47 protein-coding genes and 1 riboswitch (1 of these 48 running past the window's edge) are annotated in these 57,671 nt (G+C 67.4%); of the genes, 20 read left to right on the forward strand and 27 right to left on the reverse strand.

What is annotated here, in order from left to right:
* Window positions 1-309: 309 nt before the first annotated feature.
* The 3 genes from ABIN76_RS12210 to ABIN76_RS12220 form a co-directional block, all read right to left on the reverse strand.
* Window positions 310-1,185 (reverse strand): VOC family protein, encoded by an 876-nt coding sequence (locus ABIN76_RS12210; protein ID WP_346959961.1) that lies wholly within the window; start codon window positions 1,183-1,185, stop codon window positions 310-312.
* An 81-nt stretch (window positions 1,186-1,266) separates the two neighbouring features.
* Window positions 1,267-2,367 (reverse strand): amidohydrolase family protein, encoded by a 1,101-nt coding sequence (locus ABIN76_RS12215; protein WP_346959962.1) that lies wholly within the window; start codon window positions 2,365-2,367, stop codon window positions 1,267-1,269.
* Between the two features lie 3 nt (window positions 2,368-2,370).
* Entirely contained in the window at window positions 2,371-2,706 is a 336-nt protein-coding gene (locus tag ABIN76_RS12220) for a GNAT family N-acetyltransferase (RefSeq protein ID WP_346959963.1), read from the reverse strand.
* A gap of 229 nt (window positions 2,707-2,935) precedes the next feature.
* Window positions 2,936-3,043: riboswitch (TPP riboswitch) on the forward strand.
* Here ABIN76_RS12220 and thiC point away from each other — a divergent pair.
* On the forward strand, window positions 3,012-4,868 hold the full coding sequence (gene thiC / locus ABIN76_RS12225; protein WP_346959964.1) for a phosphomethylpyrimidine synthase ThiC: 1,857 nt from the start codon (window positions 3,012-3,014) through the stop codon (window positions 4,866-4,868). (Overlaps the previous riboswitch by 32 nt.)
* 41 nt (window positions 4,869-4,909) lie before the next feature.
* Here thiC and ABIN76_RS12230 read toward each other — a convergent pair whose 3' ends face one another.
* Together ABIN76_RS12230 and ffh are read right to left on the reverse strand one after the other, a co-directional pair.
* Complete coding sequence (locus ABIN76_RS12230) at window positions 4,910-5,659, reverse strand: alpha/beta hydrolase (RefSeq protein ID WP_346959965.1); 750 nt, start codon at window positions 5,657-5,659, stop codon at window positions 4,910-4,912.
* Window positions 5,660-5,797: 138 nt separating this feature from the next.
* Window positions 5,798-7,384, reverse strand: a complete 1,587-nt coding sequence (gene ffh / locus ABIN76_RS12235) for a signal recognition particle protein (RefSeq protein WP_346959966.1) — start codon at window positions 7,382-7,384, stop codon at window positions 5,798-5,800.
* A 150-nt stretch (window positions 7,385-7,534) separates the two neighbouring features.
* Here ffh and ABIN76_RS12240 point away from each other — a divergent pair, with 150 nt between their 5' ends.
* Entirely contained in the window at window positions 7,535-8,923 is a 1,389-nt protein-coding gene (locus ABIN76_RS12240) for a glucose-6-phosphate dehydrogenase (protein ID WP_346959967.1), read from the forward strand.
* 176 nt (window positions 8,924-9,099) lie between these two features.
* Here the strand turns inward: ABIN76_RS12240 and ABIN76_RS12245 are convergent, their stop codons facing one another.
* Both ABIN76_RS12245 and ABIN76_RS12250 read right to left on the reverse strand, forming a co-directional pair.
* Window positions 9,100-9,438 (reverse strand): P-II family nitrogen regulator, encoded by a 339-nt coding sequence (locus ABIN76_RS12245; RefSeq protein WP_136322366.1) that lies wholly within the window; start codon window positions 9,436-9,438, stop codon window positions 9,100-9,102.
* On the reverse strand, window positions 9,435-10,808 hold the full coding sequence (locus ABIN76_RS12250; RefSeq protein WP_346959968.1) for an ammonium transporter: 1,374 nt from the start codon (window positions 10,806-10,808) through the stop codon (window positions 9,435-9,437). The genes ABIN76_RS12245 and ABIN76_RS12250 overlap by 4 nt, the downstream gene beginning before the upstream one ends.
* A 331-nt stretch (window positions 10,809-11,139) precedes the next feature.
* Here ABIN76_RS12250 and ABIN76_RS12255 point away from each other — a divergent pair, with 331 nt between their 5' ends.
* Together ABIN76_RS12255 and ABIN76_RS12260 are read left to right on the forward strand one after the other, a co-directional pair.
* A complete protein-coding gene (locus tag ABIN76_RS12255; protein ID WP_346960023.1) occupies window positions 11,140-12,297 on the forward strand; it encodes an MFS transporter in 1,158 nt (385 codons plus the stop codon).
* A 76-nt stretch (window positions 12,298-12,373) separates the two neighbouring features.
* Window positions 12,374-14,068: a hypothetical protein gene (locus tag ABIN76_RS12260; protein ID WP_346959969.1), complete on the forward strand. Its 1,695-nt coding sequence runs from the start codon at window positions 12,374-12,376 to the stop codon at window positions 14,066-14,068.
* A gap of 95 nt (window positions 14,069-14,163) precedes the next feature.
* On the opposite strand, the gene ftsY is transcribed toward ABIN76_RS12260, so the two are convergent.
* Window positions 14,164-15,372, reverse strand: coding sequence for a signal recognition particle-docking protein FtsY (gene ftsY, locus ABIN76_RS12265; protein WP_346959970.1), 1,209 nt, complete (start codon window positions 15,370-15,372; stop codon window positions 14,164-14,166).
* A gap of 77 nt (window positions 15,373-15,449) precedes the next feature.
* The gene (smc, locus tag ABIN76_RS12270; protein WP_346959971.1) at window positions 15,450-19,043 is read right to left on the reverse strand and encodes a chromosome segregation protein SMC; all 3,594 of its coding nucleotides are present in this window, start codon (window positions 19,041-19,043) and stop codon (window positions 15,450-15,452) included.
* A gap of 333 nt (window positions 19,044-19,376) precedes the next feature.
* Here smc and ABIN76_RS12275 point away from each other — a divergent pair, with 333 nt between their 5' ends.
* The 3 genes from ABIN76_RS12275 to ABIN76_RS12285 are packed head-to-tail and all read left to right on the forward strand — an operon-like array spanning window position 19,377 to window position 24,042.
* Window positions 19,377-20,399 (forward strand): 3-oxoacyl-ACP synthase III, encoded by a 1,023-nt coding sequence (locus ABIN76_RS12275; protein WP_346959972.1) that lies wholly within the window; start codon window positions 19,377-19,379, stop codon window positions 20,397-20,399.
* Window positions 20,393-23,074, forward strand: a complete 2,682-nt coding sequence (locus tag ABIN76_RS12280; protein ID WP_346959973.1) for an alpha/beta fold hydrolase — start codon at window positions 20,393-20,395, stop codon at window positions 23,072-23,074. The genes ABIN76_RS12275 and ABIN76_RS12280 overlap by 7 nt, the downstream gene beginning before the upstream one ends.
* Window positions 23,071-24,042 (forward strand): NAD-dependent epimerase/dehydratase family protein, encoded by a 972-nt coding sequence (locus ABIN76_RS12285; protein WP_346959974.1) that lies wholly within the window; start codon window positions 23,071-23,073, stop codon window positions 24,040-24,042. Before ABIN76_RS12280 ends, ABIN76_RS12285 begins: the two co-directional genes overlap by 4 nt.
* Window positions 24,043-24,047: 5 nt before the next feature.
* Here the strand turns inward: ABIN76_RS12285 and mutM are convergent, their stop codons facing one another.
* From mutM to coaD, 5 genes are all read right to left on the reverse strand, one after another.
* Window positions 24,048-25,007, reverse strand: a complete 960-nt coding sequence (mutM, locus tag ABIN76_RS12290) for a bifunctional DNA-formamidopyrimidine glycosylase/DNA-(apurinic or apyrimidinic site) lyase (RefSeq protein WP_346959975.1) — start codon at window positions 25,005-25,007, stop codon at window positions 24,048-24,050.
* A gap of 8 nt (window positions 25,008-25,015) precedes the next feature.
* Complete coding sequence (gene rnc / locus ABIN76_RS12295; protein ID WP_346959976.1) at window positions 25,016-25,801, reverse strand: ribonuclease III; 786 nt, start codon at window positions 25,799-25,801, stop codon at window positions 25,016-25,018.
* A gap of 21 nt (window positions 25,802-25,822) precedes the next feature.
* On the reverse strand, window positions 25,823-26,026 hold the full coding sequence (rpmF, locus tag ABIN76_RS12300) for a 50S ribosomal protein L32 (protein ID WP_056738282.1): 204 nt from the start codon (window positions 26,024-26,026) through the stop codon (window positions 25,823-25,825).
* Between the two features lie 36 nt (window positions 26,027-26,062).
* Window positions 26,063-26,587: a DUF177 domain-containing protein gene (locus tag ABIN76_RS12305; RefSeq protein WP_346959977.1), complete on the reverse strand. Its 525-nt coding sequence runs from the start codon at window positions 26,585-26,587 to the stop codon at window positions 26,063-26,065.
* 175 nt (window positions 26,588-26,762) lie between these two features.
* Window positions 26,763-27,263 carry a pantetheine-phosphate adenylyltransferase gene (gene coaD / locus ABIN76_RS12310; RefSeq protein WP_346959978.1) on the reverse strand — a complete coding sequence of 167 codons (501 nt, stop codon included), beginning with the start codon at window positions 27,261-27,263 and terminating at the stop codon, window positions 26,763-26,765.
* A 48-nt stretch (window positions 27,264-27,311) separates the two neighbouring features.
* Between coaD and ABIN76_RS12315 the strand changes: the two genes are divergently transcribed.
* From ABIN76_RS12315 to ABIN76_RS12325, 3 genes are read left to right on the forward strand one after another with little or no spacing between them, the layout of a single operon-like run.
* Entirely contained in the window at window positions 27,312-28,214 is a 903-nt protein-coding gene (locus ABIN76_RS12315) for an SDR family NAD(P)-dependent oxidoreductase (protein WP_346959979.1), read from the forward strand.
* On the forward strand, window positions 28,211-29,419 hold the full coding sequence (locus ABIN76_RS12320) for an aminotransferase class I/II-fold pyridoxal phosphate-dependent enzyme (RefSeq protein ID WP_346959980.1): 1,209 nt from the start codon (window positions 28,211-28,213) through the stop codon (window positions 29,417-29,419). Before ABIN76_RS12315 ends, ABIN76_RS12320 begins: the two co-directional genes overlap by 4 nt.
* Window positions 29,416-30,204 (forward strand): fused MFS/spermidine synthase, encoded by a 789-nt coding sequence (locus tag ABIN76_RS12325; RefSeq protein ID WP_346959981.1) that lies wholly within the window; start codon window positions 29,416-29,418, stop codon window positions 30,202-30,204. Before ABIN76_RS12320 ends, ABIN76_RS12325 begins: the two co-directional genes overlap by 4 nt.
* Window positions 30,205-30,212: 8 nt before the next feature.
* Here ABIN76_RS12325 and ABIN76_RS12330 read toward each other — a convergent pair whose 3' ends face one another.
* Complete coding sequence (locus tag ABIN76_RS12330; protein ID WP_346959982.1) at window positions 30,213-30,704, reverse strand: MarR family transcriptional regulator; 492 nt, start codon at window positions 30,702-30,704, stop codon at window positions 30,213-30,215.
* A 213-nt stretch (window positions 30,705-30,917) separates the two neighbouring features.
* On the opposite strand from ABIN76_RS12330, the gene ABIN76_RS12335 reads away from it, so the two are divergent.
* Window positions 30,918-31,895: an ABC transporter substrate-binding protein gene (locus ABIN76_RS12335; RefSeq protein ID WP_346959983.1), complete on the forward strand. Its 978-nt coding sequence runs from the start codon at window positions 30,918-30,920 to the stop codon at window positions 31,893-31,895.
* Window positions 31,896-31,962: 67 nt separating this feature from the next.
* On the opposite strand, the gene rsmD is transcribed toward ABIN76_RS12335, so the two are convergent.
* The 4 genes from rsmD to thiL are packed head-to-tail and all read right to left on the reverse strand — an operon-like array spanning window position 31,963 to window position 36,962.
* Window positions 31,963-32,595, reverse strand: coding sequence for a 16S rRNA (guanine(966)-N(2))-methyltransferase RsmD (gene rsmD / locus ABIN76_RS12340; RefSeq protein ID WP_346959984.1), 633 nt, complete (start codon window positions 32,593-32,595; stop codon window positions 31,963-31,965).
* Between the two features lie 60 nt (window positions 32,596-32,655).
* A complete protein-coding gene (locus ABIN76_RS12345; RefSeq protein ID WP_346959985.1) occupies window positions 32,656-34,866 on the reverse strand; it encodes an ATP-dependent DNA helicase RecG in 2,211 nt (736 codons plus the stop codon).
* A complete protein-coding gene (locus ABIN76_RS12350; RefSeq protein WP_346960024.1) occupies window positions 34,856-35,935 on the reverse strand; it encodes a DAK2 domain-containing protein in 1,080 nt (359 codons plus the stop codon). The genes ABIN76_RS12345 and ABIN76_RS12350 overlap by 11 nt, the downstream gene beginning before the upstream one ends.
* Before the next feature lie 22 nt (window positions 35,936-35,957).
* Window positions 35,958-36,962, reverse strand: a complete 1,005-nt coding sequence (gene thiL, locus ABIN76_RS12355) for a thiamine-phosphate kinase (RefSeq protein ID WP_346960025.1) — start codon at window positions 36,960-36,962, stop codon at window positions 35,958-35,960.
* Window positions 36,963-37,163: 201 nt separating this feature from the next.
* On the opposite strand from thiL, the gene ABIN76_RS12360 reads away from it, so the two are divergent.
* Window positions 37,164-37,745: a YdcF family protein gene (locus tag ABIN76_RS12360; RefSeq protein WP_346959986.1), complete on the forward strand. Its 582-nt coding sequence runs from the start codon at window positions 37,164-37,166 to the stop codon at window positions 37,743-37,745.
* 57 nt (window positions 37,746-37,802) lie between these two features.
* Here the strand turns inward: ABIN76_RS12360 and ABIN76_RS12365 are convergent, their stop codons facing one another.
* Window positions 37,803-39,215: a bifunctional dTDP-4-dehydrorhamnose 3,5-epimerase family protein/NAD(P)-dependent oxidoreductase gene (locus ABIN76_RS12365; RefSeq protein ID WP_346959987.1), complete on the reverse strand. Its 1,413-nt coding sequence runs from the start codon at window positions 39,213-39,215 to the stop codon at window positions 37,803-37,805.
* A gap of 3 nt (window positions 39,216-39,218) precedes the next feature.
* Window positions 39,219-40,217, reverse strand: coding sequence for a dTDP-glucose 4,6-dehydratase (gene rfbB, locus ABIN76_RS12370; RefSeq protein ID WP_346959988.1), 999 nt, complete (start codon window positions 40,215-40,217; stop codon window positions 39,219-39,221).
* A 67-nt stretch (window positions 40,218-40,284) separates the two neighbouring features.
* On the opposite strand from rfbB, the gene rfbA reads away from it, so the two are divergent.
* Both rfbA and wecB read left to right on the forward strand, forming a co-directional pair.
* On the forward strand, window positions 40,285-41,172 hold the full coding sequence (gene rfbA, locus ABIN76_RS12375) for a glucose-1-phosphate thymidylyltransferase RfbA (RefSeq protein ID WP_346959989.1): 888 nt from the start codon (window positions 40,285-40,287) through the stop codon (window positions 41,170-41,172).
* Between the two features lie 518 nt (window positions 41,173-41,690).
* Window positions 41,691-42,836: a non-hydrolyzing UDP-N-acetylglucosamine 2-epimerase gene (wecB, locus tag ABIN76_RS12380; RefSeq protein WP_346959990.1), complete on the forward strand. Its 1,146-nt coding sequence runs from the start codon at window positions 41,691-41,693 to the stop codon at window positions 42,834-42,836.
* Window positions 42,837-42,864: 28 nt separating this feature from the next.
* Here the strand turns inward: wecB and ABIN76_RS12385 are convergent, their stop codons facing one another.
* Window positions 42,865-43,959, reverse strand: coding sequence for an ATP-grasp fold amidoligase family protein (locus ABIN76_RS12385; RefSeq protein ID WP_346959991.1), 1,095 nt, complete (start codon window positions 43,957-43,959; stop codon window positions 42,865-42,867).
* Between the two features lie 344 nt (window positions 43,960-44,303).
* On the opposite strand from ABIN76_RS12385, the gene ABIN76_RS12390 reads away from it, so the two are divergent.
* Complete coding sequence (locus ABIN76_RS12390; RefSeq protein WP_346959992.1) at window positions 44,304-45,044, forward strand: glycosyl hydrolase; 741 nt, start codon at window positions 44,304-44,306, stop codon at window positions 45,042-45,044.
* Window positions 45,045-45,240: 196 nt separating this feature from the next.
* The gene (locus tag ABIN76_RS12395; RefSeq protein ID WP_346959993.1) at window positions 45,241-46,101 is read left to right on the forward strand and encodes a glycosyl hydrolase; all 861 of its coding nucleotides are present in this window, start codon (window positions 45,241-45,243) and stop codon (window positions 46,099-46,101) included.
* A 104-nt stretch (window positions 46,102-46,205) separates the two neighbouring features.
* On the opposite strand, the gene ABIN76_RS12400 is transcribed toward ABIN76_RS12395, so the two are convergent.
* Window positions 46,206-47,573, reverse strand: a complete 1,368-nt coding sequence (locus tag ABIN76_RS12400; protein WP_346959994.1) for a UDP-glucose/GDP-mannose dehydrogenase family protein — start codon at window positions 47,571-47,573, stop codon at window positions 46,206-46,208.
* 657 nt (window positions 47,574-48,230) lie between these two features.
* On the opposite strand from ABIN76_RS12400, the gene ABIN76_RS12405 reads away from it, so the two are divergent.
* From ABIN76_RS12405 to ABIN76_RS12415, 3 genes are all read left to right on the forward strand, one after another.
* Window positions 48,231-49,178 carry a glycosyltransferase gene (locus tag ABIN76_RS12405; RefSeq protein WP_346959995.1) on the forward strand — a complete coding sequence of 316 codons (948 nt, stop codon included), beginning with the start codon at window positions 48,231-48,233 and terminating at the stop codon, window positions 49,176-49,178.
* Window positions 49,175-51,805: a rhamnan synthesis F family protein gene (locus ABIN76_RS12410; RefSeq protein ID WP_346959996.1), complete on the forward strand. Its 2,631-nt coding sequence runs from the start codon at window positions 49,175-49,177 to the stop codon at window positions 51,803-51,805. The genes ABIN76_RS12405 and ABIN76_RS12410 overlap by 4 nt, the downstream gene beginning before the upstream one ends.
* Before the next feature lie 77 nt (window positions 51,806-51,882).
* Entirely contained in the window at window positions 51,883-53,223 is a 1,341-nt protein-coding gene (locus ABIN76_RS12415; RefSeq protein ID WP_346959997.1) for a class I SAM-dependent methyltransferase, read from the forward strand.
* Between the two features lie 33 nt (window positions 53,224-53,256).
* Here ABIN76_RS12415 and ABIN76_RS12420 read toward each other — a convergent pair whose 3' ends face one another.
* The 3 genes from ABIN76_RS12420 to kdsA are packed head-to-tail and all read right to left on the reverse strand — an operon-like array spanning window position 53,257 to window position 55,596.
* Window positions 53,257-54,234: a KpsF/GutQ family sugar-phosphate isomerase gene (locus ABIN76_RS12420; RefSeq protein WP_346959998.1), complete on the reverse strand. Its 978-nt coding sequence runs from the start codon at window positions 54,232-54,234 to the stop codon at window positions 53,257-53,259.
* Window positions 54,221-54,748 carry an HAD family hydrolase gene (locus tag ABIN76_RS12425; RefSeq protein WP_346959999.1) on the reverse strand — a complete coding sequence of 176 codons (528 nt, stop codon included), beginning with the start codon at window positions 54,746-54,748 and terminating at the stop codon, window positions 54,221-54,223. The genes ABIN76_RS12420 and ABIN76_RS12425 overlap by 14 nt, the downstream gene beginning before the upstream one ends.
* A complete protein-coding gene (gene kdsA / locus ABIN76_RS12430) occupies window positions 54,745-55,596 on the reverse strand; it encodes a 3-deoxy-8-phosphooctulonate synthase (RefSeq protein WP_346960000.1) in 852 nt (283 codons plus the stop codon). The genes ABIN76_RS12425 and kdsA overlap by 4 nt, the downstream gene beginning before the upstream one ends.
* A 60-nt stretch (window positions 55,597-55,656) precedes the next feature.
* Between kdsA and kdsB the strand changes: the two genes are divergently transcribed.
* Window positions 55,657-56,400: a 3-deoxy-manno-octulosonate cytidylyltransferase gene (gene kdsB / locus ABIN76_RS12435; protein ID WP_346960001.1), complete on the forward strand. Its 744-nt coding sequence runs from the start codon at window positions 55,657-55,659 to the stop codon at window positions 56,398-56,400.
* 659 nt (window positions 56,401-57,059) lie between these two features.
* Here kdsB and ABIN76_RS12440 read toward each other — a convergent pair.
* On the reverse strand, window positions 57,060-57,671 hold the 3' portion of the coding sequence (locus ABIN76_RS12440; RefSeq protein ID WP_346960002.1) for a glycosyltransferase family 61 protein. It continues 495 nt past the right edge of the window; the window shows 612 of its 1,107 coding nt (coding positions 496-1,107); its start codon lies off the right edge, out of view — the gene reads right to left on this strand; it ends in the stop codon at window positions 57,060-57,062.

The raw sequence follows: 57,671 nt of genomic DNA on the forward strand, positions 1-57,671 counted from the left end.
GAGCAATGGGCAGAATGCCGCTATGCCCACTCCTTGCCGCGAAGGATGGACATGCCCCTCGCTCCACGGACGCGAAGGATGGGCATGCTCCTCCGCGACCAGGGCCGCGCATGGTCTCGTCCGGTCCCGCCACTGGACGTGCCCTCTCTTAGCTACGAGCAATGGGCAGAATGCCGCTATGCCCACTCCTTGCCGCGAAGGATGGACATGCTCCTCGCTCCACGTCCGCGAAGGATGGGCATGTCCCGCGGGCCGTGAGGAAGCGGACCGGATCGCACCCCGCCCCGCATCGCGGCCAGGCAGCGGACCTTAGCGAACGGCGACGCGGATCCGGTTGCGCCACGGATCATCGAAGCGCAGCTCGGCCCCGGTGTGGTGGGACTTCACGCCGGCGGTCTTGAGCCGGTCGGCGAGGGCGCCGACGTCGTCTCCGGAGGGAACTTCAATGAGCACTTCGCCCAGGCCCAGGGTGTCGTGGCGGGGCCCGGCGCCGCGGCTGTTCCAGACGTTCATGGCCATGTGGTGGTGGTAGCCGCCGGCGGAGACGAACAGGGCCTGGCCGTGCCAGCCTGCTGTCTTCTCGAAGCCGAGCGTGCCGACGTAGAAGTCGTGGGCGGACTGCACGTCGCCGACCTGCAGGTGGACGTGCCCGACGCCGGCATCGGCCTCGCGCTGTCCGGCCACCGACGCTTCGGTGAGGTGCTGCTCGAGGTAGCGCTGCGGCGGCAGGGCGAGGCTGTCCATCACGACGTTCCTGCCGTCCCAGGACCAGGCGTCGCGGGGCCGGTCCCAGTACAGCTCGATGCCGTTGCCCTCCGGGTCGTTGAAGTAGAAGGCTTCACTGACGAGGTGGTCGGCGCTGCCGGTGAAGGACTGCGGCTCGTACTGCGCGGCGGAGGCGACGGTGGCGGCCAGCGAGGGCTGGTCCTCGAACAGCAGGGCGGTGTGGAAGAGGCCGGCCTCACCGCGGGAGGGCAGATTCAGCCCCGGGGCGGGAGCCAGGTGGACCAGGGGCTTGCGCTTGCGCCCAAGATAGAGCCCGCCATCCTGCTCGGCGACGATGTCAAGGCCGAGGGCGCGCTGGTAGTAATCGGTCATGAGCTTCATGTCGCCGACCTTGAGCATCACGGTGCCCATGGTGAGTTCGGCGGGAAGGAGATCCTGGGTGCTGGCTTCTGCGGTCATCGAAACGCTCCGGTGGTCCTGAGGCCACCGACCTTCGGTGACCCTGCATAGACCTAAATTACTTGAAGCTTCAATTTATTCCTAATGCAGGACATGCCCTCGACCGACCAGTTCCCCGCGCAGCACGATGCCCCGGGGCTCGCGCAGGGTCGCAAGGTTCCGGCGGGGGTCCTCGGCGCAGACGAGCACGTCCGCGCTGGCTCCTTCGGCGATCGAGTCGGCGCCGAGCCAGCCCCGGGCGGCCCAGGTTCCGGCGTCGAGGGCGGCTGCGGCCGGGAGGCCGGCGGCGTGCAGGGCCTCGAGTTCATCGGCGATCCGGCCGTGTTTGATGACGCTGCCCGCGTCCGTCCCGGCGTAGATGGCCACGCCGGCTTCGTACGCTTCCAGGATCCGCTCGGCACGGCGTTCCCAGAGTGAGCGTATGTGCGCGGCGTAGCGCGGGAACTTGCCTTCGGCCTGGGCGGCGATGTCCGGAAAGGTGGCAATGTTGATCAGCGTGGGCACGATCGGCACGCCCTGTTCGACGAAGCGGGGCAGGTGCCGGGGCAGCAGCCCGGTGCCGTGTTCGATGCAGTCAATCCCGGCGTCGAGCATGTCATCGAGGGTGTCTTCCGCGAAGCAGTGCGCCGTGACGCGGGCGCCCTCGTCGTGCGCCGCCCGGACGGCGTCTTTGACGGTCCCGGCCGGGAAGCTTGCGGCGAGGTCGCCGGCGTCGCGGTCGATCCAGTCCCCCACCAGCTTGACCCAGCCGTCCCCCGCGCGGGCTTGCTTGCGCACGGCCTCCACCAGGTCCCCGGGTTCAACCTCGATGGCGAAGCCCCGCAGGTACCGGCGCGTCCTCGCGATGTGCCGGCCGGAGCGGATGATGCGCGGCAGGTCGCGCCGCTGCTGGATCCACCGGGTGTCATGGACCGCGCCGGCATCGCGGACCAGCAGCGTTCCGGCGTCGCGGTCGGTCAGGGCCTGCCGCTCCGCGACCTGGTCCGGGACGTCGCCGCCGGGGCCGAGCCCAATGTGGCAGTGCGCGTCGACCAGGCCCGGGATGACCCAGCCGTCCAGGACCAGATCCGGCGCGGCCGCGGGGCGGGTGAAGGTCAGCCTGCCGTCGACGGCCCACAGTCCGCGCCGCTCCTGGTCGGCTGCCGTGAGGACGGGGCCGCTGAATTCGATGATGCTGCTCATGGCCTAAAGCTTAATCCGCATCGCAATCCGCCGGCCCAGCTCATCCAGCCCGCATTGGGCTTCGCGTTCCCGCGCGGCGGCCAGGGCACCCGAAGGCCCGGCGACCAGCTCGAAGCCGCAGCTCGCGTAAAAGGGTCCATTGAACGGAACGCCCGCAAAGGTGCACAGCGTCATGGACTCATAACCACGACGGCGGGCCTCGCCGAGGGCTGCCTGCACCAGGGCCCGTCCGATTCCGAGCCCGGCAAAGTCGGGATGCACCGAAAGTTGTTCAAGATGGGCCTGGCCGCCGACTTCGTCGACCCGGGCGAATCCGACCGGAGGGCTTCCGGCGACCAAAACAAAGAGAGGATCATCCGGGCCGGCCTGCTCCGGAGCCGGGAACGGCGGGCACCCAAGTTCCACTTCGAGCAGGCGGCCGCTGCTTCGAGGGCCGGTAGGCGCGGGAGGTCTTCAATGGTCGAGGCCCTGATGCGGGGCAAGGCCCTGCGCTGAATCACGATGCCACGCTAACACGGGGACGACCGGGCTCCCGCGACGGCTTCCCGGTGCCCTGTGGTAGCTTCGTTTACGACCACACGGGTGCCCCTGCAGGGGCTGAGATCAGGCTGGTGCAGCCTGCGACCGTTGAACCTGTCCGAATAATGCCGGCGAAGGAAGTGAGTAGTTCTTTGAGCGCAACAAATCCACAGCACAGCCCTGCCCGGAACGGAAACAACGCCGCACCAGCGGAGAATCCCGTCAGTGACGCAACTCCCGTGACGCAGTCCCTGAAGTCCCATGCCCTCGCGTATGTCGAAGACGGCGGGATCCGCGTCCCGGTGACGGAAATTGCCTTGGAACCATCCCCTGGCGGCGTCGGGAATCCTCCCTTCCGGGTGTACCGCACCGCGGGACCGGGCAGCGACCCGGTAGTAGGGCTCGCCGGCTTCCGCAGTGAATGGATCGCCGGACGCGGGGACACGGAACCCTACAGCGGCCGGGAACGCAACCTGCTCGACGACGGCAAGTCCGCGGTCCGGCGCGGTGCCGCCTCGGCGGAATGGCGGGGCGCGCCGCCGGAGCCCCGCCGCGCCATCGAAGGCCGAACGGTCACACAGATGCATTACGCACGACAGGGCATCGTGACACCGGAAATGCGCTTCGTCGCTCTGCGGGAGAACTGCGACGTCGAGCTCGTCCGCAGCGAAGTCGCCGCCGGCCGGGCCATCATCCCCAGCAACATCAACCACCCGGAGTCCGAGCCGATGATCATCGGGAAGGCGTTCCTGGTCAAGATCAACGCGAACATCGGCAACTCCGCGGTCACCAGCTCCATCGCCGAGGAGGTCGACAAGCTCCAGTGGGCCACGCAATGGGGCGCAGACACGGTAATGGACCTGTCGACCGGGGACGACATCCACACCACCCGCGAATGGATAATCCGCAACTCCCCCGTCCCGATCGGCACGGTACCGATTTACCAGGCCCTGGAGAAGGTCAACGGCGAAGCGAACGCCCTGACCTGGGAAATCTTCCGTGACACCGTGATCGAACAGTGCGAGCAGGGCGTCGACTATATGACCATCCACGCGGGAGTGCTGCTGCGGTACGTCCCGTTGACCGCCAACCGGGTCACCGGAATCGTGTCCCGCGGCGGTTCCATCATGGCCGGGTGGTGCCTGGCGCACCATCAGGAGAACTTCCTTTACACACACTTCGACGAGCTGTGCGAAATTTTCGCACGCTACGATGTCGCCTTCTCACTCGGCGACGGGCTGCGGCCGGGGTCGACGGCGGACGCCAACGACGCTGCCCAGTTCGCCGAACTGGACACGCTGGCCGAGCTCACGCAGCGGGCCTGGGAGTTCGATGTCCAGGTCATGGTGGAAGGCCCGGGACATGTGCCGTTCCACCTCGTCAGGGAGAACGTGGAGCGCCAGCAGGAACTATGCAAGGGCGCGCCCTTCTACACACTGGGGCCGCTGGTCACGGACATCGCACCGGGCTATGACCACATCACCTCGGCGATCGGCGCCACGGAGATCGCCCGGTACGGCACGGCCATGCTGTGCTACGTCACGCCAAAGGAGCACCTGGGCGTGCCCAACAAGGACGATGTGAAGACCGGCGTCATCACCTACAAGATCGCCGCCCACGCCGCCGACCTGGCCAAGAGGCATCCCGGTGCACACGAACGCGACGATGCCCTGTCCAAGGCCCGGTTCGAATTCCGTTGGCGGGACCAGTTCGCACTGTCCCTGGACCCGGTGACCGCGGAGGCCTTCCACGACGAGACTCTGCCGGCCGAACCGGCCAAGACAGCCCACTTCTGTTCCATGTGCGGGCCGAAGTTGTGCTCCATGCGGATCAGCCAGGACATCCGGGACGAATACGGTTCCGCCGATTCCCAGGCTGCGTTGGCACAGACGGCAGCCGGAATGCGCGCGAAAAGCCACGAATTCCTGGCAGCCGGCGGCAGGGTCTACCTGCCCGCGCCCTCCCTAGGCGCACCCTCCTAGCCTGGGGTCCGGTCGCCGGCCTGATGCGCGGGACCGGCACGTCAGGAGGCGTGGGCGTGCCGGCTGCGGTTGACGTCGGCGATGAAGGAGCGGATGGCCCGGTCGCCTTCCTTGGAATCCTGCGGCCGGTGCCCGCCCGGCGCGGTGCGGTGCAGGGCGCCCGTCTCCCGGAGGTAGCCGGCGATTTCCTCATAGAGCGGTTCCCAGCCGCCGGTCAGCACCAGCGTCGGCACACCGGGAACGATCTGCAGCGGGGCTTCCCAAGGCGGCGCCTGCAGGCGGAGCCGGCGCGCGGCGCGTCCGTCCTCCACTGCGGGTTCGCCCACACTGCCGCGGACCGGGGCGTGGGCGGCGAACACGCGGCGCACGAACTCGCGGTGGAAATCCTCGTCGCCAAGGTTGTGCCGGACGTCAAAGAGCGGCTGCATCAGGGCCCGGTGCGCGGCAGTCGCCGGCAGTTCGGCCGTGAGCGAGAGGCAGGCCGGTTCCACCAGGGTGAGGGACTGCACCAGGTCGGGGCGTTCGACGGCGGCCATCATCGCGGCGATCGCGCCCTGCGAATGGGCCACGACATGGCCGCCAGCCTCGCCGCGGCCATCGTCCGCCAGAGCCCGCAACACGATGCCGGCATCGGCGGCGAAGTCCGTTTCCCGCGGTTCGGCCACGGGGTCGAAGCCGTGCCGCCGCAGGAACAGGGCGTCGTAGCTGAGCGCCATGCCGTGCTGTTTCGGCCACGCCGCGGCACCAAAACTGCCGGCCCCGTGGACGAAGACTACGCGCTGCTTGAACATGCCCTAAGCCTATGGCACCGCCCCGTCAACGGGGCCGACGACATACTGGCTGCCGGCGTGCTGCCGCCGGCGTCCTGTCGCCGCCGTCCTGTCGAGGGGCCCATTCGAAGGGTCCCGTCGAAGGCAACCCGGCTTCAGCTACTTGCTGCCGCCGAGGAACTTGTCGAAGCCCTTGGGCAGGTTCAGCTGGGAGGGGTCGAACTCGCCGCCCTGCTGGCCGAAGGATGCCCCGGTGGGTACGGTCTTGGGGCCGGCGGCGCGCCGTGCCTCCGCGTCCTTGAGTTCCTGCGCAGCCTTGGCCGGATTGCCGGAGCGGGCCTTCTTCTTCGGCGTGCCCTTGGCTCCCTTGCGGGCACCGCCGCCGCCCATCCCGGGCATTCCCGGCATACCGGGCATGCCGCCGCCGGCCGCCATCTTCTTCATCATCTTCTGCGCCTGGGCAAAACGTTCCAGCAGGCCGTTGACCTCGGAGACGTGCACGCCGGAGCCGCGGGCGATGCGGGCGCGGCGGGAGCCGTTGATGATCTTGGGGGCCACCCGCTCGTGCGGGGTCATGGACCGGACGATCGCCTCGACCCGGTCGATTTCGCGCTCGTCAAACTGCTCCAGCTGCTGCCGGATGTTCTGCGCACCGGGCATCATCATGAGCATCTTCTTCATGGAGCCCATGTTGCGGATCTGCTGCATCTGGGCAAGGAAATCCTCGAGGGTGAAGTCCTCCTGGTCGGCGAACTTCTTCGCCATCCGGGCCGCTTCGTCCTTGTCCCAGGACTTTTCCGCCTGTTCGATCAGGGTCAGCACGTCGCCCATGTCGAGGATGCGCGAGGCCATCCGGTCCGGGTGGAAGAGCTCGAAGTCGTCCAGGCCTTCGCCGGTGGACGCGAACATGACCGGCTTGCCGGTGACCGACGCGACGGACAGCGCGGCACCGCCGCGGGCGTCGCCGTCGAGCTTGGAAAGCACGATGCCGGTGAAGTTGACGCCTTCATCGAAAGCCATCGCCGTGTTGACGGCGTCCTGGCCGATCATCGAGTCGATCACGAAGAGGACTTCGTTGGGGACGATGGCGCGGCGGATCTGACGGGCCTGTTCCATCATTTCGGCGTCGACGCCGAGCCGGCCGGCGGTGTCCACGATCACGACGTCGTGCAGGGTGCGCTTGGCTTCCTCGACGCCGGCACGCGCGACGGCGACCGGGTCACCGTCGGGGTGGTCCAGCTCGGTGGAGGTGGCACCCGGGTGCGGGGCGAAGACGGGAACGCCGGCGCGCTGGCCGACCACCTGCAGCTGGGTCACGGCATTGGGGCGCTGCAGGTCGCAGGCCACCAGCATGGGGCTGTGGCCCTGCGCCTTGAGGAACCTGGAGAGCTTGCCGGCGAGCGTGGTCTTACCGGCGCCCTGGAGGCCGGCGAGCATGATGATGGTGGGGCCGGTCTTGGCCAGCCGGATGCGGCGGGTCTCGCCGCCGAGGATCTCGACGAGTTCCTCGTTGACGATCTTCACGATCTGCTGGCTCGGGTTCAGCGCACCGGAGACCTCGGCGCCGAGGGCCCGCTCGCGCACGCGGCCGGTGAACTCCCGGACCACCGGCACGGCAACGTCGGCGTCCAGCAGGGCACGCCGGATTTCGCGGACCGTGGCGTCAACGTCCGCCTCGGTCAGGCGGCCCTTGCCACGGAGGTTCTTGAAGGTTGCTGTCAACCGGTCAGAGAGTGAATTGAACACGCGCCGTGCACTTCTTTCAGTGGATCTACAGCTGGCGGCCAGTGCGGCACGCCAGAGTCGTGACTGTTTCGCCGGAACGAACTGCCTCGACAACGGGACTCGACTATCTAGGGTACCAAGACGCGCCTTCAAGATGGCATGCTGGCTTAGGTGACCAGCCAACCAACTGTAAAAACCCTGCTCATCCTCGGCGCCTCGGGCGACCTGACCGGCCGGCTGCTGCTGCCGGGCCTGGCCCGGCTGGTGGCGAAGGGCCACGCGACGGGCCTCACCCTGGTGGGTGCAGGCTCGGACGACTGGGCCCCGGAACAATGGCTGGAGCGCCTTGAGACCTCCTTCGCCGACGCCAACTCGCAGGCCAACACCACCGGCAAGCGCGAGCTGAAGCGGATCCGCGAAACCACCAGCTACCACCGGCTGGACGTCACCGCCGAGGGGCAGCTGTCCGGGCTGCTGGCCACGCTGGACGGACCCGTGGCCGTCTACTTCGCGCTGCCGCCGAAGATCAGCCAGCTGGCCTGCGAGGCCCTGACCCCGGAGCAGGTCCCCGAGGGAACCCGGCTGGTGATGGAGAAACCGTTCGGCTCCAGCGAGGAATCGGCGCGGGAGCTCAACAAGACCCTGGCCGCACTGGTCCCCGAGGACCACATCCACCGGGTGGATCACTTTTTGGGCAAAGCCACGGTACTGAACATCCTGGGCCTGCGCTTCGCAAACACCTTCCTGGAGCCGGTGTGGAACCGGGACTACGTCGAGAAGGTGGAGATCATCTTCGATGAGGACCTCGCGCTCGAGGGCCGCGCCCGCTACTACGACGGCGCCGGCGCCCTCCGCGACATGATCCAGAGCCACCTGCTGCAGATCATGGCGCTGCTGGCGATCGAACCGCCCGCCTCGGTGGACGAACGGGACCTGCGCGACGCCGTCGCCACCCTCCTGCGGGCCAGCAGCATCAAGGCCCCGTATGCCAAGAACACCCGCCGGGCACGCTACACGGCGGGGTCAATCGACGGCCGGAAGGTACCGGACTACGCCAAGGAAGAGGGCGTGGACGCCTCCCGGAACACCGAAACCCTCGCCGAGGTGCAGGTGGACATCGACAACTGGCGCTGGCAGGGCGTGCCGTTCATCCTCCGCTCGGGCAAGGCACTGGGCTCCATGCGCAAGGAGGCCGTGGTCACCTTCCGGCCGGTGCCGCACCTGCCCCGGGGCTTCACCGGGGTGGACGCCCCCAACCAGCTGCGGATCGGCTTCGGCCCGGACACGCTGCAGTTCGACGTCGATGTGAACGGCCCCGGCAACGTGCTCAGCCTGGACCGGGCCACCCTGAAGGCCGAACTCAGCGCCTCCGAGCTGCTCCCTTACGGCGAAGTCCTCGAAGGGGTGCTGAATGGGGACCCGCTGCTGTCCGTGCGCGGCGACACCGCGGAAGACTGCTGGCGCATCCTCGAACCCGTGCTCAAGGCCTGGTCCCGGGACAGTGTGCCGCTGGAGGAATACGCCGCAGGGTCCGCCGGCCCGGAGGGCTGGCCGACGTAAGCGACGCGCCGCCGCCCGACCTCGGGGAGGCTGGCGACGTCGGGCGTTCCCGACGGCGGGAGGCGCCCCAACGCGCGCAGTAAAAAGCGGGCCGGACACCTTGTCAGGTATCCGGCCCGCTGTCGCAACCCCCGATCGCGGTCCGCTTGCGCGGCTGCGGCTGGAGGGCCGCGGCCCTAGATGGCTGCTGCGCCGCGCTCCCCGGTGCGGACGCGGACTGCCTCGAACACATCCATCGTCCAGACCTTCCCGTCGCCGGCCCGGCCGGTGTTCGAGCTGGCAATGATGACGTCCAGGATGTCGTCCGCCTGTTCGTCGGTGGCCAGCACCTCGACCCGGATCTTCGGCAGCAGGTCCACGTTGTACTCGGCGCCGCGGTACACCTCGGTGTAGCCGCGCTGCCGGCCGTAGCCGCTGGCCGCGCTGACCGTCAGGCCCTGCACACCGTAGGCTTCAAGGCCTTCCCTGATTGCGTCGAGCTTTTCCGGACGGACGATTGCGGTGATCAGTTTCATGCTTCCACACTTTCCTTGCCTGCGGCGGTCTTCTTGCCGTTCGACGTGACGTCCACGGACTCGGTGGCCGGCACTTCCGCGCCCTCGTCCAGCTGCTTGCCGGTGATGAGTTCGTGCAGCGGCTGGAAGCTTCCGCCGCGGCCGCTGACACCGAACTCGTAGGCCGTCTCGGCGTGCAGGCTCAGGTCCACGCCCACGACTTCCTGTTCCTGGGAGACCCGGAAGCCCATGAGCTTGTGGATCGGGAAGGCGATGATGAACGTCATGATCGCTGTGAACGCCATGGCGATCAGGGCTGCCAGGACCTGGGCGACGAGCTGCGTGGTGCCGCCGCCGTAGAACAGGCCCGCGGTGCCCTGGGCCGGGGTGGCGAGGAAACCGATCGCCACGGTGCCGACCACGCCGGAGACAAGGTGCACACCGACGACGTCGAGCGAGTCGTCGTAGCCGAACTTGAACTTCAGGCCGACGGCGAGCGCGGACGCCACACCGGCAACGACGCCGAGGGCGATCGCCCCGAGCGGTGAGACGTTGGCGCAGGCCGGGGTGATGGCGACCAGCCCAGCCACGACGCCGGAAGCGGCGCCGAGCGACGTCGGGTGTCCGTCACGGAAGCGTTCGACGGCCAGCCAGCCGAGCATCGCTGCGGCCGGAGCGGCCAGCGTGTTGATCCAGATCAAACCGGCCTGCTCAACCGTGGCGGCGGCGCCGGCGTTGAAGCCGAACCAGCCGAACCAGAGGATGGCTGCGCCCACCATGACAAACGGGACGTTGTGCGGGCGGTGGTTGGGGTCCTTGCCGAAGCCGCGGCGGTTGCCGATGATCAGCACCAGGATGAGGCCCGCGACGCCGGCGTTGATGTGGACCACGGTGCCGCCGGCGAAGTCGATGACCGGAGCGAAGGTCTGGCCGAACCAGCCGTCTGCGGAGAACAGGCCTCCGCCCCAGACCATATAGGCCAGCGGCGCGTAGACCAGCGTGGCCCAGATGGGTGTGAAGATGACCCAGGCGGAGAACTTGGCCCGGTCTGCGACGGCGCCGGAGATCAGCGCGACGGTGATGATGGCGAAGGTGGCCGCGTACCCTACCTTGAGCAGGTCGGCCGGTTCGGTGAAGTTGTGCAGCCCGAAGTGGCTGGTGGGGTTCGCGAAGATCTGGAAGAAGTTGTCTTCGTTGCTGGTGGCCATCGAAGCGCCCCAGAGGACCCACATGATGCCGACGGTTCCAATGGCGACGAAGCTCATCATCATCATGTTCAATGCCGACTTGGCACGGGTCATGCCGCCGTAGAAGAATGCCAGGCCCGGGGTCATGAACAGCACAAGGGCTGACGCGACCAGGAGCCAAACGAGACCTGCGGTGAGTTCCATGGTCTGCGTCCTCTCTTGCTCTTAGGTGCGGACTTGTCCGCCGGTCCAACGCGTTTTGCGTTCTAAGAAGAGTTTGCTGGCGCAGTGTTTCACCGGCAGAGGATTTACATTGCCGGGTTGTTACAAGAACCTCCCGGAAGTAAATGGTGCGTCTCGCGCTTGTTACGGTTATGTTTCACGCGTTCAATCACGCCCCCGCCTGCCCCTGGGCACCAGCAGCAGCACCGAAAGCAGCACCATGAGCAAAGCAACCCGTTCCGCCAGCGGATCCCGCCCGTTGGCCGGCCTCCGCCGCCCCGGCGGCCCCCGCCTGCCCCGGGACATCAAGGTGATGCTGGTCGCTGCCTTCCTGATCGCGCTGGGGTTCGGCCTGGTGGCGCCGGTCCTCCCCCAGTTCGCCACCACCTTCGACGTCGGTGCGACCGCCGCGGCGGTGATCGTCAGCATCTTCGCTTTCATGCGGCTCATCTTCGCCCCGGCGGGCGGGGCGCTGATCGTGAAGCTGGGCGAACGGCCCGTCTACGTGGCAGGGCTGCTGATCGTGGCGGCATCCACCGCGGCCTGCGCGTTCGCCCAGGACTACTGGCAGTTGCTGGTCTTCCGCGGCCTGGGCGGGGCCGGCTCCGTGATGTTCACCGTGGCCTCGATGGCCCTGGTGGTGCGGCTCGCCCCGCCGGAAAGCCGCGGCCGGGTCTCCGGGGCCTACGCCTCCGCCTTCCTGATCGGCAACGTGTGCGGGCCGATCGTGGGCGGGCTGCTGGCCAGCTTCGGGCTGCGGGTGCCGTTCCTTGCCTACGCGGCAGCGCTGGTGCTGGCCGCCGCCGTCGTGCAGACCCAGCTTAGCCACGTCCCCGCGGGGTCCCGTGAGGCGGGCGCGGCGGCGCCGGCGATGCAGTTGCGGGACGCGCTGCGCGACAGCGCCTACCGGGCCGGGCTGGCCTCCAGCTTCGCCAACGGCTGGGCTACCTTCGGCGTCCGGATGGCGACGGTGCCGCTCTTCGCCGTCGCGGCGCTCGGCGCGGGCCCGTCGTCCGCGGGCTGGGCGCTGGCGGTGTTCGCGGGGGGCAATGCCGCGGCGCTGACGTTCTCCGGGCGGCTCGCGGACAACCTGGGCCGGAAGCCGCTGATGCTGGCCGGACTGGCCGTCACCGGCTTCGCCACCGCCGCCATCGGACTCACGCACGAACTGCCCTGGTTCCTGCTGGCCTCCACCATCGCGGGCATCGGGTCCGGGCTGCTGGGGCCGGCGCAGCAGGCGGCGATCGCCGACGTCGTCGGCAATGAACGCTCCGGCGGGCGGGTGCTGGCCGTGTTCCAGATGACCTCGGACAGCGGCGCGATTGTGGGGCCGGTCATCGCCGGGCTGCTGGCCGACCGGTTGGGCTACGGCTGGGCCTTCGGCGTGACCGGCGGGGTGCTCCTCGCGGCGGCCGTGGGCTGGCTGCTGGCCCGGGAAACGTTCCAGCGCCAACCCAACCAAGTCACGTAGGCGCCGGGTCGCCCGCGGGCGGAGCGGAATTGGCTAGGCTAGGGGCAAACCAACCCCGACCGCTGGAGAAATCGCCATGCCCGATACCGACCACCCGCCGCACGGCACGGAGCCTGGCTCCAGCAGTTCCCGCCCGGCCGGAAAAATCACCCGCCTGCGCCTGATTGCGGCCATCGCAGCCGTGGCCGTCATTGCGTTGATCGCCGTCATCCTGACGGTGACGTTGAACCCGGGCTCGAACGCGAACCAGGCTGCCGGGAACGCCGAACCCACCGCCGAGGAAACGCCGACGCAGCCTGCCCCCACGGGCAAGGCCCCCGCCGTCACGTACTACAAGCAGACTCCGCCGCCAGCCGGGTCCCCGCTGGAGAAGGTGGACCCGCTGGAGCTGACCGTCAAGAACGAGCCCGTCGGAACGAGCCTAAACAAGGGCACCGTCGGAATTTCGCTGGAAGCGACCGATCTGGCGGATCCCACCCTGAGCGCGGAAAACGCCACGATGGTGAAGCTGCTCAAGGACTCCGACGACACGGTGCTCCGCTTCGGAGGCAACGCCGTCGACCGCCGGTTCTTCTGGACGTCCTCCGGGGAAGCGCTGCCCGCCGGCTACAAGGGAGATAAGGCCCACCCGGCCCGCGTGGTCACCCCCGCGGACCTGGAGCGCGTTGCGACCCTCCTGAACGCCGCGAACGCCAAGATCAGCCTCACCGTGGACCTCGGGCACTACGACCCGGCGCGGGCGGCGGACATGATCAAGAACGCCTCCCGGATCTTCGGAAAGCGGCTGCTGAGCTTCACGGTCGGAAATGAGCCGAACGGGTTCGCCTACACGAAGCTGCGTCCGGCCACCTACGGCACCGACGAGTACATCGTGGAACTCAAGGCCTACGCCAACGCCATCCACGCTGCCGCCCCCGACGTCGTCATTTCCGGGCCCGGGGTGTATGACCAGAAGTGGTGGAAGCCGTTCATCGACGCCGAGCTGCCGCAGAAGAAGGTGCTGTCGTTCCACAACTACCCGCTCTTCAGCTGCAAGGACACGAAGTCGCCGGGCTTCCCCACGATCCCCAACCTGTTGGGCGAGGGAACCCGCCAGCGCGCCGCCAACTACCAGCAGCACGCCCTTGACGCGGCGAAGTCCGCCGGGCTGGAGACCTGGCTCGCGGAGACCGGCATGTCCGCCTGCCCGGGCTCGAACCAGACCACCAAGACGCACGCGACGGCCCTGTGGGCGGCAGACTATGCCTTGAACGCCGCCCGCCTTGGCATCACCCGGCTGGGCTTCCACAGCTCGATGGCCACCTGCAAGGGCGGCCCGCCGATGTCCGTGATCTGCAGCGGCGGCGCGTACCTGAAGCCGAACGGCGAGATGGCCCCCCGCGCGAACTACTTCGGCATGGCGATGGTCGCGGACCTGGCGCCGGGCAAGTTCCTCAACCTCGACAAGAAGGGCGGCGGCATGGGCAACAGCTACGCGCTCAAGAACGCCGACGGCAGCACCACGGTAGTCATTGTCAACGAAAACGACCCCGAGAAGGCTGCCCAGACCGAGGTCTCGCTGAAGCTGCCCGGCCGTGCCCTGCGCGGAACCATGACGCAGCTCAGCGGCCCCCGCCTGAACGCGCAGGACAGCACGGTGATCGACGGGGCCAAGAACGCACCGGTCCCCGCCGCCAAGCGTCCCACCGTGCCGGGCTTCACGTACGGATCCGATACGCAGAAGTTCAAGCTGACGGCCGGTACCGTGACGGTGCTGAACTTCAGCTACTGACACGCCCCGGGGGTTAAACCCAAACCAGCCCGCACCTGTTGTCGTTTCGAGGAAACGACAACCCGTGCGGGCTGGTTTGTTTTCGGCGGGCGCCGTTAGTTCAGCAGCGCGTCCACGAAGGTTTCGGCGTCGAAGGGCGCCAGGTCGTCCGCGCCCTCGCCGAGGCCCACCAGTTTGACCGGCACTCCGAGGGACTTCTGGATCGCGACGACGATGCCGCCCTTGGCGGTGCCGTCCAGCTTGGTCAGCACGATGCCCGTGATGTTTACGACCTCGGCGAAGACCCGGGCCTGGTTCAGGCCGTTCTGGCCGGTGGTCGCATCCAGGACCAGGAGCACCTCGTCCACCTCGGCGAGCTTTTCGATCACGCGCTTGACCTTGCCGAGCTCGTCCATCAGGCCGACCTTGTTCTGCAGCCGTCCCGCGGTGTCGATCATCACGACGTCGACTTCCTGGTCGATGCCCGCCTTGACCGCCTCGTACGCGACCGACGCCGGGTCCGCGCCGTCAATGTCGGACTTGACCGTGGGAACGCCGACGCGCTGGCCCCAGGTGGCGAGCTGCTCGGCCGCGGCGGCGCGGAAGGTGTCCGCGGCGCCGAGCAGCACGTCCTTGTCCTCGGCGACCAGGACGCGGGCCAGCTTGCCCACCGTGGTGGTCTTGCCGACGCCGTTGACGCCCACCACCATCATGACCGCGGGCTTGTCCGCGTGGCGTTCGACGTTCAGGCTGCGGTCCATGGTGGGGTCCACGAGCTTGATGAGTTCCTCGCGCAAAAGGGCCTTGACCTGCTCGGGCGAACGGGTCCCCAGCACCTTGACCCGTTCGCGGAGGGCGTCCACCAGCTGCATGGTCGGTTCGGTGCCGAGGTCCGCGAGCAGCAGGGTTTCTTCGACTTCGTCCCAGACGTTCTCGTCGATTTTGTCGGCGGAGAGCAGGGCGAGCAGGCCCTTGCCGAGGATGTTGTTGGACTTGACCAGGCGTTCGCGCAGCCGGGTCAGGCGGCCGGCCACCGGCAGCGGCGTCTCGACCGGCACGGTCTCGAGGCCCGCGACGTTGTCCGGCACCTCCACCGTTTCGAGGCCTTCGAGGTCGACGGCGTCCGTCACCGCGGTCCCGCGCGGCGGGGCCGGCCGGTCCTCCAGCAGCGTGCCGCCGCCGGAGCCCTGCACGGGGTCATTCGCGTCGCGCTGCGACGGGTAGTTGGTGATGTTCTTCCGGGTCTTCATAAGCACCGGAATCAGCGCACCGAGGACCACGAGGGCAACGAGGATGGGCAGGATAATGGGGAGGATGTCGTTCACTCCCCTAGCTTCTCATAATCCTTAAACGCGCCGCGGGCGGCGCCGCGGGTGCCCGCAGCCGCCCCCGCGCCCGGACCTCAGACGTCGGCGCCCAGCCGCTGGCTGATCACGGTGGAGACGCCGTCGCCGCGCATGGTGACGCCGTAGAGCGCGTCCGCAACCTCCATGGTGCGTTTCTGGTGCGTGATGACGATCAGCTGGCTGGACTCGCGCAGCTCCTCGAAGATCGTGATGAGCCGGCCCAGGTTGGTGTCGTCCAGGGCGGCCTCCACCTCGTCCATGACGTAGAACGGCGAGGGCCGGGCCTTGAAGATCGCCACGAGCAGCGCCACCGCCGTCAGCGACCGCTCCCCGCCGGAGAGCAGGGACAGCCGCTTGATCTTTTTCCCGGCGGGCCGGGCCTCCACCTCAATGCCGGTGGTGAGCATGTCCGAGGGGTCGGTCAGGACCAGCCGGCCCTCGCCGCCCGGGAACAGCCGGGCGAAGACCCGGACGAACTGCGCCGCGGTGTCCTCGAAGGCCTCGGCGAAGACCTTCTGCACCCGCTCGTCGACTTCCTTGATGATGTCCAGCAGGTCCTTGCGGCTGGACTTGAGGTCTTCCAGCTGGGTGCTCAGGAATTGGTGGCGCTCCTCGAGGGCCGCGAACTCCTCCAGCGCGAGCGGGTTGACCCGGCCCAGGGCGGAGAGATCCCGCTCGGCCTTCTTCAGCCGCTTCTCCTGCTCTTCGCGGACGAAGGGTTTGCCTGCGACAATTTCGCGGCCGTCCGCATCCACGGGGGCGCGGAGGGCCGCCCATTTGTCGCCGGTTTCGCCCGCCGGCACCGGCACGGGCCGGTCGGGGCCGAAGTCGGCGACGAGCTGGTCCGCGGTGAGTCCGAGCTCCTCGACGCTGCGCAGCTCGAGGGCTTCGATCCGGAGGCGCTGCTGCGCCCGGGCCAGCTCGTCCCGGTGCACGGAGTCGGTCAGCTCGGCCAGTTCGCGGGCAAGGGCGTCGTTGCCGGTGCGCACCCCCGCCAGCTCGCGCTCCATCTGCTCGCGGCGCTCCTCCGCGAGGTCGCGTTCACGGCGGGCCAGTTCCACGGACACGTCAATGAAACCGATGACCTGTTCGACGGCGGCGGACACGGCGGCGGCGCGGCGCGCCTGCAGCCGGCGGCGGCGGGCCCGTTCGGCGGCCTCTTCCCGGGCACGGCGTTCGGTCGCTGCGGCCCGTTCCAGCGACGAGGCCCGGTTGCGGATGGCGGTCAGCTGCTCCTCGGCGCTGCGGAGCGAGAGCCGGGCCTCCATCTCGGCCGAGCGTGCTGCCGACGCCGCGAGGGCGAGGGCGTCGCGGTGCTCGGGCGAGGGTTCTTCCTCGGCGGGCGCCTCCTGGGCCGCGGCCAGCCGGGCAGCGACTGCCTCCAGCGCCTCCTGGTCCGCCTGGATGTTCGCTTCTGCGCGGGCCAGCGACGCGGCGAGGCGTTCACTTTCTCCGACGGCGCTGCGCAGCACCGAGTTCAGGTGGCCCAGCCGTTCGGCCACGGCGGCCAGCCGGGCGTCCGAGTCGTGCAGCTTGTCCAGGGCGGCGTCGGCCCGTTCCTGGGCGGCGGCGCGGCGGGATTCAGCGGCGGACCGGGCGAAGCGGTTGCGCTCCAGCTCCGCACCGACGGCGGCGAGCCGGGAGGCGGCGTCGTCCACGGCGGCCTGGACTTCCAGCAGCGAGGGCACCGTGGCGGAGCCGCCGGTGACGGTGAGCGCGGTGAACACGTCCCCGGCCCGGGTCACGGCGGTCAGCTCCGGGCGGGCGGCTATGAGCTGGGCCGCTGCGTCGAGGTCCTCGACGACGGCGGTGCCGGCCAGCAGCTGTGCCAGCGGCACACTAGCGCGGGCTTTGTTTTCGGACGGGGTGACAAGCGCGGCGGCCCAGCGGGCCCCGGCGGGAAGCCCGCCGTCCTGGCCGGGGGTGGCCGTCCCGGGTGTGCCGGCCAGCAGCAGCGACGCGCGGCCGGCGTCGTCGTCCTTCAGCAGCTGCACCGCCGCGGCGGCGGACGCGGCATCACGGACGACGACGGCGTCGGAGCTGTTGCCGAGGGCGGCGGCGATGGCGGCTTCGTAGCCGGTTTCAACGCTCAGCATGCCGGCCAGGGGGCCGAGCACGCCGGGCAGCTCCGCGCCCAGCACGTGCCCGGAGCCGTCCTTGCGGTTCAGGCCCAGCTGCAGGGCATCGCGGCGGGCCACGAGGGCGTCGCGTTCCCGCTCACCGTCGCGTTCGGCCGCCGTGAGGGCGTCGATGTCCGCCACGATGGCGTCGAGGGCCTCGCTCGCGGCCTCGTATTCGGCGTCGAGGGTTTCCTCGCCGTCCTCGACGCCGGCCACCTGCGACTCGAGGGCGGTGAACTCGCTCTGCGCGAGGCGGCGCCGTTCCTCGCCGGCCTTCTGCGACTCCCTGAGGCGGCCCAGCTCAGCCTGGCCGGATTCGACCCGGGACCGCGCTGCGCCCACCTGGCCGGCGAGCCGGGCAAGCCCCTCGCGGCGGTCCGCGGCGGCCCGGAGCAGGGCGGCGAGGCGTTTGTCTTCGGCCGCCGCCGCGCTCTCAGCGTCCTGTTTGGCGGCGGTGGCGGCGTCCAGCGCGGTGCGCCGCTCGAGGATCCGGGCTTCGAGCCCGGACTGTTCCGCGCGGACCCGGGCTGCCTGCTTTTCGAGCTGCTCGGGGTCTCGGCCGGCGTCCGGGGCCGCGTCGGCGGCGCCGAGCAGGCGGCGGCGTTCTTCCGCGAGCGAGCCCAGCGAGCGCAGCCGTTCGCGCGCGGCGGAGAGCTGGTACCAGTTGTCCCGTGCGGCATTGAGCTTAGGGGTGGCCTCGGCGGCGAGCTGTTCTAGGGCGGACTGGCGCCGGCGGCCGGTTTCAAGGTCGCGTTCGACGACGGCGCGGCGCGCTTTCAGCGCGGTCTCGTCGGCGACGTCCTGCTCCAGCACGGACTGCAGCTGGACGAGGTCATCGGCCAGCAGGCGGCAGCGCGCGTCGCGGACCTCGAACTGGACGGTCTGGGCGCGGCGGGCCACCTCGGCCTGCTTGCCCAGCGGGGTGAGCTGGCGCCGGATTTCCCCGGTCAGGTCGCTGAGCCGGGCAAGGTTGGCCTGCATGGCTTCGAGTTTGCGGACCGTCTTTTCCTTGCGGCGGCGGTGTTTGAGGATGCCCGCGGCCTCCTCGATGAAGCCGCGCCGGTCCTCCGGGGTGGCGTGCAGCACCTTGTCCAGCTGCCCCTGGCCGACAATCACGTGCATTTCCCGGCCCAGCCCGGAGTCGGAAAGCAGTTCCTGGATGTCCAGCAGCCGGCAGCTGGCGCCGTTGATGGCGTATTCGGAGCCGCCGGTGCGGAACAGCGTGCGGGAGATGGTCACTTCGCTGTAGTCGATCGGGAGCGCGCCGTCGCTGTTGTCGATGGTCAGCGAGACGTGGGCGCGGCCCAGCGGCGGCCGGCCGGAGGTTCCGGCGAAGATGACGTCTTCCATCTTGCCGCCGCGCAGGGTCTTGGCGCCCTGTTCGCCCATCACCCAGGACAGCGCGTCCACCACGTTGGACTTGCCCGAGCCGTTGGGGCCCACCACGGCAGTGACGCCGGGTTCGAATTCAAACGTCGTCGCGGAAGCGAACGACTTGAATCCGCGGACGGTCAGGCTTTTGAGGTGCAAGGTGTTCCGGGTCTCCTGCTCGGTGCGGACGAGGCGCTGCTGGACGAAGGCGTGCTTCTGACGGTCGCGGTGGTGGGGTTTGGCGCCGGTACTAACAATCTACTGCGGAGCACCGTCACTTTTGTGCCAATTCCGCGCGGAACCCTCTGCGGAACCCCGGCAGAACCCCGCCGGGGCAGCCACAGGAGCCTCAGCCGCCGCAGGAGCCCCAGGCTGTGCGGGTTCCGTGTGCGGGAATGGAATGGCTCGGGGCATAGTTAAGCTCTTGGGCTTGTGCCCGGCGATGCAGCTAACGTCCCGGAGCGCGGGACGGACACGAACAGGGGCTTGATCTTGGTAGGGAACGCAACATTCAGGCACCGCAACACCGCCTTGCTGTCGGTGAGCAGCGTCGAAGCTCCGACCGTGGTTAGTTCCACGGAGTTCGACCGGCGGCTGGCGTCGACGCTGCGGCGGCTGAGGGTCCCGCCGAAACTGCTGGAACGGGTCGCCGGTATTACGCACCGGCGCTGGTGGGCGCCCGGGACCGCGTTCGACGACGCCGCCATCGAGGCGGGTGCGAAGGCACTGGCCGAGTCCGGCATCGAAGCGTCCGAGGTTGGCCTGCTGATCAACACCTCCGTCACGCGCCGCAACCTTGAACCGTCGGTCGCAGTGAAGATCCACCATGGGCTGGACCTGCCCTCCTCGGCCATGAACTTTGACCTGGCCAACGCCTGCCTCGGCTTCGTCAACGGCATGACCCTGGCCGCGAACATGATCGACTCCGGCCAGATCCGGTACGCCATGATCGTCAACGGCGAGGACGCGCAGGCAACCCAGGAAGCCACCCTGGCCCGGCTGCAGCGGCCGGAGACCACCCGCGAGGACTTCAACCGCGAGTTCGCCACGCTGACCCTCGGCTCCGGCGCCGCAGCGGCGGTCCTGGGCCCGGCGGACCAGCACCCCGGGGCGCACCGGATCCTCGGCGGCGTGATGCGCGCCGGCACCGAGCACCACGAGTTGTGCGTGGGCGGCGTCGACGGCATGGCCACCGACACCAAGGGCCTGCTTGACGGCGGCCTGCAGCTTGTGGTGGACGCCTGGCAGGAGGCGCAGCCGGAGTGGGACTGGGCCTCGATGGACCGCTACGTCACGCACCAGGTCAGCAATGCCTACACCCGGGCCATCATCGACGCGATTGACCTGGATCCGGACAAGGTGCCCATCACGTTCCCGCACTGGGGCAATGTAGGCCCGGCGTCCCTGCCCATGACCCTGGCCGCCGAGGCGCAGACCCTCGAAGCCGGGGACCGCGTGCTGTGCATGGGCGTCGGTTCCGGCCTGAACACCGCCATGATGGAAATCGTTTGGTAGCCGCCGGCTGGCCCGGCGTGGACCCCGAGTGGTCGCGCGAGGTCGACGTCGGGTCCACCTCCGCCGCGGACGCGCCCGGCACCGTGCGCCGCTGGCACCTGCTCGACAACGGGGCCCAGCTCGCCCGCCGGGGGCTGACGCCCGCGGGCACGCTGCTGTGCGTGCACGGCAACCCCACCTGGTCCTACCTGTGGCGGACCCTGCTGGCCGCCGGATCCAGCCCCGACCATCCGTGGCGCGTGGTGGCCGTGGACCAGCTGGATATGGGCTTCTCCGAGCGCACCGGCACGTTCCGGCGCCTGGCGGACCGGATCAACGACCTGGCCGACCTCACCAAGGCGCTGGGGCTGGAGGGCCCGGTGGTCACCGTCGGCCATGACTGGGGCGGCGTGATCAGCCTCGGCTGGGCCCTGGCCCATCCGCAGCAGCTCGCCGGCGTGGTGCTCACCAACACCGCCGTCCACCAGCCGGCCGGCTCCCCCATCCCGCCGGCGCTGCGGTTGGCCTTGCACCCCGCGGTGCACGGCTGGGGAACCACGACGTCGGATGCGTTCCTGCGGGTGACCCACGCCCTGGCCCACCCGCCGCTGGCCGCGGACGTCCGCCGGGCCTTTATGGCCCCCTACCGCGGCGCCGCCCGCCGCGCCGGCGTGGGGAACTTCGTCGCGGACATTCCCGCCGACGCGTCCCACCCCAGCTTCCCGGTGCTCAACCGCCTCGCCGAAGGGCTGCGCGGGCTGGAGGTTCCGGCGCTGATGCTGTGGGGACCGCGGGACCCGATCTTTTCCGACCGGTACCTCAAGGACCTCATCAGCCGGTTGCCGGCGGCCAAAGTGCACCGCTTCGAGGGTGCCGGCCATCTGGTAGCGGAAGACCGGGACATCGCTTCCCCCGTCTTCGACTGGCTTGCCGGGGAGGGCCGGGACAACGGACCAGACGTGCAGCCGCCGGCGACCGGCGACCGGGTTCCGCCGCTGTGGGCGCCCCTGACCGAACTCGCGGCCGGACCGGCCGGCGCGGACACCGCCGTCGCGGAAATGGCCGCTGACGGCAGCGTGGCCCGCACGCTCAGCTGGCAGCAGCTTGAACAGGATGTCGCCGCCCTCGCGGCGGGCCTGCGGGAGGCCGGTGTGGCGAACGGCAGCCGGGTGAGCCTGATGGTGCCGCCGGGCGTGGACCTCACCGTGGTGCTCTACGCCTGCCTGCGGCTGGGCGCGGTGGTGGTCGTGGCCGACGCCGGCCTGGGCACCCGCGGCCTGAGCCGCGCGGTGAAGGGCGCCACCCCGGATTTCCTGATCGGCATCGACAAGGCGCTGGCGGCAGCCGCGGCCCTCGGCTGGTCGGGGCGGCGCATCAGCGTCCGGGACCTCCCTGCCGCACAACGTCGCCTCCTCGGCGTTGAAACGTCCCTCGCTGCCCTCGCCCGCCGCGGTGCCGCCCTGGGCCCGGCAGCCGCCGCCCCGGCAGCCGCCGCCCCGGCAGCCGCCGCCCCGGCTCCGGCGCCGGATGCCCCCGCCGCGGTGCTCTTCACCTCCGGCTCCACCGGTCCGGCCAAGGGCGTGCTGTACACGCACCGGCAGCTGGCCGCGATGCGGGACACCGTGGCCGCGACGCTGGGCATCCGTCCGGGCGCCCGCCTGGTGGCCGGCTTCGCGCCGTTCGCGCTGCTGGGTCCGGCGCTCGGGGCGGTCTCGGTGACGCCCGCCATGGACGTCACCGTGCCCCGCACCCTGACGGCCCGCGCGCTGGCGGACGCCGCCGCAGCAATCGAGGCCACGGTGGTCTTCGCCTCCCCCGCGGCGCTGCGCAACGTCGTCGCGACCCGGGCCGATCTGGGCCGCGCCGGGCACGAGGCCCTGGGCCGCGTGGAGCTGCTGCTGTCCGCGGGCGCGCCGGTCCCCGAGCCCCTCCTGGCCCAGGTGCAGGGGCTGCTGCCGGCGGCCTCGCTGCATACCCCGTACGGGATGACGGAGGCGCTGCCGGTGACGGACATCAGCCTCGAACAGATTCGCGCCGCGGAGGCTGACGCGGCCGCCGGCACGGTGGCGGGGGCCGGCAACGGCGTCTGCGTGGGCCGGCCGGTGCACGGCGCCCGCACGGCCGTCATCCCGCTCGCCGCGGACGGCACGGCCCCGGGGAACGAGCCTGTCACGGACGCGGGAGTGACCGGCGAGATCCTGGTCAGCGCCCCGCACGTGAAGGATGCCTACGACAGGCTTTGGCTGACCCAGCGCGAGAGCGTCCGGACCCCCGGCTGGCACCGCACCGGCGACGTCGGGCACTTCGACGCCGCCGGCCGGCTCTGGGTGGAGGGACGCCTCGTGCACGTCGTGACGGCGCCGGGCGCGGTGGTGACGCCCGTCGGCGCCGAGCAGGCCATCGAACGCCTGGACGACGTCGGACTGGCCGCCGTCGTCGGGGTCGGTCCGGCCGGGACGCAGGCGGTCGTCGCCGTCGTCGAAACCGTCCCGCCGGTGCGCCGGGCGGGCCCCGCGGCGCCGCAGCTCGCCGGACGCGTCCGGGACGCGGCGCGCCGGGCCGGCGTCAGCATCTCCGCGGTGCTCGCCGTCCCTTCCCAGCCCACCGACATCCGGCACAACGCCAAGATCGACCGGACCCGCCTGGCCCGGTGGGCGTCCGCGGTGCTGGCCGGCGGCCGGCCGGGCACGCCGTGAGGGTCCTCGTCACCGGCGCCAGCGGCCTGCTCGGCGGCGAAGTCGCCCGGCTGCTGGTCCGGCAGGGCCACACCGTCACCACCTTCCAGCGCCGGCCGTCCGGCATCGACGGCGCCGCCGACGCCGCCGGGTCCGTCACGGACGACGACGCCGTCCGCCGCGCCGTGGCCGGCGCCGAGGGCGTCATCCACCTGGCCGCGAAGGTCTCCTTCACCGGCCGCGCCGCGGAGTTCGACGAGGTCAACGTCGAGGGCACCCGCCGGCTGCTGGCGGCCGCCCGCGGCGCCGGCGTGCGGGACCTGGTGTTCGTTTCCTCCCCGTCCGTGGCCAACTCCGGGGCCGCGATCGCCGGCCTGGGCGCCGAGCCGGCGGACCCGGTGCGCGCCCACGGGGACTACTCCCGTACCAAAGCCGCGGCCGAAGTGCTGGCGCTGGCCGCGGATTCGCCGGACTTCCGGGTCGCGGCGGTGCGCCCGCACATCGTCTGGGGCCCGGGCGACACGCAGCTGGTGGAACGGGTGCTGGACCGTGCCGGCCGGCGCCGCCTGCCGCTGCTCGACACCGGCGCGGCCCTGATCGACACCACCTACGTGGACAACGCCGCGTCCGCGATCGTCGCCGCGCTGCACCGCATGGACCACATCCACGGCCGGGCGCTGGTGGTCAGCAACGGTGAACCCCGCCCGGTCGGCGAGCTGCTGGCGGGTATCTGCGCCGCCGGCGGCGTCCCCGCACCGTCCTGGAGCGTCCCGGGCAGGCTCGCGCGGGCGGCAGGATCGGTGGTGGAGAGGCTCTGGTCCCGGGCCGGCCGGGCGGACGAGCCGCCCATGACCCGTTTCCTCGCCGAGCAGCTTTCCACCGCGCACTGGTTCGACCAGCGCGAGACCCGCGAACTCCTCGACTGGACCCCCGCGGTGTCGCTGGACGAGGGCCTGGCACGGCTGGCCCGGCACTACGGGTCGGCCTAGCTTCGTTACCAGCGCCCGTTCCGGGGCCGCGGCTGGCAGACCGGGCAGGTGTAGGAGGAGCGGTTCATGAACTGTTCGCGCTTCATCACGCTCACGATGCCCGCCGCGGCGCAGCGCCGGCATTCCTGGCCCACGCGGCCGTAGGCATTCAGGGACCGCTCGAAGTAGCCGGACGCGCCGTTGACGTTGACGTAGAGGGAATCGAAGCTGGTTCCCCCGGCGGCGAGGGCATCCGTCATGACCTGCCGGGCGGCGTCGAGCACCCGCAGGGCCTCGGACCGGCGGAGCGTGTCCGTGGGCCGGGCGTAGTGGAGCTTGGCCAGCCAGAGCGCCTCATCGGCGTAGATGTTCCCGATCCCGGAGACCAGGGCCTGGTCCAGCAGCGCCCGCTTGAGGCCGGTCTTGCGCGCCCGGAGCCGCTGGTAGAACAGGTCAAAGGAAAAATGCGGGTCCAGGGGGTCCCGGGCAATGTGTGCGGCCTCTTCGGCGATCAGCGGCAGCGGCGTTTCCGCGAGGCCGCCGGCCTGGCCGTCCAGGGTGGGGACCAGCGCGGTGAGGAACAGGCCGCCGAAGATCCGCTGGTCCACGAACCGCAGTTGTTCGGGCATGCCCGCGGCCGGGCTCAGCCGCAGCCGGATTTTCAGGTGCTTCTCGTCCGCCACGGCGGCGTCCTGCATCAGGAGCTGGCCGGACATCCCCAGGTGTGCCATCAGCGCGACGGCGGGGGCCGGCGCAGCGGTGCCCGGTTCGGCGGGCGTATCTGCCAGCGGGAGCCAGAGGAATTTGCCGCGGCGCACGACGTCGAGGACCCGGGCGCCTTCCAGGTTGCCGGCGAAGTCCTCGGCGCCGAGCGCGTGCCGGCGGATGGAGCGCGGGTCCAGCACGTCCACGTCGGTGATCGTCCGGCCGCGCACCCAGTTCACCAGGCCGCGCCGGACAACTTCCACCTCGGGCAGTTCGGGCAAGGAGGCGCCTAGCTGCCGGTCTGGGTCTTGAGCGGCGCGGCAGCAGCCGGCGCCGCAGCGGCGTCGGCCGGCGCGTGACCCGAAGCAGCCGGCGCGTCACCGGCAGCGGCCGGGGCGGGCGCGGAGAGCCGGCGCCAAGCGTCGGCGGCCGCTTCCTGCTCGGCTTCCTTCTTGGAGTTGCCCGAGCCGGTGCCGTAGTCGTTGCCGCCGATCCGCAGTACGGCTTCGAATGTCCGCGCGTGGTCCGGGCCGGAGCCCTCCACGGCGTAGTTGATGGTGCCGAGCTGGCGGCTGGCGGCGAGCTCCTGGATGGAAGTCTTCCAGTCGGTGCCGGCGCCGAGCGCGGCCGCGTCCTGGAGCAGCGGGCCGACCAGGCGCATGACCAGCCGGCGTGCGGTTTCCAGGTCGTTGGACAGGTAGGTCGCGCCGATCAGCGCTTCCATGGTGTCCGCCAGGATGGAGGCCTTGTTCTTGCCCTCGGTGAGCTTTTCGCCCTGGCCGAGGTAGATGTACTCCCCCAGCCCGATGCTGCGGCCGATTCCGGCCAGCGCCCGGGTGCTAACGACCGCGGAGCGGCGCTTGGCCAGGTCCCCTTCGGGCAGCTCGGGGTTGTCGCGGTACAGCGCGTCGGTGACGGAGAAGCCCAGGATGGAGTCGCCCAGGAACTCGAGCCGCTCGTTGGTGGGGATGCCGCCGTTTTCGTAGGCGTAGGAACGGTGTGTGAGAGCAAGACGAAGCGTCCCGGCGTCAATAGAGACACCGAGACGCTTCAGAAGCTCTTCAGTTGAAGACATCTTAGTCAGCCTGTTGGCGGATTAGACGTCTGCGACCTTGCGGCCCTTGTACTCAAGGAACAGCGCGGTGCCAGCCGAGTCGGTAACGACCTTTGCCTGGTGCGGCAGGCTGTAAACAACCTGTCCGTTTTCCACGGTCTTCACCAGGTGGGGGGCGGTTGCCTTCCACTGGGAGCGGCGGGCGCGGGTATTCGAGCGAGACATTTTCCGCTTCGGGACAGCCACGGCTAACTCATTTCTCTCTAGTCCAACACTTACAAATCAGTTTTGCCGGTCAGGCTTAGCCAGATCAGCTAGGGCAGCCCACCGAGGATCTACGACCTCGTGGTGGTGCCCCGGCTCGTCTTCCAGGCGAACTCCGCATTCGGAGCAAAGGCCCTGGCAGTCTTCCCGGCACACCGGCTGGAACGGCAGCATAGTGACAACTGCGTCCCGCAACACCGGTTCAAGATCGATTAGATCGTGCTCGACTCGACGTTGCTCTTGTTCATCTTCCTCATCCGGGAATTCAGCATCCCCGTAGAAGAAAAGTTCTTGCACATTGACCTCAAGGTCATACGCAAGGGGATCCAGGCATCGACCGCATTCGCCGGTTACTTCAACAACCGCGGTGCCTGATACCAGAATTCCTTCGTGTACGGCCTCCAGGCGCAGATCCAGCTCAACATCCGAGCCTTCCTGCACACCAATGAGCGCCACACCAAGATCACTTGGCGCGGGTACATGTTCCGTCAGTGTCCGCATGCTTCCCGGACTGCGTCCGAGGTCCTTGACGTCGAACGCCAAGGGCGAACTAGCATCTCGTTTAATGAGAACTCCTGTTGAACATATGACCGACGTACCATCTTAGCCTGAACTTACCAACGGACTCAAACCGGACGGCAGCGCACGGTTCAGCACCGCGCACCGGCCCCGGCAAGGGCCGCGCAACCGGCAGCAGGCCGCCGAGTACCGATCAAGCTTACCCTCTGCGGGGCTGATCCTGGACCGGCTCGCCGGAGCCCAGCCGTTTCAGCACGGACTTCGGTACAAAGTCCGAGACGTCCCCGCCAAGGGTGAACACTTCCTTGATCAAAGTGGAAGACAGGTGCAGGTAATGGCCCTCGGCGGGAATGAACACCGTTTCGACGCCGGTCAGCTGCCGGTTCATGGTGGCCATCGGCAGCTCGTAGTCAAAGTCCGAGGAGGAGCGCAGGCCCTTCACGATCGCGTTGGCCCCGCGCTGCCGGCAGTACTCGGCGAGCAGGCCCTCGCCCACGGGTTCCACCACAATGCCGCGCAGCGACGCCAGGGTTTCCCGGGCCATGTCCAGGCGTTCCTCAAGCCCGAAGCGGTACTTCTTGGCATAGTTGGTGGACACTGCCACGATGACCTCGTCGAAGAGGCCGGCCGCCCGGGCAATGACTTCCAGGTGGCCGTTGTGAATAGGGTCAAAGGAGCCAGGGCATACGGCGCGTCTCATGCTCCGAACCTACCCCATCGGCCTTGCGCTCCGGGATAGCATGGCGGAATGTCAGCATCTAACAGTTCTACTGCCGCGTCAGCGCCCGCGCCGTTCACCGTCTCCGGCGGCACCGTCCTTGTCACCGGCGCCGCCATGGGCATGGGCCGGCTGTATGCGCTGCGCGCGGCGCGCGAGGGAGCCGCCGTCGTGATCCTCTGGGACGTCGACGCCGACGGCCTGGCCCGGACGGCCGGCGAGGTCACCGCGCTCGGGGCGCGCGCCGTCGTCCGCCGGGTGGATCTGGCCAGCCGGGAGGCGATCGCGGAGGCCGCCCGGGAGGCGGCGTCCGAGGGTCCGCTGACCCTGCTGGTCAATAACGCCGGGATCGTGCGCGGCGCCCTGTTCTGGGAACACGAGCCGGCGCGGGACATCGCGCTGACCATGGCCATCAACGCCCTCGCCCCGATGTACGTCACGCACGCCTTCCTGCCGGCCATGATGGCCGACGGCGGGCGGCCGCGCCGGATCCTGAACATCGCCTCCGCCGCGGGCACCGTCTCCAACCCGCGGATGAGCGTCTACGCCGCCTCCAAGTGGGCGGTCATCGGCTGGAGCGACTCGCTGCGGCTGGAACTCGAACAGCAGGGCTACGGCCACCTCAAGGTCACCACGTTCTGCCCCAGCTACATCTCCACCGGCATGTTCGCCGGCGCCCGGGGCCCGCTCTTCACTCCCCTGATGACCCCGGACGACGCCGTCAACCGCGCCTGGCGCGCCACGGCTGCCGGCCAGCCGCAGCTGATTGCCCCGGCGACGGCTCAGCTGGGCAAGGTGCTGCGCGGGCTGCTGCCGGTCAGGGCGTGGGACTTCGTGGGCGGGAAGATCTTCGGCATCTACACCACCATGGACAAGTTCACCGGCCGCAGCGGAGCCGCAGCAGAAGAATCCGGCAAGGCGGAAACCCGGTGAGCGGGCAGCCGCTGGCCCCGTGGCAGCGCGCGGCCCTCGGGGCCAACCTGCTCTCCCCCACCGGGGAGCTGGGCGTCACCATTTTCGAGGAGATGACCACGCTGGCGCTCAGCACCGGCGCCATCAACCTCGGCCAGGGCTTCCCGGATGAGGACGGCCCGGCGGAGATCAAGGACGCCGCGCAGGCCGCCATCGCCGCCGGCGCCAACCAATACGCCCCCGGCAAGGGCATCCTGGAGCTGCGGGAGGCCATCTCCCTGCACCAGGAACGGTTCTACGGCCTGACCCCGGATCCGCAGACCGAAATCATCGTCACCACCGGCGCCACCGAGGCCATCGCGGCCGCGCTGCTGGCCCTGGTGGGTCCCGGCGACGAGGTCCTCACCTTCGAGCCGTTCTACGACTCCTACGGCGCCATCATCGGGCTCTCCGGCGCCCGGCACGTCACCGCGCCGCTGCTGGCTCCGGACTTCATGCCCGACCTCGACGCGCTGGCGGCGGCGTTCACCGACCGCACCAAGGTGGTGCTGGTGAACAACCCGCACAACCCCACCGGTGCGGTGTTCCCGCGCGAGGTCCTGGAACGCATCGTCGAGCTCGCCACCGAGCACGACGCCGTGATCATCACCGACGAGGTCTACGAACACCTCACGTTCGGCGCCCGGCACCTGCCGATCGCGACGCTGCCCGGAGCGGCCGGGCGCACCCTGACCATTTCGTCCGCCGGCAAGACCTTTTCCTTTACCGGGTGGAAGGTCGGCTGGCTCAGCGGCCCGGAACACCTCGTGGCCGCGGCCCGGACGGTCAAGCAGTTCCTCAGCTACAGTTCCGGAACCCCGTTCCAGAGCGCCATTGCGGTGGGACTGGGCCTGCCGGACGAGTTCTACGCCGGCATCGCGGACACGCTGCGGCTCAAACGCGACATCCTCAGCGAGGGGCTGCGTGCGGCGGGGCTGGAGGTCTTCACCCCGCAGGGCACCTACTTCGTGAACGTGGACACCGCCCCGCTGGGCATTTCGGATGCGGTGGACCTGGCCCGCCGGCTGCCGGCATTGGTGGGCGTCGCCGCCATCCCGGTCCCAGTGTTCTGCCATCCGGAGGGCGCCGAGCGGACCCGCAGCCTGCTCCGGTTCGCGTTTTGCAAGCGGACCCACGTCCTGGAGGAAGCCGCCGAACGGCTCGCCACCCTCCGGTACGTGCTGTGAGTACCGACGGCGCCCCGACGGCCACCCGCTTCCTGCGGACCACCGGCCAGCACGCCGTGATCGAGCCGGACGCGTTCACCGACGGCGGGTTTGTATTGAGCATTGGCGGGGCCGAGCAGTCCCACGTCAACCTGGCCGAGCCGGATGACATCTTCTACGAGTACCTGCGCCGGATCGGCCACGTGGTGGACCTCGCGGCGCCGTGGGGCGAACCCATCACCGCCCTGCACCTGGGCGCCGGCGCACTGACCCTGGCGCGGTACATCCAGGCCACCCGGCCCGGCTCGGTGCAGTATGCGGTGGAGCTAGAGCGGGAACTGCTGGACTTCGTGCTGCAGCAGCTGCCGATGCCGGAGAGGACCCAGCTGCACACGGTGATCGGCGACGCCCGCGAGTCGCTGGCCGCGCTGCCGGCGGAGCTGCGTTTCGACGTCGTGATCCTGGACATTTTCTCCGGGCCGGAGGCACCGGAGCATCTTGCCTGCACCGAGTTCTACCAGGAGGCCGCGGCCCGGCTGACCCCGCGCGGCGTCCTGGTCATCAACGTCGGCGACGAACCGGGCCTGACCCTGGTCCGCAGCCAGGTCGCTGCGCTGCGCCGGGCGATGGCCGATGTGGCCGCGTTCGCCGAGACCGGCATGTTCGCCGGCCGGCACCCCGGCAACATCATCCTGGCGGGCACGCAGGGCCCGTGGCCCGAGGCCTGGACGGCGGCGCTGACGGCCCGCGGCCCGCACCCGGCGAAGGTGCTCTCCGGCGTCGAGCTGGATGTGCTCTCTGCCTGATCAGGCGCTCAGCCGAAGGCGATCTTGCGCAGCAGGACGCGGAGCTGATCCCGTTCGGGACCGTCCAGCGCTGCCAGGGACCTGTTTTCGGCAGTCCGGACAGCTGCCGCGGCCCGCTGGTACAGCTCCATCCCGGCCGCCGTCGGGCGGATAACCTTGGAGCGGCGGTCGCGGGAATCGGCGGCGCGGGACACTAGCCCGCGCTGTTCCAGCGCGTCAACCAGGGCCACAATCTGGCTGGGATCCAGCCGCAGGAAGTCGGCGAGCTCGCGCTGGGATGGCTCCGAGCCGCCGCAGACCACTGCCAGGACCGAGTAGGAGCGCACCTTCAGCTCCAGCGGGGCCAGCATGGCGTTCGCGTGGGCGCTGCCCAGGGCCCGGGCCCGCGCGGCCAGGAACTCAATTTCGTCCACCAGGTCGCCGGCGAGAAGACGGTCCGGGACAGCCGCAACGGCGGCGCCCTCCCAGGGGTTCCCGACGTGCTCGGTTGATTCGGCCACAGGTCCTCGCAGCTTCCGGTTGGCTCCGCAGAGCGCTTGACAGCCTCAACGATACCGCCGGCCGCCGGCACTTCGTGAATAGTTGAAAAAATTATCATTGACAATCTCAACTATATGGGTTGTCATGTACATACCTTCGGGGCTGCCGTCAGGTTGTTTGCCCGGCAAGGTGCCCCGATCGTCTGATAACTCACCCCAAGGAAGTGGACTGTTATGAAGAGACTCACCTTTGCCGCCGTCGGCGTGGCCGCGGCACTGCTGCTCACCGGCTGCGGCAGCGGGTCGCCGTCCGGATCCACCTCGTCCGCCCCGGCCGCGGGAAGCGACGGCATGCGCAACATCAGCATCGGTGTGATCTCGATTGCCCCGTCCGCTGCCGTGAAGCTGGGCATCGATGAGGGCGTCTTCGCCAAGCACAAGCTGAAGGTGGAGCTGCAGAGCGGCCAGGGCGGGGCGGCGATGCTTCCCGCCGTCTCCACCGGAACGATGAACTTCGCCGTGGGGAACCCGCTGTCCGTGCTCCTGGCCAAGAACAAGGGCCTGGACATGCGGATCGTCTCCGGCTATTCGAACTCGCTCGCCACCGGCAAGGACATCAACGGGGTCGTCGCCAAGGCGGACTCCGGCATTGCCTCGGCCAAGGACCTTGCCGGCAAGAAGGTGGCGGTGAACACCATCAACGCGCAGGGAGACCTGACCATCAAGGAGGTCGTCTCCAAGCAGGGCGGCGATCCGAACGCGGTCAAGTTCCTTGAGCTGCCGTTCCAGGACATGGGGGCACAGCTGGCCCAGGGCAACGTGGACGCCGTCTGGGTCCCCGAGCCGTTCCTCTCCAAGCTCCTGGGCGAAGGCAACAAGCTGGTGACCTACAACAACCAGGAGGCGCTGCCGGGCCTGCCCACCATGGTGACCTTCACCAGCGGCAGCTATGCCCAGCAGAACCCGCAGGTGGTTGCCGACTTCAAGGCGGCCATGACGGAAACCCTGGCCCTGGCGCAGAGCAACCCGGACAAGGTCCGGGCCCTGCTCCCGGAGTTCATGAAGATGCCCGAGGCGGTGGCCTCGAAGCTGCGGCTGGAGGACTTCGACGGGAAGCTGAACGAACCCGTCCTGGGCAAGCTCGGCGAGCTGATGGCCAAGTACGGCATTGTGCCCTCGACGCCGGACGTGTCAGGCACAATCCTGAAATAGCGGTTCCCGGGGATAGAGAAGGGACGACGGCGGGAGGTTCCGCCGTCGTCCCTTCTTTATGCGCAGGTTAGTTAGCGGCGTCGTCCCCAGCGTCAGCCGCGTCGGCCGCATTGCCGCCGCCGTCCCCGGCCTCCACCCCGGGCTCCGCGAACCAGAGCCGGGTCTCGCCGTATTTCTTCTCCGCGAACCGCTCCAGGCCCTCCGGCCAGGTGGGCTCCGGGGTGCGGGCGGAGCGTTCCACCACGACGACGGCGCCCTCGGCCAGGTGCGGGAGCAGCTTGGCCAGCACGGCGGCCAGCGCCGCCTCATCCAGCGGGTAGGGCGGGTCCAGGAACACGAGGTCCCAACGGGTCGCCTCGGCGGTGCGGTCCAGGAAGGACTCGACCTTGGAACGGTGCACGGAGACGACCTTGCGCCGGGCCACGGTGTTGACCAGGTCCGCGTTGCGCTGGCAGACCTCGCTGGCCTTGCCGTCGAATTCGACCAGGTCAACGGTGAGGGCGCCGCGGCTGGCGCTTTCCACGCCGAGAGACCCGGAGCCGGCGTAGAGGTCCAGCACCCGGGCGTCGGCGATGACCTCGAAGGCGTCCAGCCGGGAAAACAGCGCCTCCTTGACCCGGTCCGTGGTGGGCCGGGTCAGGGATCCGGGCACGCTGACCAGGGGTGTGCCGCCGGCGGCGCCGGCGATGATGCGGCTCATCGCTGCCGCTCCTGTCCGGCCGTGGCCGGCCCGGTGGTGTTGCTCGCTGCGCTTGGTGGGCTAGCCGCGTTCAAGGAACGCCTCCTTCTCGGGGTTGAGGTAGTCGTCAATCGCCGCGGCCAGGCCGGCGTGGCGGGCCAGGTCCGGGTCGGCGCCGACGATCGCCTGGGCGTCCTGCCGGGCCCGGGCGATGATGTCCTCGTGTTCCAGGACCCGCAGCAGCTTCAGCGTGGAGCGGCCGCCGGACTGGGAGGCGCCCAGGATGTCGCCTTCGCGGCGCAGCTTGAGGTCCTCCTGGGAGAGCTCGAAGCCGTCCGTGGTGGCCGCCACCGCGTCCAGCCTGCGCCGGCTGGGGTGCCCCGGTTCCAGGGTGGTGACCAGCAGGCAGGTGCCCGGCAGCCCGCCGCGGCCCACCCGGCCGCGGAGCTGGTGCAGCTGGGAGATGCCGAACCGGTCCGCGTCCAGGATGACCATAAGCGTGGCGTTGTGCACGTCCACGCCGACCTCGATCACGGTGGTGGAGACCAGCAGTTTGGTCTGGTTGGCGGTGAAGGAGGCCATGGTCTCGGATTTGAGGACCGGGTCTTGCCGGCCGTGCAGCGGCGCCACGGGGACTCCGGCCAGCGCCGGTTCGTCGCGCAGGAGTTCGACGACGCCGGTGACCGAGGCGAGCTCCCGGGAGCCGGTCTCGGCCAGGTCGGCGTCGGTGGGTTCGGCCTCGCCGGGGCTGAAGTCGCCGTCGTCGTCGGTGCCGATCTTGGGGCAGACGACGTAGACCTGGTGGCCGGCGTCGATCTCCTCGCGCGAGCGGGACCAGATCCGGGTGGCCCAGGCCGGGTGTTCGGCGAGGCCCACCACGTGGGTGGAAATCGGGGCGCGGCCGGCCGGCAGTTCGTCCAGCACGGAGGTCTCCAGGTCGCCGAACACGGTCATGGCCACGGTCCGCGGGATGGGGGTGGCGGTCATGACCAGCAGGTGCGGCGGCTTGCTGGCCTTGGCCCGGAGCGCGTCGCGCTGTTCGACGCCGAAGCGGTGCTGTTCGTCCACCACGATCAGGCCGAGGTCGTAGAAGGAGACGTTCTCGCTGAGCAGGGCGTGGGTGCCGATCACGATCCCGGCGGTCCCGGAGGCGGCGTCCAGCATGGCCTGTTTCCGGGCGGCGGTGGGCATGGAGCCGGTCAGCAGTGTGACCTGGACCGAATCGGGGCCGAGGCCGCCCAGCAGCCCGTCCCGGGAGAGCGGTCCCAGGGTGCGGCGGATGGAGTCGTAGTGCTGCGCGGCGAGCACCTCGGTGGGGGCCAGCAGCGCCGCCTGTCCCCCGGCGTCGACCACCTGCAGCATGGCGCGCAGGGCCACGATCGTCTTGCCCGAGCCCACCTCGCCCTGCAGCAGCCGGTTCATCGGCGAGTCCAGGGCCAGTTCCTCGGCGAGGGTTTTCCCGACGGCGGCCTGGCCGGCGGTCAGGGTGAAGGGCAGCTGCCGGTCGAACGCCGTCAACAGCGCGTTGGGTACGGGACGGCGTGCCGTCGCCTCCTCGGCCGCAAGCTGGGCGCGGCGCCGGGCCAGGGCCGACTGCAGCACCAGGGCTTCCTGGTAGCGGAACCGGTCCCGGGCCCGCTGCCAGTCGGGCTGGGTGTGCGGGATGTGGATCAGCCGGTAGGCGTCCGCGACCGGCAGGAACTTTTCCCGGGCGGCGATCGCGGCGGGCAGCGGGTCGTCCAGGCCCTCCAGTTCGGCGGTCTCCAGCAGGGTGGCGATCACCTTCTGGATGGACCAGCTGGTCAGCTTCGCGGTGGCCGGGTACACCGGGACGGGCATCGCCGCGAGCTTCTCCGGGTCCATGCCGGGGATGTCCGGGTCTTCGTCGAGCAGCTGGTACTGCGGGTTGGTCAGGCCCAGGGAGCCGCCGTAGCGGGTCACCTTGCCGGAGAACAGGGCGCGTCGGCCCGGCAGCAGCTCGGCCTTGGCGCGGTAGGCGTTGAAGAAGCTGACCTTGAGGGTGCCGGCGTCGTCGGTGATCACGACGTCGGTCAGCGTACCCTTGCGGGCGCGCATGGACCGGGTGCTGCTGGAGACCACCCGCGCGATCAGGGTCACTTCCTCGTCCAGCGGGACCTCGCTGATGGGGGTCAGCTCGCCGCGGTTCAGGTAGCGGCGCGGGAAATAGTTCAGCAGCCCGCCGACGGTGGTGATGCCCAGGTGCTTTTCAATGACGGCCGCGGAGCGCTTGCCGATCCGGCGGTCCAGGCCCAGTTCAAGTTCAGCGTTCATGTCCGTCGAGGTCCGTGCTGCGGGGCCGGGCGCCGGGAACTGTTTCCCCGGGGAGAGCGTCGGGATCGCGCGGGAGGGCAAGGTCGCTGACGCTGATGTCCGAGGGTTCGCCGAGGGAGCGGATCAGTGCGACGGCGGGGGCAGGGTCGGGCACGTGGACGTGCACCCGCCACCGGTAGGCGCCGTCAGCGTCGGCGTCGCCGCCCACCTGGCTCATGATCACGGACTCGCCCATCTCGTCGAGCCGCTGCCGCATGGTGGCCGCGTCCAGCGGCGAAAGCGTGATGGTGCACATAACCTCCACACCGTCATCGCGCGGCATGTCCGCGTGGATGTGCGGGTCCTGGACGTCGTAGCCGTGCAGGCCGTCCAGCAGCTGGTCCTGGAGCTCCTCGCCCAGGACGGCGGAGCGCAGGCAGTCCAGGATCAGGAGCATCCCGACGCCGCCGGCGTCCACCACGTGGGCGGTGTGCAGGGCCTCGAGCTGGTCCTCGGTGTGCACTACGGCGGCCAGCGCCGCTTCCACCGCGGCGTCCAGCGCCAGGCCCAGGGTATGGTTGCTGTCGTCGCCGTCGTGCTCGTCGTCGACGGCGGCGGCGGCACGGGCTGCCGCTTCCATGACGGAGAGCATGGTGCCGGGGACCGGGTCGCTCAGCGCGGACCAGGCCCGGATCTGGGCACGGTTGAGGGCGGCCGCCAGCAGCGGCGAGCTAAGCCGGGGGTGGCCGGCTAACGGTTCGGCGGCCGCGCACAGGAACACGGCGAAAAGCGTGCCCGAGTTGCCCCGCGCCTGCTCAATCGCGGCTTGCCCGGCCCGGGCCAGGACCGCACCGACGTCGTTCTGCGCCGGGTCCGGCGGGCCCACCACGTGCAGCTGCGCATCGGCGGTCAGCTGCGGCAGGGCGGCGGTGTCGGTGGCGACATCCTGGAGCGCCCGGGCGGCGGCGCGCACGGTGAGGTAGAGGTTGGTCCCGGTGTCGCCGTCGGCCACGGGAAAGATGTTGATGGCGTTCAGGCGATCGCTGTGGTTCCCCAGCGTTGTTTCCGCCTTGCCCAACCACCGCTTCATCGCTTGCGCGTTGGCGGCAATCTTAGTCTGCAAAGTGATCCCATCCCACAGTGTCAGCGGGCCTGCCCGCTATGGTGACGCCTGTGCTGTTTGTTGGTGCAGAGGCCTCTACCGAGCCTATCGCAGTGAACCCGTGCGGCAGCTGAACGCCCGGCGGGAAGGCCGCCAGCAGGCCGTGGTCTTCGCCGCCGCCCAGCACCCAGGCAAGCGGGTCCGCGCCCAGCAGGGCCGCGGCCGGTTGCAGCGGCGCGGCGAGTTCCTTGAGCGCGGCCGGGTCCAGGTCCAGCACGGCGTGGCTGGCCGCGGCCATCCGCGCGCCGTCCCGAACCAGTCCGTCGGAGATGTCCATCAGGGCCGTGGCGCCGGCGTCCCGGGCCAGCGGACCGGCGTCAAGCGGGGGCAGGGGCCGGCACTGGGTGTCCATCAGGGAACGCTGCTCCGGGCTCAGTGCGTCCACGGGGTTGCCGGATTCCAGCAGGGCCAGGCCGGCGGCGGCGCGTCCCACGGTGCCGGCGAGTGCCAGGGTGTCCCCCGGCCGGGCGCCGGAGCGCAGCACCGCGGGCTGCCCGTCGAGGGTGCCCAGGATGGCGACGCTGACGGCGAGTTCGCGCCCGCGGCCCAGGTCCCCGCCGGCTACGGCGCAGTCCTCCGCGCCCAGCCCGCGGATCCCGGCGCTCATCCCGTCGGCGAAGTCCTCCACCCAGGAGACGAGGGTTTCCGGGGGCATGGTCAGGCTGACCACCATGGAGGTGGCGCGGGCGCCCATGGCATTGATGTCACTGAGGTTCTGGGCGGCGGCCTTCCAGCCGACGTCGTAGCCGGACGTGCGGTAGCCGTTGTTCCACTGCAGCCGGAAGTCCTGGTCCGCCACCTGGGTGTCGATGCTGACCACGGTGCGGCCATCCGGTGCGGCCACAATCGCTGCGTCGTCGCCGGGTCCCAGCAGCAGGGAGCGGTTGCTCCCGCCGTGCAGCCGCGGGAAGATCCGGGCGAGGAGCTCCGACTCGGAGAGTTCGGCCACGGTCAGGGGCTCAGGGCTGCGGCGTTCAGGGCTGGGGGGTTCAGGGGGCTGGCTTTCTGGGGTCCGGGGTTCAGGCACAGCCCTACGCTATCGCGCGGGTCGGACAACGGGGGCCGGGCGGCCGCGGCAGCTCTTCCCGGCAGCGGGCAGAACGGCACGCCGGCCCGGCATTTCGTGGTTGACAGGGCACGTGCGAAACTCTTAGGCATGCCCCGACTGATGCCCTCGTTGCCGCCTGCGGCGGCCCAGGGCCTGGCGTTCACCGCCGGGGCGGCTGTGCTGTGGCTGATCATCGCCATCCAGCTGTTTGTCAATGTGGACCCCTTGAGCGTGCACCGCACGGACGCCGTCATCATGCTGGGCGGGGCCAGCTCCGAACGCCTGCCCGTGGCCCAGCGGGTCCAGCAGGAACTCGGCGCCCCGGTCCTGGTGCTCTCCCACACGGACACCCCCGGAAACAAGGTGGCGGACGAAAAATGCAATACGGCACAGTTCCCCAACTCGAGCCTGGTCTGCTTCCAGCCCGGTGAATACGACACCCGCGGCGAGGCGCAGGCGATCGGCAAACTCGTCAAGCTCAACGGGTGGAAGTCCATTACGGTCGTGACCTCCAGTTACCACGTCACGCGCGCCGGGCGGCTGATGGAGCAGTGCACGACGGCGGACGTCCAGATGGTGCCCTCGCACCCGGACTTCTCACCGGCACAGTGGCTGCGGCGCTTTGTCATCGAAACGGGCGGCCTGATCGATGTGTCACTGCGGCCCGAATGCCCCTCAGGCAACGGCTGAGACGCGGATCCGGGCCGACCGCCGGCCGAGGCTAGGCCTCTCCCGGCGCGGCCGATATTACAGCCCCTTGCTGTACTCGCGGAGCCTCTCGTGGGCCGGTGCCGGCTCGAAGCCCGCGGCCGTGATCCGGCTCAGGTCCAGCACGCTGTTCTCCGGCCTCGGTGAAACAGTTTTCCCACGAAAGTACTCTTCGGTGCTGACGCCGGTGACGGCGTCCCGCGGCTTGCCCACCAGTTCGTACACGTCGGCGGCGATGTCCGCCCAGGACTGCGGTTCCCCGGCGTTGCTGAGGTTGTAGGTGCCGTAGGGCGAGCCCGTCTCGAGCAGGTGCCGGATCCCCGCGGCGATGTCCTGGGTGAAGCTCAGGCGCCCAATCTGGTCGTTGACCACCGAGGGTTCGATGCCGCGGGCCGCGAGGGAGGCCATGGTGCGGACAAAGTTGTTGCCGTCGCCAATGACCCAGCTGGTGCGCACAATGTAGTGCCGGGGCACCACACTGACGACGGCGTCGCCCGCGGCTTTGGTCTGGCCGTACACACCCAGCGGGGAGACAAGCTCTGACTCGTCGTGGGTGGCGCGGGTACCGTCGAAGACGTAGTCGGAGGACACGTGCACCAGCGTTAGGTCGTGCTCAACAGCGGTCCGGGCCAGCCTGGCGACGGCGGTGACGTTGACCGCCCAGGCGGCGGCGCGGCCTTCCGCCGACTCGGCGGCGTCCACCGCGGTGTAGGCCGCGGCGTTGATGATGGCGGAGTAATTCTTCCAGTTCCGCCCTGTGAACGAGTCCTCGCTGCCGAGGTCGAACTCGGCGCGGCCGGCGAATTCCACGGATGCGTCGCCGTCGTACGCGCTGCGCAGGGCCTTGCCGAGCTGGCCGTCGGCGCCGAGAACCAGGACCTTCTTTGGCGGCATCGGCGTGACGTCCGCCAGCCGCGGGTGCGCTTTGTCCTTGTCCGAGAGCTCGGCCTGCTCCAGCGGGACCGGCCAGCTGATGGCCGCGGTCTCGTCGGCAAGGTTCAGGAACGTGTACTGGCCCTGCGCGTCGGCGGACCAGTGGTCGTTGACCAGGTAGGCGTAGGCGGTGTTGTCTTCCAGTGTCTGGAAGGCGTTTCCCACTCCCCGGGGAATGAAAATGGCCTGGCTGGGATCCAGCTCGGCGGTGAAGACGGTGCCGAAGGCCGGTCCCTCGCGCAGGTCCACCCAGGCGCCGAAGATCCGCCCGGTGGCCACGGAAACGAACTTGTCCCATGGTTCGGCGTGGATGCCGCGGGTGGTGCCGGCGGACTCGTTGAACGAGATGTTGTTCTGCACGGGACGGAAGTCCGGCAGTCCCAGCGCCACCATCTTTTCCCGCTGCCAGTTCTCTTTGAACCAGCCCCGGTTGTCACCGTGGACGGGGAGGTCGTAGAGGACGACGCCGGGAATCGGCGTTTCGTGGGCGGTGAGCTTTTTCGAGAACTCGATCGACATGTCCTACTGGCCCTGTTCCTTGTATTTGGCTTCGGTGGCGGCCTTCTGCGGACGCCACCAGTCCTCGTTGTTCCGGTACCAGGCGATGGTGTCCTCGATGCCCGCCTCGAAGTTGGAGAACTGCGGCTCCCAGCCAAGTTCGTCGCGCAGCTTGGCGGAGTCGATCGCGTACCGCAGGTCGTGGCCAGGCCGGTCCACCACGTGGTCGTAGGCGTCGGGCGTCTCCCCCATGTGCTTGAGGATCAGCTCGACGACGTCCTTGTTGTTCTTCTCGCCGTCGGCGCCGATCAGGTAGGTCTCGCCGATCCGGCCCTTGGCAATGATCGCCAGGACGGCGGACGAGTGGTCATTGGCGTGGATCCAGTCGCGGACGTTCTCACCCTTGCCGTACAGCTTGGGGCGGATGCCGTCGATCACGTTGGTGATCTGGCGCGGGATGAACTTCTCCACGTGCTGGTACGGGCCGTAGTTGTTGGAGCAGTTGCTGATGGTCGCCTGCAGGCCGAAGGACCGCACCCAGGCCCGGACCAGCAGATCCGAGCCGGCCTTGGTGGAGGAATACGGGCTGGAGGGGTTGTACGGGGTGTCTTCGGTAAACCGCTCGGGGTCGTCGAGTTCCAGGTCGCCGTAGACCTCGTCGGTGGAGATGTGGTGGAAGCGCTTGTTGTGCTTACGCGCGGCTTCGATCAGGGTGTACGTGCCGATGATGTTCGTGTCCAGGAACGGGCGCGGGTCATGCAGCGAGTTGTCATTGTGCGATTCGGCGGCGTAATGAACCACGACGTCGGCGTCCGCGACCAGGGCGTCCACCACGGCGGCGTCGCAAATGTCGCCCTGCACGAACCGGAACCGCTCCTCCGGCAGGCCTTTGAGGGATTCCAGGTTGCCGGCGTAGCTGAGCTTGTCCAGGACCGTGACATGGTCGTCGGAGTTTTCCATGACGTAATGGACAAAGTTCGAGCCAATGAAGCCGGCGCCGCCGGTGACAAGGAGTTTCTGCATCCGTACAGCCTAACGCGCGGGAAGAGCCGGTTTGCTGGCGGACAAATTGCAGGCAATGATAAAGCCCATGCGTGGAATAATCCTGGCCGGCGGTACCGGCTCCCGACTGCACCCAATCACTCTTGGCTCAAGCAAGCAGCTGGTGCCGGTCTATGACAAGCCGATGATTTATTACCCGCTCTCCACGCTGATCCTGGCCGGCATCCGCGACATCCTCATCATTACCACCCCGCACGACGCCGACCAGTTCCAGCGGCTGCTTGGCGACGGCAGCAAGTTCGGGGTGAACATCACCTACAAGCAACAGCCCAGTCCCGACGGGCTGGCCCAGGCCTTCATCCTGGGCGAGGAGCATATCGGCAACGAGCCGGTGGCACTGGTCCTCGGGGACAACATTTTCTACGGCCAGGGCATGGGCACCCAGCTCCGTCGCTTCGAGAACATCAAAGGCGGCGCGGTGTTCGGCTACTGGGTCTCAGACCCGGGGGCATACGGCGTCGTTGAATTCGATGAGAACGGCAAGGCCATCTCGCTGGAGGAAAAGCCACTCCAACCCCGCAGCAACTACGCAGTTCCCGGCCTGTACTTTTACGACAACAACGTCATAGAGATCGCCAAGAACCTCAAGCCGTCTCCCCGCGGTGAGCTCGAAATCACGGACGTTAACCGCGTCTATCTGGACCGCGGCGAACTCCACGTGGAGATCCTGCCCCGCGGCACTGCCTGGCTTGATACCGGCACGTTCGATTCGCTGAACGACGCTTCGAACTTCATCCGCACGGTGGAGCACCGCCAGGGCCTCAAGATCGGCGCTCCGGAAGAAATCGCGTGGCGCTTGGGATTCCTCAGCGACGGCGAACTCTACGAGCGCGCTGCGCCGCTGGTCAAGAGCGGCTACGGCTCCTACCTCATGGGCCTGCTCGAAGAGCCCGCTGGCGTGGCAGCGGCGCGGTAGACCGCAGAATCCGGGATTCGGTTCGAATGCAGATCCAACGCGTGGTGATGTAAGAATTGAGGATGGCCCGGTAGACGTCGTCGACCAGGGCGACGACCGAGCATGCGAGGAGGACCGACGTTGGAGCATGACGCCGCACAAACTCCGCCGCTGGTTGCCGCGCCCAGGCACCTCCGCCGGAAACGATTTCGTGCCGACATCCCTGATGAGCTGTTGGTCACCGGTGCCGCTCCTTTCCCAGCGGCGCCCGAATCAGCTCCACGCCCCAAGCCACAGCGGCAGCCCACGGCCGCACGCAGGACCGCCTACCAGCGCAAGCGGCTTGTCGCCCTCGTGGCGGTGATTCTTGTGTGCCTGGCTGTGCCGGCCCTGGTTGCAACACTACTGCTTGCGGGCTAGCCCGAACTGCCCGTGGCGCGGCGAACCAGCGCGGCGATGTGCGCCGCCGATTCCGCGAATTGCGCGCATTCCCGTAGCATCGTTGCCGACGTCAACACATAACTTTGGGGGAATTTTCCATGCTCAAGATCATGCCGATCTTCGGAACCCGGCCTGAAGCCATCAAGATGGCCCCCATCGTCGCCGAGCTGCAGGAATCCCCGCTTTTTGACTGCGTTGTCACCGTCACCGGCCAGCACCGCGAAATGCTGGACCAGGTCAACGAGCTTTTCGGCATTGTGCCGGACCATGACCTCGACATCCTGCAGCAGCGCCAGTCCCTCTCCGCCATCATGACGCGCACCATCGACGGCCTGGACAGGCTCTTCACGGCTGACAAACCGGACGCCGTGATCGTTCAGGGCGACACCACGACGTCGACGGCGGGCGCGATCGCCGCTTTCTACCACGGCATCCCGGTGGTCCATGTCGAGGCCGGGCTTCGCAGCGGCGATCTCTTCTCCCCGTTCCCGGAGGAGGCCAACCGGAAGATCACCAGCCAGATCGCCAGCCTGCACCTCGCACCCACGCCGGTCAGTAAGGCAAACCTGCTGGCCGAGGGTATCAGCGCCGACGACGTGGTGGTCACCGGGAATTCCGTCATCGATGCCTTATTAACAACTGTCGGCAAAGAAATCCCCTTCACCGACCCGCAGCTCGAAGAACTCGCAGCCTCCGGACGGCGGATCCTGCTGGTGACCACCCACCGGCGGGAGAACCAGGGCGACGCCATGCGCGGGGTCGGCCGGGCCCTCGCCCGGCTCGCAGATTCCGAACCTGATATGGCAATCGTCCTGCCGGTGCACAAGAACCCTGCCGTCAGGGAGGCCGTCCTACCAGCGCTGGAGGGCAAGTCCAACGTCGTGGTGACAGAGCCGCTCCCCTATGGCGAGTTCACCCGAATGCTCTCCCTGGCCCACGTTGTCCTGACCGACTCGGGCGGGGTGCAAGAAGAAGCGCCCAGCCTGGGCAAACCCGTCCTGGTCATGCGGGACAACACCGAGCGGCCCGAGGCTCTCGAGGCCGGCACCGTGAAGCTGATCGGCACGGACGAGGAAAAGATCGTCGCCGAGGTGACGCGGCTCCTGCACGACCCGGCGCACTTCGAGGCGATGGCCAACGCGGTAAACCCGTACGGCGATGGCCAAGCCGCCGCGCGCACCGTCGCCGCCCTACAGGAACTGCTCGGCGTCGGTTACCGGATCGCGGACTTCGACGGGGCCTAACAGGACCCGCTGGGCAAGAATGCCGCGACTACGCCACGGTCCGTGAAGCCGGCAGCAGCCTTTTCCGGTTGGCCACCCGCAGTCGGTCCCTAATGGCGGCCCATACTGCGCTTAAGCGCCGATACCAGTCGTGAAGAGGATCACCGGGCCCATAATTGGCAGCGAGTTGCCTGTAGTGCACGTGCAGCCGCTCCGCGCCTCTGGGTCCGCCCCCGTAGGCGTAGCCCGCCCAAGCTCGATAAGCGAGTGCACCGGGATGAGCGAGGGACTTCCTCAGCTCCAATGATGTTCCGGCCAGCGAATCCACGGACCGTCCAGGTTGGGTGATGAGTTCGTCGAGCCGGTCCAAAAGCCCGTGTGAGAACACAAACATTCTCCGATGCGTGCCCCCTGGCGAATAGGTGAATTCGCCAAATACCGGCCCTGTGGGGCTGTCAAACATGTCGATACTCACGAACGGTGAATCTGCCTCGAGGGAAAGCCGTTGCGCCCACCAGAGCATTTCCGGGGCGTTGAGCGGAACCACAGGCACCCCAGGTTTCGCGGAATCGCTCAGCAAGTAGTCGGTACCAAGCTTAAGTGGACGGAAGTCCCCATCGAATAGGACGATTCGAACGGGACCGGAGTTTCGGTCAATCTGGACCACCAGCCCGACTTCACCCTGGAAGCAGTAAAACTTGTAATCGAAAGGAATAGCCCCAACACCCAGTGTGTGGACCACGAGCTCCTCGACAATCCAGCGTGCCTCCTTCTGTGAGAAGGAGGCGGCTTTCTCCAACTGAATCCGCACTATGGATGCGACGTCCAAGGTCTGGAGATTCATATGGTCGAAGTACTCGTCCGGACCGGTACGCTCCAGGATCATGACCCCGCGAGAGGACCACCCGTTGGCTAGCTTCAAGACAAACATGTCGGGCAGGCTCTCTCCATGCAGGCGGTCCAAGCTGTCCAGGATGGCGATCCTCTTGGGGACCCTCATCCCCAGGTCCTCCACGAAGGGATGTGAAATGATTTTCTGAGCCAGTTCCTTACGGCGACTGGTCCCGCGTCGCTCGAATTCAGCGGCTACAAACGCCAGAAAAGGCGACTCCGAATTGGCGCGATCAAATCCAGACGGATCCATTTAAGCCCTACCCCCAATTAGTGCTTGATGACGCGGATATGAGACAGTTGACTCTCAGATCCCGCCAATAAATCAACAGTCTAGAGAAAGCTGCCAAGCGCGCCAAATCGTGGGAACATGAAGTGTTAGCCGGGGGTGAGAGCGCTTAACTTGGCCGCAGCCGAGCGAAGTGAGTTGAAGTGAGCATGGACCGCAGGGATTTCCTCCGCCTGTCCTTGGCGGCGTCTGCCGGCGCTGCCGTGGCAGCCTCATCGGCTGAAGCTGCCGCAGCCAATCCGGGCCCTATCGATCAGCGGAGGGTCGCCGCCGGCCTGTATGGCCCCGTCCGTGAAAGTGTCCAGGCCATGCCGCGCGGAGCACGCAAAGGCATCGGCCTCGGCGTCGGCGACAAGTACAGCATCAACCAACTGGACGCTTTAAACGTGAACTGGTTTTACACGTGGGGCGCCACCTATCCCGACGTCCGAATGACCCCGGGATTCGTCCCGATGATCTGGGGGCGCGGAGGCATCGAGCGTGGCGACGTCGACGAAGTCGTCTCAGAACGCGGCACCACCCGGGCAAGGGAACTGCTCGGTTTCAACGAGCCCGATCATCCCGAGCAGGCGGCCATGAGCGTGGCCGAGGCCATCAGCTACTGGCCCGAATTGCAGGCCTCCGGGATGCGGCTGGGCTCGCCGGCATCAGTTCACCCTCAGGGTGTCTGGCTCAAGCAGTTCATGGACCAAGCGGCCTCGAAGAAGCTGCGGGTGGACTTCATCACCATGCACTCCTACTCGTCCCCGAACTCCCGGGCCTTCCTGAACAATGTCCAGAGACTCCACGACCGCTACCGTAAACCCATCTGGATTACGGAATACGCCGTCGCGGACTGGAAGGCGAGGCCGGGGTCCCCCAGCCGCTACTCGGAAAAGCAGATCATGGCGTTCATGCGCGAGACGGCCGCCGGACTGCGCCGGATGCCGTTCGTGGAGCGTTTCGCTTGGAAGACGAGGGAAGAAGGGGACCCGGTCATGGGTGCCTCGGCCCTGTTCCGTAAGGACGGTTCCCTGACGCGCACCGGCCAGCTTTACCGGTCACTCTAAACGACGTCAAGGGGAAGCGACGACTGTCCCAGAGGCATTTGGTGCGGAAGGACAACCCTTGGCAATTCCTGCGCTTTTGCTGGAGATCTCCTGAGTTCTTGCGTGCTAAATTTGCTCGTGCCTCACTGCCGTGCGGCCGACTGAACTCCGTCGCCGCCTGATCTACGGGCAGCCTGGATCCGACCGAAAGGTAACCGTGGAACGCCGTACGTTCTTGACCATGCCATTGGCGGCAATGGCCGCCCCGGGCGCCCTACTGGCAGCCAACGCAGTCCCGGCCCAAGCCGCTGGCACCATGTCGGTCCCTGCGATCACAACCCCGGCGAATACCCTCAAGGGATTCGGACACGGGGGTAAAGACGCACTGGCGCTCCAACAGATCAAGAGCCTCAAACTGGACTGGCATTACACCTGGGGTTCGCACCCCAACGTCACAACCACCCCGCCGTTCATCCCTATGGTTAAGAGCGCCAGGACGATGCTGGAGCAGGACGCCTTGGGATACGTGATGCGCCAGCTATCCCAGACTAAAACGAAGCACCTTCTGGGGTTCAACGAACCCGATGTGACGGCTCAGGCCAACATGACGGTGGATCAGGCCATCAGCCTTTGGCCCAAGCTCCAGGCGACGGGCCTGCGCCTGGGTTCTCCCGCATGCAAGAATCCTGCCAGTCCCTGGCTGGCCGACTTCATGGCTAAGGCCAAGCAGAAAGGCCTTCGCGTCGATTTTGTCACGACGCACGTCTACGCGTGGCCGAACGCTGACGACTTCCTGAACAAGATCACCATGCTCCACGAAAAATACGGCAAGCCGATCTGGGTGACGGAGTACGCAGTGGCCGATTGGAACGCCACCTCCTCCAACCCCTGCCGGTACAGCCGCGCCCAGACCGAGGACTTCATGCGCGCCACGGTAGCGGGACTGCGCGCGATGCCGTTCGTGGAGCGCTTTGCGTGGAAGACGCGCTCAGCAAAAGACATTAAGATGGGATGCTCGGCCCTGTTCCATACGAACGGCAGCCTCACCAGCACGGGCAGGCTCTACGCTTCGCTGTAGGGCCCGCGCTGTCGACAAACGACCCCCAACACAGAAAGGATCCCACCAGAGCTCTAAACCTGGTGGGATCCTTTCTCTTGGGTCCGCTGCATCAGCGGCCGGGCTTATCTGGCGGCAGCGAGCTCCAACAGTACGCTCTTGTGGCCCAAGGAGACGATGTCCCAGCCAGCCGCATTCCATTTCTCGTGATCCAGAACGTTGCGCCCGTCAAACATTCGCTTATGCGCGACAGCTGCCCCCAACTCGGTTGGATCCGTAATGACGAATTCAGACCATTCCGTCAGCAGCATGACCAGGTCGGCATCGGCCACGGCCGTGTCCAGTGAGTCAACATAGTTCAGCCGCGGGTATCGCTTGGCGGCGTTAGCGTTGGCGGCGGGATCGTAGACGCTGACGTCAGCACCACTGTTATACAACCTCGCAGCCACGTCCAGCGCCGGCGAATCACGGACATCGTCGCTATTGGGCTTGAAGGCGACGCCGAGGACGGCCACGCGCTTGCCCTCCACCTCGCCGAGCAGCGTTTCGGCAACGTGGACCGCACGGTCGCGGCGGCGGAGGTTCACTTCATCCACCTCGTTGAGGAAGCGCATGGTGCTGTCCAGGCCCAGTTCGGAGACCCGCGCCTGAAGCGCCCGGATGTCCTTGGGAAGGCAGCCGCCGCCAAAGCCGATGCCAGCGTTGAGGAAGCGGCGGCCGATCCGGGCGTCGAGGCCGATTGCGTCGGCCAGCGTCCGGATGTTACCGCCGACGGTCTCAGTAACTTCGGAGAAAGCGTTGATGAAGGAGATCTTGGTCGCGAGGAAGGCGTTGGCCGCCACCTTGACCAGTTCAGCCGTTTCAAAGTCGGTGGTGATGAACGGGGTGTCGCGGCTGATGGCGTCCGCGTATACCTCACGCAGGGTGGCCTCCGCAGCCGCGGAATCCACGCCGATCACCAAACGGTCGGGACGCAGGGTGTCCTCCACGGCGAAACCCTCGCGAAGGAACTCTGGGTTCCAAGCGAAGTTGACCGTCACGCCCTCGCGTGCTTCGTCGGCCACGAGGCCCTTCAGGCGGCGGGCGGAGCCCACCGGAACCGTGGACTTCCCGACGATGAGGGAGTCTTTGGTGGCTGCCCGGGCGATCGCTGCGACAGAGGCGTCCACATAAGTCATGTCCGCTGCGTGCTCACCGGCGCGCTGCGGTGTGCCGACGGCGATGAAGTGGACGTCCCCGAAGGCGCCCGCCTCCTCGAACGAAGTGGTGAAGCGCAGGCGGCCCGATTCGGTGTGCTTGCGCAACAGCTCGGGCAGGCCCGGCTCGTGAATGGGCAGCTCTCCCCTGCTGAGGCTGTCGATCTTTTCCTTATCGACGTCGACGCCCAGGACTTCGAAGCCCAGTTCCGCCATGCATGCCGCATGCGTGGCCCCTAGGTATCCAGTACCGATCACGGTTAGACGAAGTGTCACTAGTCCCCCAGAAGCTGCCATAAGTTAGTTGTCTGGGCGCGGATGGCGCAACCAAACGGGTCCACTATATAGCCGTTGCGAAAAATCATCCATTTGGGCCCTGCAGGGGTGTTCAAGGTCATCCGATTACCACCTTGGCTCAAGATTGCCACTCTCCTGCCGGCCACCAAAGCGAGCCAGCCGTCGTCCAGGTGCAGATTGGCCCAGTACAAGCACCTTTCAAGCTCAAGGTTCGGTGAACCGCCTCGTGAGTAGAGGCCTCCACCAATGTCGCAATGACTGGAGGTGGTGCTCAAGTCATGGCCCCAAAATCCACCTGATCGTCCGCTATTGCTCGCCACGGATGGTGGGGGAAGTCGGTCGCCTACGCCGAGAATCAGGCCGTAGCCGGCATCAGTGTCGCATGGGCCATCAAAGAAACCTAAGGCTATTCGTGCGCTAAGGTGAACGGGGCGCTGAAGACGACCTTGAGGGGGAATGCGTGTTAATTGCTAATGGGAACGTGTGCATCGAACACGTCATGGCCGGGGGTAAGTCCGCTGCCTGTGACGCGGGTCGCGAAGATGACAGCCGGAGTGTCGCGGCATGACGTCGATCTGTTTCGTCTCCGAAACTGGGCGGAGTGAAAGGCCGATCAGCGACCCATCGGTACGGTATCGGTGCTATCACCCTGCAGAGGTGCTGACTGGCCAGGGCAACTTCGCATCCGTGTACTCGGCCGCGCAATTCTACAAAGACCCGAACTTCGATTACGACGTATACGTTTTCCACCGGCCCAACACGGCCCGCAAGAATTTCCTGCCGGTCCTCCATCATCTGCGGAGGGCCGGCAAGACGCTCATCGCCGACTATGACGACCTCATCTTCGGAGACGAGGAGATAGCCCTGCAGTCCTCGGCGGCAAAGAACGGCACGTTGACACCCGAGAGGGCCATCGCCGCATTCGCAAGCAACCTCTCGGGCCTGCGCGAATTCGACAAGGTGACCGCATCGACAACGCCGCTCGCGCAGCGGGTGAAGGAGTCCAGCCCGGACGCTGACGTCAGCGTCGTGCCGAACATCATCCCGCCGTCGATATTGTCCGTCCACGGCGAGTTGGAGACGTATCTCGCGAAGCGCCCGCACACGGCAGTCGGCTACTTCGCGGGGACCAAGAGCCACGATCGAGATTTCCCGGTCGTTGCCGACGCGCTACACCGGGTGCTCATGGAGAATCCCGACTTCACGCTGATGATCATCGGACCCGTCGCGGTCCCGCCGGCGCTCGCGGCGCTGCCGAACGTCAGCACTGCGCCCGTCGTGAACTTCTTGCGGTTGCCGGGGCTGATGACGCAGTGCAGCACGGTGATCGCACCGTTGGAGATCAGTGACTTCAACGCGTGCAAGTCGCGGGTGAAGTTCCTCGAAGCAGCGCTGTCGGGCTGCCGCCTGCTGGCCAGCCCGATCCCTGACATGCGAGCCATCGAATCAGATGGCCTGGAGCTTATGGAGTCGCTCGACGATTGGTACGAAGCTTTGTCCGCGCCTGTGGAGCCGCGAGGCTACTCACAGGCAGCAGAGAACTTTGATTTCTTGCGCAGCACCTCCCACGTGGACGGTCTGACGACATTCTGGAGTGAAGCATGAGGGTCCTGATCTACGTCGAGCCGCACCCGATCCGGGACAGCCAGACGACCTTCAAGGACATAGCTCGGGACTTCCTTCCCCTACTTGCGGGGTCCACGCCGGCATTCGACGTGCGCATGTATGCGACGCGTGCCCTCGTGGGCGCCCTCGGGGCCGAGGCTTTGGCGGGGGTGGAGAAGCGCCTCATCCGGGCAAGCCCCGCTGAGGAGGACGTATTCGCCGGGCATCTCTGCGACTGGGATACCGAGGGCATCCCTGCGTGGTTAAGCCTCATGGCAGGTGGCGACGTCGCCGACGAATACGTCGGGATCCTTCGCCGCGTTTGGAGTGTCTTCCCCTACGACATCATCGTCCACTGGGGTGAGAATGGCGCCGTGACGCGCTTCGTCGAGGAGCGGCCCGTGACGCGCATTGCGATGGAGCTCGGCTGCACCCGTGCCCCGTTCCTTCAGAGTGTCGTTATGGACCCGTTCGGCACGAACGGCAATGCGATCGTCCCCCGACTGTCGGTGGATGACCTGCGCGGGATCGTCGGAGACAACCCCATGACAGCCGCCGAGTCGCTCTACGGCTACTCGGCGAACATCGACGCCCTGCCCTACGAACAGCAGTTCCTCCCCCTACGCGCTGGAGACTGGTCCGCCCGGGTCCTCGGCACCACCCGGAAAATCGCGTTTCTCCCGCTTCAGCTCCACGACGACGCCAACCTCCTGCGCTTCTCCAAGTACGAAAACGTCGAAGACGTCGTCCTCGACGTCGTGCCCAAGCTTGCCGCCGCTGGTTACCTAACGGTCATCAAGACACATCCTGGTGCCAAGATCAGGCAACAGTCCAACCTCGCTTTCTCCCTTGCCCGGGCCGCGTTACGCCCGTGGGCCGACGACGTTGTGTGGCTGGATGCCACCAGCGCGGAGTACAGCAATGCCCAGCTGGTTGCCTTGGCCGATCTGGTGGTGACCGTCAACAGCTCCGTTGGGTTCGAGTCGCTGTACTTCGACAAAGTCGTTTCGGTGCTGGGCGACGCTGGCTACAAGCCGACCGGCCTGTTCCCCGGCCTCGACGAGGCTATCTCCGGCGCCTTCGACCTGCAAGCCTACCGATACGGGATCGGACTGCTTCGCCGTTTCATGCTCGGCGGCTACCTGGCCAGAGACGCGGTTCGCGGCGACTTCCACGCTTTCCAGAGCGCCGCCGTCACCATCGACGCGGCGCGCCGTGGCCACGAAGACGATGCGGCCTCCATCGCGAAGCGCATGTACCAGGCGTTCAGCTTGGCCCGGGAGCACCAGACCCGCGCACGAATGGTGAAGGGCAGCTCCGTCCCCGGATCGAGCGAGTTCGGCATCCCCGTCGTGTCGGCGTCCAAGGTCTCCCGCACCGAGTTCACCGGCCCGGCCCGCAGACTAGCCGCTCTGATCGGTGCAGTTGACAGCGACACCTTCGGCAACGCGCTGCGGACGGCGTTTGCCGATCCCAAGACCGCGGAGAAGTACGTCCGCGCCGCGGGAATTGTCGACAAGACGTTCTATCTCACCGCGCACAGCGACGTCGCCAAAGCCGGGAAGGATCCTGTCTGGCACTGGGCGCGCTACGGTCTCCGCGAAGGACGCATGCCTCGGCGTGATCTAAACGTCGGCTCAGTCGAGCGGCTGGTCGAGGAGCTGGTCGCCGCCGCGGAGCCGCTGTTCGACGGCGTCTCCGGTATCCGCGGATTCCCTGACTTCCCTTTAGACCATGACGCCGAAGCCCGCCGTCAGACCAGCCTCGACGCGATCCGGGTCGGCCTCAAGAAACGAGGCAACAAGGTCGTCGTCGTCGCGCATTTGTACTACCGCGATCTCGTTCCGGAGGTCCTCAAGTACCTCGCGAACATTCCTGAAGGCTTCGACCTCGTGGTGACGATGCCCGACTGGGGCAACCGCCAGATCGCCGAGCTGGTGCGCGCCGCTTACCCCGATGCACTGCTCTACCCCACGGCTAACCGCGGCCGAGACATCGGACCGTTCCTCGACGTGCTACCAGCAGTTCTCGAGCACGATTACGATGCGATTCTTCACCTGCAGACCAAGGCCGGCTACTTCCATGCCGGCCGCCTACGGCGCGACCTCGGTGCGCTGTGGCGCGGCGAGGCGTTGGACTCGCTGCTCGGCAGCCCCGCGCGGGTGGCGACGATCCTCGGTGCCATTCGTACGGACCCTGCAGTCCACCAGGTCGGACCGCAGCCGCACTACCTTTCCCTCGATAGGTATCCTTACCACGACGGTGGCGGACTTGGCGAGGAGCTCCTTGGAACGTCCCCCGCGGAGGGGTTCTTCGCTGGAACGATGTTCTGGGTCCGTCCGGACGTCTTGCGCCCGATCGTCGAGTCGGGTGCACTCACCCTGACGAGCTTCGCTGAGGAGACCGGTGCGAACGACGGCGCGTTGGCCCACCTTGTGGAACGGCTGTTCGGCCACGCTGCGCTGGCCGACGGCGGAGCGATCCTCGGCGCACCCGTCGACCCGACCGAGCCCCTCGTTGGGGACCTCAAGCCCCTCGCGGTCACGATCCATGAGCACATGGAAGCCGCCCTAGCGGCAAAGCGGGCGGCAACTAAGACGCGCTCACGTGAGGCCCTGGCGTGGTAACTGACGGGGACGCACAGGGAGCGACAAACATTGATCACAGCGCCATATGTTCTGGTGCGGTAGAACACCCTGTTCGCTTGCAGGCACGAGCCGAGCTACACGGGGGCTCGTCGCTCGGTCGCTTCGGGTTCCTCAATGTGGGGACGGTCGTTTACGGCGGCGTTGAGATCGGTCGTTACTTCAGCTGCGGACGCGGGGCTGAGATCGGTGTTGCGCCCCATCCATTAACTGGACTTTCGACGCACGGATTCACCGTGAACAATGCGTGGTTTCCCGGCATTGAGGGATACGGCCTGGCAGCCGGTAGCGCCCCACGGATCCCTGAGAAACTGGCGACGCGTATCGGTCATGATGTGTGGATCGGAGCGCAAGTAGTGGTCATGCCGGGCGTAACGATCCACACGGGCGCGGTAGTTGCAGCAAATGCCGTGGTCACTAAAGACGTGGAACCTTACGAAATCGTCGGCGGGGTCCCTGCCCGGCACATCGGGTTTCGTTTTACCGAAGACATTCGCCACCGGTTGCTCGCGTCTGAGTGGTGGAACCTTGATCACGATGTCATTCAACGGCTCCCGTATCGTGATGCGTTACAAGCAGTTGCGGCGTTGGAGACGTCGCTTGGTCCCCCTAATGCATCGGAAAAGGCGCTGAGCCCACGGTCTCAGTCCAGCCCAGCCCGGACCGGAACTGTCAATGATTCGCGGGCGCGGGCGTGCTACGACGCGGCTCCCTTCTTGAGTCTGAAGCACACCACGTACTTCTCCGTCTACGACCAACTGTTCTCTCGCTTCATCGGCAAGGCCCCGGTGATCGTCGAGGTGGGGGTCCTCAACGGCGGCTCGCTGTTCATGTGGCGTAAGTTCTTTGGGCCAGATGCCCGAATCATCGGAGTCGACCTCAACCCGGAGGCTGTATGGCTGCGCGAAGAAGGCTTCGAGATCCATATCGGTGACCAGACCGACCCGCAGTTCTGGGAGAACTTCTTCCGCCAGGTCGGTGACGTCGATATCTTCCTCGACGACGGCGGACACACGTATCCCCAGCAGATCGTGACCGCGACGTCGGCGCTCGACCACATCCGGGACGACGGGCTGTTGGTTGTCGAGGACACGCACACTTCGTATATGACGGATTTCGGAGGCCCGAGTGACACCTCCTTCGTGAGCTGGGCCGTCAACCTGGTGCACGGCATCAACCACCGCTTCTCCGCCTTCGTCGAGGATCACGACGCAGAATTGCGGGTTTGGTCGGTACAGTTCTTCGAATCAATCGTTGCGTTCCACGTCGACCGCCACCACGCTACCGTCGTGTCCCAACCCACCATGAACCACGGCGAGGGGCGTGACGCGAAAGATTTTCGCTACCACTCCGAGCTCGCTGTGACCGACGATGGTCTGCGGGCGTACTTCAAGCACTGACCACGCCGGGTGGCGGCCAAGGTCTGCGCCCCTTCAGCCTCGAGGGGAGGGCTGACTGGTCACCACGCCGAGCACATCGTCGCCGTCGGCGACGAGCACAGACGAGATCCGACGAATTTCCATTAGCGCGATGGCGTCGTCCATCCGCGTGGTTGGGGCGACCATCGTGGGCGTCGCTGTCATGATGTCTGCTGCTGAGAGGGAGAAGAGGGCTTCGTCGTGGGCCTGCACGGCCCGACGGATGTCGCCGTCCGTTATGATCGCAGGGCCGTTAGGCGTGGCCACGAGTGCGATGCCAAGCTGGCTCTTCGTGATCTGTCGGATGACCTCGAGGATTCCGTCAGTGGCCGAGACCCACGGGAGGTCCGTCGTGATCATGACATCGGTTACCCGCTCGAGCAGCCGTCGCCCGAGCGACCCACCGGGGTGCAGGCGGGCGAAGTTCTCGGACACGAAGCCACGCGCTTCCATCAAGGCCACCGCGAGCGCATCGCCCATAGCGAGCGCTGCGGTAGTAGAAGACGTCGGCGCGAGGTTGAGTGAGCATGCTTCCTCGGCGACCGAGACATCCAGGTGGAATGTCGAGTGACTCGCGAGGGTCGAGGCGGGGTTCCCCGTCATCGCGAGGATTCGGTTGCCGTTGTCGAGCAGGAAAGGCAGCAGAGCGACGAGCTCCTGCGTCTCACCGGAGTTGCTGATCCCGAGGAAGTAGTCGGCTTCCGTGGCCATACCTAGGTCGCCATGGAGGGCTTCTGCCGGGTGCATAAAGAAACTCGGCGTGCCGGTGCTCGCTAGCGTCGCTGCGATCTTGCGGCCGATAAGACCCGATTTGCCCATCCCGCACACGATCACTCGGCCAGAGGAAACGAGAATGTCCTCGACGGCTGCGTCGAAATCAGCTCCCACGCGCTCAATGAGGGCGGCGACGCCCTGCGCCTCGGCGGCGAGTACCCTGCGGCCGGCTTCCGCGTGCTTTCGTGCTGGGCTGAACGCGGCGTCACTGAACGACATGGCTGCTCGTCATCGTTTCCACTAGGGGTCGGTACATGTCCTCAAGGCTCAGCCCGCGTGCTGCGAGTACATGCTCTGCAGCTTCACGAGCGACGCCACGCCCGCCTGGGCGGGTGAGCACGACGTCGGCGGCGGCAAGCACTACGGGGTGGGCATCGCTGGGCGCGTAGAACCGACCCACGATACCCGCAAGCGGCAGGTCGACGACGTCGTCGCCGACGTACGCAACCTCTGCGTTGGAGATCCCCTGCTCCTCCGTGATGGCCGCGAGCGCCTCGGACTTGCCCAGCGTACCGGTCACCGCGACGTCAAAGCCGAGCTGCTTGATCCTTGCGTCGAGCGGCGCGCTCGTCTTCCCTGACAGCACACCGCAACGGATCCCATGTACATGCAGGAGCGATACGGCGAGCCCGTCCTGCACGTGGAAGCCCTTGACCGCCTCGCCGGACCCGTCCATCCAGATGGTGCCGTCGGTGAGTACACCGTCGACGTCGAAAAGGACGAACTCGATCACGCGATGTCCAGCGCGGGGAACGACTTTACGAGATCGTCGATCGCCTTGACCTGCCCGAGGAACCCTTCGAGCGCGCTCAGCGGCAACGCGCTCGGGCCGTCGCAGCGTGCGTTGTCCGGGTCCGCGTGTGCCTCGACGAACAGCCCAGCGAGGCCGAGCGCCATGCCGGAGCGGGCGAGCTCGAGGGCTTGACGCCGCCGTCCGCCGGAGGCTGCGGCGCCGGCCTCGCGGCGCTGCAGGCTATGCGTGACGTCGAAAATCGCGGGCGCACCGCCGCACGCCTCGACCATCTCACGGAAGCCCAGCATGTCCACCACGAGGTTGTCGTAGCCGAACTGCGAGCCGCGCTCGCACAAGATCACCTGCTCGTTGCCTGCCTCGGCCAACTTGCGCTGGATGTGGGCCATCTGGCTCGGGCTCAAGAACTGCGGCTTTTTGACGTTGATGGGACGACCCGTCTTCGCGAGTGCCACGACGAGGTCGGTCTGGCGGGCGAGGAACGCCGGCAGCTGCAGGACATCCGCCACCTCAGCTACGGGAGCGGCCTGGGCGGGCTCGTGGACGTCAGTGATCACCGGGACGCCAAACTCCGCCTTGACGGCGGCGAAGATCTTTAGCCCCTCGTCAAGCCCAACGCCACGGTATGAATCGACTGAGGAGCGGTTCGCCTTGTCGAAGGATGCCTTGAATACCAGCGGCATATCGAGCTTGGTGGTCACCTCGACATAACGTGACGCAGCTCGGAGTGTCGAATCGAGGTCTTCGATGACGTTGATCCCACCGAAGATCACGCAGGGGCGGTCATTGGACACGGCAATTTTCGGCCCGACGGCCACGGTTTTCGACATGCACCGATCCTACTAGACTAAATCTGTCTCCCCGTTCCCGTTTATTGAGGATGTCCATCGATGCGAGCCCTCGCCGTTATTCCCGCCCGATACCTAAGTACCCGGCTTGAGGGCAAGCCCCTGCTCGAATTGGGCGGTCGAACCGTAGTTCAGAGGGTATGGGACGCAACGATCGCCAGCGGCGAGTTCGACGACGTCGTGGTCGCGACCGACGACGAACGCATCTTCGATGCCGTGCAGGGGTTCGGCGGCAGGGCCGTCATGACTTCGCCGTCGCTGGCCAACGGGAGCGAGCGGGTCGCCGCAGCCGCCGACCTCATGCCGGGAGAGTACGACGTCGTCGCGAACGTCCAGGGGGACCAGCCGTTCGTGTCCCAGGCCGCGCTCAGCGCGTTGCTTGCCCCGTTCCGTGAGGGTGAGACGGCAGACATGACAACGGTGGCGATGCCGCTCCAGCCCGAGCTCGCCGACGATCCCAATACGGTCAAAATTGTCACCGACGCGCATGGCCGAGCTCTGTACTTCTCCCGCTCCCTTATCCCGGCCAACCCGCGCGGAGTCGACCACCCGTATCTTCAACACCTCGGGCTGTACGCCTTCCGTCGCGACGTGCTGCGCCAATTCCCGACACTGACGCCAACGCCCTTGGAACGGGCAGAGAACCTCGAGCAACTCCGCGCGCTCGAACATGGTCTCGTCATCGCCGCCCGCGTCGCCGTGAGCAGCAACATCGAGATCAACACCCCTGACGACTACGAGCGCGCCCGGGCTTGGGTGAGCGAGCATGAAGGTGCGCAGTTGTGACCGAGCGAAGGACCGAATCGACAACAAAGCTGTAAATACCATCAGCTGTTGTGACGGAACTACCTGACTCGATCGTCAACGCCGCCGGGGTCGGGCTGGGCTCCACTGAACTCCACCCAGCATCCTCAGCTCCCTGGGTGTGAGCCGCTACAGTCGGAGTCCCGTCAGAAGGACAGTATGCCGCAGAAGATCGACCTTGCCCGTTGAGCGAGATCAAGCGGAAACGATCGGCCGCGATCGCGGTGTCGGGAAGCCGCCGTGCTGGTTCCGGAGCCGGCTTTTGGAGCGCGGGGCCACCACGGAACCAGTGCGTGGAATTACTGAGCAACAACGGTCATAGACCGCTACTTCTCCGTAACAGCCTCACTACGACCAGCGCAGGTCCACCGGCCCATCCCAACAGGCCACGGGCGACTTTGCCTCCATCAAATGCCGGAGACCGGTTTTAGTGGTATCCCAGGCGTTCCAAAAACGACGCTCGCGAAGTTGACATACTGCCGCACGTCTGGAGCATTTGCGCCGTCGTTCAGGCCTCTACGGACCAGTCGCATTCGGTGTCAGCGTGGCCATGTAAGAGGAAGGCGTTTCCTCCGAAACTGGTAATCACCCTCCACGAAGCCGCCCTGCTCTATAGGCAAAATCAGTTGCATTTGCCGCAGTTAGAGCTCGCTGACTAAGTCGTGCATGGCGATTGCTACGGTATCCCGAACGAGCTCAATTGAGGCCTTCCACCCACCGGTGGACTGCCCTTTTCCGTCGTCTTCGAATAGGTCGATCCACGCGAGCATTTCCGAAGATTTGCAGAGGGAAAGTGGTCCAGCGTTGGGGTAGCTCAGCTGGCCGAGCTCGATGTAGAGCGCACCCTTACGCCCGAACAAGACGTTCGTCGAACCAGCGCCGTGGGGTGCGATAACCACGGATGCACCCTGAAAAGCTTGAATCTGTTCGCGCAGGGTCAGGCTCCCTCCGGTCATCACCTTAAAACCGCTCAACGCCAGCTCCGCGTGAAGTAGATCTTCGTTCATCAAAGGTCGCTTGTTCGTGTCTCTTCTGGAGACGACAATCTTTCCTGGCGCAGCATTATTTTGGCCGGCCCAGTCTATGAATATTCGTCTGATTTCCCGACGGTATATATTATCCGCAAATACAGAGACGCCTGACAAGAAAGAGCTGTAGAACAGGGTTGCCGCGCGTGCATGCTGAAACTGGTTTATTTCAACAATAGAATCGCGATTGATGCCTAGGACCAGGAGACTCTCTATCTGCCACTC

The organism is uncultured Arthrobacter sp., assembly GCF_964021775.1.
Classification (GTDB): Bacteria; Actinomycetota; Actinomycetes; order Actinomycetales; family Micrococcaceae; genus Arthrobacter.

Bases quoted from the DNA above. Each gene is read 5' to 3' on its own strand.
- ABIN76_RS12260 (WP_346959969.1), top strand. From the start codon at position 12,374: ATGCCCGATACCGACCACCCGCCGCACGGCACGGAGCCTGGCTCCAGC.
- ABIN76_RS12255 (WP_346960023.1), top strand. From the start codon at position 11,140: ATGCTGGTCGCTGCCTTCCTGATCGCGCTGGGGTTCGGCCTGGTGGCG.
- ABIN76_RS12365 (WP_346959987.1), bottom strand. From the start codon at position 39,215: ATGTCGATCGAGTTCTCGAAAAAGCTCACCGCCCACGAAACGCCGATT.
- ABIN76_RS12245 (WP_136322366.1), bottom strand. From the start codon at position 9,438: ATGAAACTGATCACCGCAATCGTCCGTCCGGAAAAGCTCGACGCAATC.
- rnc (WP_346959976.1), bottom strand. From the start codon at position 25,801: ATGTCTTCAACTGAAGAGCTTCTGAAGCGTCTCGGTGTCTCTATTGAC.
- ABIN76_RS12420 (WP_346959998.1), bottom strand. From the start codon at position 54,234: ATGTCGTTCAGTGACGCCGCGTTCAGCCCAGCACGAAAGCACGCGGAA.
- coaD (WP_346959978.1), bottom strand. From the start codon at position 27,263: ATGAGACGCGCCGTATGCCCTGGCTCCTTTGACCCTATTCACAACGGC.
- wecB (WP_346959990.1), top strand. From the start codon at position 41,691: ATGCTCAAGATCATGCCGATCTTCGGAACCCGGCCTGAAGCCATCAAG.
- ABIN76_RS12230 (WP_346959965.1), bottom strand. From the start codon at position 5,659: ATGTTCAAGCAGCGCGTAGTCTTCGTCCACGGGGCCGGCAGTTTTGGT.
- rsmD (WP_346959984.1), bottom strand. From the start codon at position 32,595: ATGAGCCGCATCATCGCCGGCGCCGCCGGCGGCACACCCCTGGTCAGC.
- thiC (WP_346959964.1), top strand. From the start codon at position 3,012: ATGCCGGCGAAGGAAGTGAGTAGTTCTTTGAGCGCAACAAATCCACAG.
- ABIN76_RS12215 (WP_346959962.1), bottom strand. From the start codon at position 2,367: ATGAGCAGCATCATCGAATTCAGCGGCCCCGTCCTCACGGCAGCCGAC.
- ABIN76_RS12250 (WP_346959968.1), bottom strand. From the start codon at position 10,808: ATGGAACTCACCGCAGGTCTCGTTTGGCTCCTGGTCGCGTCAGCCCTT.
- ABIN76_RS12345 (WP_346959985.1), bottom strand. From the start codon at position 34,866: ATGAACGCTGAACTTGAACTGGGCCTGGACCGCCGGATCGGCAAGCGC.
- rfbA (WP_346959989.1), top strand. From the start codon at position 40,285: ATGCGTGGAATAATCCTGGCCGGCGGTACCGGCTCCCGACTGCACCCA.
- ABIN76_RS12335 (WP_346959983.1), top strand. From the start codon at position 30,918: ATGAAGAGACTCACCTTTGCCGCCGTCGGCGTGGCCGCGGCACTGCTG.
- ABIN76_RS12350 (WP_346960024.1), bottom strand. From the start codon at position 35,935: ATGAAGCGGTGGTTGGGCAAGGCGGAAACAACGCTGGGGAACCACAGC.
- ABIN76_RS12315 (WP_346959979.1), top strand. From the start codon at position 27,312: ATGTCAGCATCTAACAGTTCTACTGCCGCGTCAGCGCCCGCGCCGTTC.
- kdsA (WP_346960000.1), bottom strand. From the start codon at position 55,596: ATGTCGAAAACCGTGGCCGTCGGGCCGAAAATTGCCGTGTCCAATGAC.
- ABIN76_RS12390 (WP_346959992.1), top strand. From the start codon at position 44,304: ATGCCGCGCGGAGCACGCAAAGGCATCGGCCTCGGCGTCGGCGACAAG.
- ABIN76_RS12210 (WP_346959961.1), bottom strand. From the start codon at position 1,185: ATGACCGCAGAAGCCAGCACCCAGGATCTCCTTCCCGCCGAACTCACC.
- ABIN76_RS12410 (WP_346959996.1), top strand. From the start codon at position 49,175: ATGAGGGTCCTGATCTACGTCGAGCCGCACCCGATCCGGGACAGCCAG.
- ABIN76_RS12385 (WP_346959991.1), bottom strand. From the start codon at position 43,959: ATGGATCCGTCTGGATTTGATCGCGCCAATTCGGAGTCGCCTTTTCTG.
- ABIN76_RS12360 (WP_346959986.1), top strand. From the start codon at position 37,164: ATGCCCCGACTGATGCCCTCGTTGCCGCCTGCGGCGGCCCAGGGCCTG.
- ABIN76_RS12400 (WP_346959994.1), bottom strand. From the start codon at position 47,573: ATGGCAGCTTCTGGGGGACTAGTGACACTTCGTCTAACCGTGATCGGT.
- rfbB (WP_346959988.1), bottom strand. From the start codon at position 40,217: ATGCAGAAACTCCTTGTCACCGGCGGCGCCGGCTTCATTGGCTCGAAC.
- kdsB (WP_346960001.1), top strand. From the start codon at position 55,657: ATGCGAGCCCTCGCCGTTATTCCCGCCCGATACCTAAGTACCCGGCTT.